This is a genomic window from Micromonospora sp. NPDC007208 (genome assembly GCF_042869175.1).
In the GTDB taxonomy this organism is placed as follows: Bacteria; Actinomycetota; Actinomycetes; order Mycobacteriales; family Micromonosporaceae; genus Micromonospora; species Micromonospora foliorum.
Map to the genome: position 1 here is coordinate 56878 of NZ_JBIAFG010000022.1, position 57671 is coordinate 114548.

The following is a 57671-nucleotide window of genomic DNA, read 5'->3' on the forward strand; positions in this document are numbered from 1 at the left end:
GCCGTCGGGTCGCCGATCCGCTGGCCGGCACCCCGCCGCCCGACCGCCGCCCGGTCTCCCCGCCCCGCTCGCCGGCCACGGAGCGGCCGCACTCCGCCGATCGACAGGCCGCACCGCAGCGGCCGGATCGCCCGGCCGCGCCGCAACGCCCGTACGCGCCGGAGCGGCCGACCCCGACGGCGGACGCACGCCCGTCGGTCGCCCCACCACCCACCTGGCAGGCGCCGCAGCCACCGGCGACCCGTCCCGTCCCAGCCCCGGCCGACCCAACCCCTGCGGCTCCGGCTCCGGCTCCGGCAGCCTCGGCTCCGGCGGCCTCGCAGCCGTCGGCGGAGGACGTCGCGCCGGTGCTCCCGCTGGCCCCCGGTACGCCACGCCGCTACGTACCCCCGCCGCCCTCGGAAGAGCCGGTGGCGCCCGTTGGCGAGCCGGACGACGTCCCGGGCACCCGCGGGCCGGAAGCGTGGTTCAGCCCCGCTCAGCCCGCCGATTCCGAGCAGGGCGAGCCGGCGACGGATGAGCAGTCGCTCGACCCGGCCGACGATGAGTCGACGGCCGGCGACCCCGACCTCTCCGCGACACCCAACGTGGAGACGCCGACACCGAGGGCCGACACACTCGACGTGGTTGACGAGCACGCCAGCGCGTCGACGCCAGACGACGCCTTCGCCCCGGTCTCCGCCCCGCCCGCCCACCCCGTTTCCGCGCCGCCCGCCCGCCCGGTCTCCGGTGCACCCCGCCTCTGGGCGGACGAACTGGACGACGACCCACAGCCCGCGTTCGACACCGGATCGGTGGGAGCTGACCGGCCCGTCTCCGGCGCACCTGCCGTCGAGATGCCCCACCACCAGGCCGAAGCCGGAACCGAGTTCGGAGCCGAGGTCGAGGTGGACCAGCAGTCCTCCACCGCCTGGCCCGCCGAGGACACCGACCCGGTCGAGCACGACCCGACGGACGAGGTCGCGCCCCACGACGAGTGGGCGGACACGGACTCTCCGCGCACAGGCCGGACGGATGGCTCGCAATTCGACGAGTGGTCGGTCGACGCTGCGCCGCCCGTGACGTCTGCGGACGACGCGAACCTGCCCGTCTCGGCACCGCCGGTCTCGGCACCGCCGGCGCCGCCGGTGTCGGCCCCGCCCGCATCGCCCGTCTCCGCGCCGCCGGCGTCAGCCGCGACTTCCACATCCGCGCCGCCAGCGCCCGAGGCAGCGCCCGTCTCCGGGCCACCCCTCTCCACAGCGCCCAGCTCCGCACCGCCAGCGCCGGCCGCGGCGCCGGTCTCCGCGCCACCGTCGGCGCAGCCGTACTCCGTTGCGCCCACGTCGGCGCCACCCGCGCCCACCGCGTCACCCGTCTCCGCGCCACCCGTCTCCGCGCCACCCGCGTCGGCGTCGCCGATGCCCGCGGCACCAATCTCCGCACCGCCAGCGCCCGTCTCGGCAGCGCCCACCTCCGCGCCGCCAGCCTCGACAGCACCGCCCGCCGCAGCGCCCGTCTCCGCGCCGCCAGCGCCCGTCTCCGCGCCGCCGGCGCCCGAGGCGGCGCCCATCTCCGCGCCGCCGGCGGCGGCCGTGCCGACATCGGCGGTGCCGGTCTCCGGGCCACCCGCCTCGGCCGTGCCCGGCCCGAGGAGCGGTTCGGACGGGGAGAACGTGCCGGTGTCCGCGCCACCCGACGACGCACCGCCAGTGGTGACCCGCCCGTCGCTGGCCGACCCGGGTGACCCGGAGCAGGTGCTGGCCGCGTACCGCTGGCGGTTGGACCCGGTCACCCTGCGCGAGGATCTGACGGAGCCGGACGACCTGCGGGCCATCCGGCGACGACTGACCGAGAAGTTGGGCTCGGCGATCGACAACCGTGCCCGGGCCCGGCTGCTCAGTCTGCGGGCGGTGGCCTCGCGGATCCTCGGCGACCTGGACGACGCGCTGGCCGACGGTCGGCTCGCCCTCACCTACGCCGAGGCCACCGGAGAGCTGCGCCGGACCGCGCTGGCCCAGGCCCGGCTGGCGCACGTGCTGCGCTGGCGCGGTGACTTCGCCGAGGCGGACCAACTCTTCGCCCAGGCCAACTCGATCGAGTTGCCGGACCGGTTGCGGGCCGCGCTGCACGAGCACGCCGGGCGGTCCTGTTACGACCAGGGGCGGCTCATGGAGGCCTGCGAGCACTTCGAGAAGGCGCTCGACCTGCGCGGCGCGGGCGACGCCGAACTGCTGGACCGGGTCCGGGTGGCCCTCGACGCGGTCACCGTCCGGGCCGAGGCGGATGGCTTCGGGCCGTACCCTCGGGGTCGGGACGAGGTGCTCGACCGGGACCGGCCCCCGTTGCCGGACCGGGACGGGCCGCTGTGGGGTTACACCAGCCAGGACGGCGACGTGGTCATCCCCGCCCGGTACGCCGAGGCGCAGCCCTTCCACGACGGGTTGGCCTGGGTCCGCCGGCCGGACACCGACCGCTGGTCGCTGATCAACCTGCTCGGTACGACGGTGATCCCGCCGTCCTTCCGGGCCGCGCGTCCGTTCAGCGACGGCCTGGCCTGGGTGGTCGGCGAGGGCGGGTGGACGGCGATCGACGCGACCGGCGCGGTGCAGGTCGCGCCCAACTTCGCCGAGGTACGACCGTTCCGGCGCGGGCTGGCCGCGGTGCGACGCGAGGGGTGGGGGGCGGTCGACCGGACCGGCCGGATAGTCGTGCCCACCCGCTACCACGGCTTCGTCACCGAGTTGGCCGACGGCCAGCAGATCGACGGCTTCACCGACGAGGGGCTCGCCGTGGTCGACGTGGCGGGTCGACGGGGCGTGGTGGACCGCACCGGCACGGTGCTGGTGCCACCGACGCACCCGATGCTTGTCATCCACCCGGTGGCGTTCCTGGTCGAGAGCGGCAACGGGCGGTGGGGCGCGCTGGACCGGCGCGGTGTGCCGCTCATCGACCCGGTGCACCGCGACCGCGCCGGCGTGCTGGAGGAGATCGACCGGCTACTCACCGACGCCAATCCGGTGCTCTGAGTCGCCGGTCGCCATCGGTGATCCACTGGAGCTAGGGTCGGCACATGGAATTCCGACACCTGGGCCGTTCCGGCCTGCTGGTCAGCGAGATCTCGTACGGCAACTGGATCACCCACGGTTCGCAGGTCGAGGAGGACGCCGCCTTCGCCTGCGTCCGCGCCGCTCTCGATGCGGGGATCACGACCTTCGACACCGCCGACGTGTACGCCGGCACCCGGGCCGAGGACGTGCTCGGCCGGGCGTTGCAGAACGAGCGCCGCGAGGGCCTGGAGATCTTCACCAAGGTCTACTGGCCGACCGGGCCCGGCCGTAACGACCGTGGCCTGTCCCGCAAGCACATCATGGAGTCGATCAACGGCTCGCTGCGCCGACTGCGCACCGACTACGTGGACCTCTACCAGGCCCACCGCTACGACAGCAGCACCCCGCTGGAAGAGACGATGGAGGCGTTCGCCGACGTCGTCCACTCCGGCAAGGCGCACTACATCGGCGTCTCCGAGTGGACCGCCGCCCAGCTTCGCGCCGCCCACCCGCTCGCCCGGGAGCTGCACATCCCGCTGGTCTCCAACCAGCCGCAGTACTCACTGCTCTGGCGGGTCATCGAGACCGAGGTCGTGCCGGCCAGCGAGGAGCTGGGCATCGGGCAGATCGTCTGGTCGCCGATGGCGCAGGGCGTGCTCTCCGGCAAGTACCTGCCGGGCCAGCCGCCGCCGGCCGGTTCCCGCGCCACCGACGAGAAGTCCGGTGCGGGCTTCATCTCCCGGTTCATGAACGACGACGTGCTGACCCGGGTCCAGCAGCTCAAGCCCCTCGCCGAGCAGGCCGGGCTCAGCATGGCCCAGCTCGCCGTGGCGTGGGTGCTGCAGAACCCGAACGTCTCGTCGGCGATCATCGGCGCGTCCCGCCCCGATCAGGTGCACGACAACGTGAAGGCGGCCGGGGTGAAGCTCGACGCCGACCTGCTCAAGGCGATCGACGACATCGTCGAGCCGATCGTCGAGCGGGACCCGGCGAAGACCGAGTCCCCCGCGCAGCGTCCCTGACGCCGTTCCGGCCCGGCCGGCGCGAAACCCTCGCGCCGGCCGGGCCGGCTCAGCTCAGCCCGTCAGCTCAGCCGGTCAGCTCTGCCGGTCAGCTCTGCCAGAAGCGGATCAGCTCCAGGCCGGTGGCGTAGAGCCACGACGGCAGACCGAGCAGGTCGCCGACCGCGAAGACCGCGTCGAAGAACCAGCCGCCGATGCGTGGGTTCCACAGCAGCGCGAAGAGCAGGATGAAGCCGTACGGCGCGAACAGGTCGTACATCTTGCGCCACTGCGGGTTGAGCCACGGCTGGATCATGTTGCCGCCGTCCAGGCCGGGCACCGGCAGCAGATTCAGCACGCTGGCGGTGAGCTGGAGGAAGGCGAGCAGCGCCACCCCGGCCCAGAACTCCACCGGACCGCCCGACTGGGTGCCGAGCCGCACCGCCACCACCAACACCAGCGTGAACAGCACGTTGGTCGCCGGGCCGGCGAGGCTGACCAGGGTGTGCCGCAGTCGGCCCGGGATCGCGTGCCGGTCCACCCAGACCGCGCCACCCGGCAGGCCGATGCCGCCCAGCAACACCACCACCACCGGTAGCACGATCGACAGCAGCGGGTGGGTGTACTTGAACGGGTTGAGCGTCAGGTAGCCGCGGTGCGCGATGTCCCGGTCGCCGGCCCGGTAGGCCACCACCGCGTGGGCGTACTCGTGCAGGCAGAGCGACACCAGCCAGCCGGACACCACGAAGAGGAACACGTTGAACCGGACGTTGCCGTACCCGTTCCAGGTCAGCACCCCGGTGACCGCGAAGAGGGCGACCAGGGCGAGGAAGACCGGGCTGGGCCGGAACGCCGCCTTGGGCACGCCGAGAACCAGCCCGTCACCGCCGGGGCGGTCGTAGGCCATCACTCGGCCGTGGGCAGCAGGCTCATCCGGTACTCCACCCGGTCGTCCTCCACGAGCGCGACCGAGGTGACGCCGGACGCCGCGAGCTCCCGCCAGGTCTGACCGATCCAGGATTCGGCGTCGGCCTGGCTGCCGAACGACTCCGCCGGTCCCTCGACCGTCTGGCCGTCCGTGCCCTCGTACCGCCAGCTCCACGCCATGCCGCGTCTCCCCTCGCCGCTGAAGTCCCCGTGGGACGAACCCTCGCCAGCGTAGTCGGCCCGGCGCGCAACGGCCGCTCGCTCGCCCCGGCCGGACCCACGGGGTGGATCAATCGGATCGACGCCGGCCGGTACGGTGGCTCGGTGCTGACACGGGGAGTGCTGCTCGGCGACCGGTACCGGCTGGGCGAGCGGGTGGCTATGGGTGGGATGGGCGCGGTCTGGCGCGGCACGGACGTGCTGCTGGAACGCGAGGTCGCCGTGAAGGTGCTGCTGCCGTCGCTGGTCGCCGATCCGGAGTTCACCGCCCGGTTCCGGGCCGAGGCGCGGATGCTGGCCGCGCTGCGGCACCCCGGCGTCGTCCCGGTCCACGATGTGGGGCAGGCGGTGCTCGACGACGGCAGCCAGGTCGACTACCTGGTGATGGAGTACGTCGAGGGCGAGCCGTTGTCGGCCCGGGTGCGCGCGGTGGGGCGGCTGGATCCGGCCACCACCATGTCGGTGCTGGCCCAGGCCGCGGACGCGCTGCACACCGCCCACCTCGCCGGCATCGTGCACCGGGACGTGAAGCCGGGCAACCTGCTGGTCAAGGCCGACGGCAGGGTGGTGCTCGTCGACTTCGGCATCGCCCGGTCCCGCGACATGGCCGGGCTCACCGCCGCGAACATGGTGCTCGGCACCGCCTCGTACATGTCCCCCGAGCAGGCCACCGGGCAGCCGGTCTCGGCCGCCACGGACATCTACGCGCTCGGCGCGGTGGCGTACTTCTGCCTTGCCGGGCAGCCGCCCTTCCACGGTGACAACCCCCTCGCGGTGGCGCTGCGGCACGCCCAGGAGGACCCGGCGGCGCTGCCGGCGGACACTCCACCGGCGGTCGCCGCCGTGGTGGCCCGCGCGCTGGCCAAGCGTCCGACGGACCGGTTCGGCAGCGCCGCTGAGTTGGCCGCTGCCGCCGCCGACGCCCGCGACGCGACCTTGGCGAGCATCCCGGTCTCCGCCCGCCCACCGTGGGCGCTGGCCGCTCCCACGCCCGGAACGCCCTCGGCCCTTCCGGTCACCCCGGCCGCTGCGCCGCCGGCACCGACTTCCGCGCCGCCGGCCGCACCGACGCCCCCGGCCGGGCCGACGCCGACCGGGCAGCCCGCTCCGGTCGGGGCCGGCGCTGCGCCCTCGCCGGCAGGCCTCGCCGCCTCGCCGGCAGGCTTCGCGGCCTCGCCGGGCACCGGGCCGGGCTCGACCCGGGAGGACGTGTTCCGGCAGGGCTCGTCCGGCCGGCGCCGGCCACTGCTGATCGGGGTCGGCGCAGTCGCTCTCGTGGCGCTGATCGCCGTGGCCGTGGCGGCCCTGCGGCCCAGCGGTGAGCCGGGTGGGGCGGACCGCCCGCCCGCGCTGGCCGGCGAATCGGCGGCGGCCCCGGACGGCGGCGCGCTCGACGACGCAGGTGCGAGCAGCTCGGGACCCACACCCAGCGGCACCCCGGGCGCCAGCCGCACCGCGTCCGCCGCGCCGACCGCCTCCGCCGGAGGGACCGACGCGCCGACCGCCACCCCGGACCCGCGCACCACGACGCCGGGCGGCACACCGACCGGTACGACCAGCAGCCGACCGACGCCCAGCCGCACCCCGTCCAGCCGACCCAACCCGTACACGGCCGCCCAGGCGTGTGGCAGCGGCTACCAGGTGATCGACTCGGCGACGCTGACCGGCGGGGACGGGCAGCGCAAGGGCCGGGTCTTCCTGCTGTACCACGCGGGTACCGGCACCAACTGCGTCGTCACCCTCAAGGACACCGCGGTCGGCGCGAAGTCGGCGGCCTCGGCGTACCTGGAGGTGCAGGGGCGGGCCCGCAGCACCGACAGCGGGTCCTTCGACTACTACGCCGGGCCGGTACGGGCCACCGCCGCCGGGACGTGCGTCAAGTGGGGCGGCTCCACCGGCGGGGTCAGTTACGGCAGCGGGTTCGAACACTGCGACTGAACGACCGGGAGCACCGGGCCGGCAGGCACCGCGACCCCGGGCGGCCTTAAGGTACGGGCATGTCCGTAGACGGGTGGAACACGGTCCTGGTGCTCGGCGGTATCCGGTCCGGCAAGTCCGAGTTCGCCGAGTCCCTGGTCACCGACGCGCCGGTGGTCCGCTACGTCGCCACCGCGCCCGAGGGCGACCCGGAGGACACCGAGTGGGCGACCCGGTTGGCGGCGCACCGCGCCCGGCGGCCGGGCAGCTGGACCACCGAGGAGACCACCGAGGATCCGCGCCGGCTGGCCGACGTGCTGGAGTCCGCCGAGCCCAACGAGATGTTGCTCGTCGACGACCTGGGCGGCTGGGTGACCGTGCTGCTCGACCCGGACCACCAGCCCGCCGACGACGTGGCGACGATCGCCGAGCTGGCCGAGGCGATCCGCGGGTGTGCCGCCCGGGTGGTGCTGGTGAGCCCCGAGGTGGGGCTGTCGCTGGTGCCGACCACCCCGCTGGGCCGGGCGTTCACCGACGCGCTGGGCGCGGCCAACCGCGCGGTCGCCGACGCCTGCGACGCGGTCGTGCTTGTCGTCGCCGGTCAGCCGGTCTGGCTCAAGCCGGGCGCCACCGCGACCACGCCGGCCGCTCTCGCCACCGCGACCGCGCCGACGGCTGCCGCCACCGCTACCGCTAGCTCGCCGACGGCCGCTGCCGCGCCGGTCGTGGCGAGCCTGGCCGACGCCGAGCCGATCCCCGAGGTGCAGCTGCCCGACGTGTTGACCCACACGCCGCCGGCCGCCCCGACCCCGGAGCCGGGCAACGCGTGGGCCGCGCCGACCATGGCGCTGCCGATGGTGGCCACCGGGCTGGTCATCCAGCCCGGCATGGAGCTGCCGATGCCCGACGAGTACGCGGGCCCGCAGGCGGTGGACCGGCTGGCCACGCTTGACGTACCGGGCGCCGGGCTGGGCGTACTGGACCGGGTGGTGGGCTTCGCCGCCGCCACCCAGGGCACCTCGATCCCCGCCGCCTGGGGCTCGGTGCGGGTGCTGCTGCTGCACGGCGACCACGCCGGCGGGGCGTCGGCCGGCACCGTCGCCGGTGAGTCGGCACGCCGCGCCGCGCAGGCCCGCGCCGGCCGGGGCGCGTTGGCGCGGTTGGCCGCCGAGAGCGGCGCCAGTCTCCAGGTGGTGGACACTCCGGCCTCCGGGCCGATCGAGGACGAGCCGGCCCTCGCGCCGGAGCAGGTGGAGTCCGCGCTGCGCTACGGCTGGCGGTTGGCCGAGCAGGCCGCCGACGCCGGCGTACAACTGCTGGTGCTCGGCGCGTGCGGCGCCGGCACCGAGGCGGCGGCCGCGGCGGTGCTCGCGGCGACCGCGGGCGCGGAGCCGCCCGCCGTGCTGGGCCGGGTGATCACCGAATCCGGCGAGATCGACGACGCGGCGTGGATGATCCGCTGCGCGGCGGTCCGCGACGCGCTGCACCGCACCCGGCGCTCGTCGCGCGGCGCCAAGGACATCCTGGCCGAGCTGGGCGGCGGCGACGTGGCCGTGGCCACCGGCGTGCTGCTCGGCGCCACCGCCCGCCGGGTGCCGGTGCTGCTCGACGGACCGGTCGGGTTGGCCGCCGGCATGGTGAGCCGTGACCTGGCCGGGCAGGCCCGGCACTGGTGCCTGCTGGCCGACCACGGTGGGCACCCGGCCGTGCGGCTCGCCGCCGACGTGCTGGGCCTCACCCCGCTGCTCGACCTGCGGCTGGATCTCGGCGAGGGCGCGAACGCGCTTGTCGCGCTGCCGCTGCTGCGCTCGGTGCTGGCGCTGTCCGCCGCGCTGCCGGTGCACCCGTCGCTGGGCGGCACGGACGACACCGACCCGGCCGCCGACGAGCCGGAGTCCACCGACCCGAGCTACGCCGACCCGGATCTCGCCGAGCCCGACTACACCGAGCCCGACTTCGTCGAGCCGGAGCCGGCCGGGCCGGGCCCGGCCAGCACCGGGGCGGACGAGCAGCCGGCGTCGGGCTGGCGTGCCGGCTGAGCCACGGCTCCTCGCGGGAGCCCGGCTGGCCCTCACCACGTTCACCACGCTGCCGGTGCGGGCCGGGCGCATCGACCGCTCGGTCGCCGGCACGGCGATGGCCCTTGCCCCGGTGGTCGGCGCGCTGCTCGGCGCCCTGTTGGCCGGTGTGCTGCTGCTGGCCGGCGCGCTCGCTCCCCCACTGGTGGCGGCCGGCGTGACCGTCGGCGTCGCCGCGCTGCTCACCCGGGGGCTGCACCTGGACGGGCTGGCCGACACCGTGGACGCGCTCGGCTCGTACCGCCGGGGCGCGTCCGCCCTGGAGATCATGAAGAAGCCGGACGTCGGCCCGTTCGGAGTGGTCGCCCTGGTGGTCGTACTCCTGGTGCAGGCGGCGGCGCTCGCCGACCTCGCCGGTCGGTCCTGGCCGGCGGGGCTCGCGGCGGTGGTCGCGGCGACCGCGGCCGGGCGGCTCGGTGTCGCGGTGGCCTGCCGGCGGGGAGTGCCGGCGGCCCGGCCGGACGGACTGGGCGCGCTGGTGGCCGGCACGGTCGGCCCGGTGGCAGTGGTCGCCGGCGCGGTCGTCGTCGTGCTGCTGGCGGTGCCCGCGGTGCCGGGCCGCCCGTGGCAGGGGCCGCTGGCCGTCGTGGCCGCGATCGCCGTCGCGCTACCGCTGCTCAACCACGTGGTACGCCGGCTCGGCGGGATCACCGGCGACGTCCTCGGCGCCACCGTCGAGGTGGTCACCACGCTGGTCTACCTGGGTCTGGTGCTGTCCGGCTGAACCGGGCCCGGCGGGCCGGGTAGCGTTCGGCTCGACAACACCGGCGCGGCCACCGGGGGATCCCACAATGCTCATCACGGACGACTTCCTGCCCGTACCGGTGCCGGAGTCGCTCAGCGCGACCTACCTGGTGCCGATGGCGGGGCTACCGAAGGTCAGTGCGAAGACCGCGGTGGCGGCCCTGACCGGCCGGCTGGCCGAGCCGGTGCACGGGCTGGCCCGGCAGATGCTCGACAGCCCGCTGATGAGCGTCGACACCCGGCCGATCTCCGAGTTCCCCGAGCTGCCGCCGGACCTGCTCACCGCGTTCGGCGCCACCAAGGAGCAGTTGGCCCGGCTGGCGGCGGCGACGCACCTGGTGGTCGTACAGGCCGAGTACCGGCCCGGTTGGCCGCCCGCGCACGAGTGGGCCGCCCGGGCGGTCGCGGCCGCCGTGGCGGAGTCCGTCGACAGCGACGTGGTGGACGTCTTCGGCCTCCAGTTCCTCGACCCGGCGACCGCGCTGCGCTCCCTCCCCGACGAGCAGGGCCGCGTCCGACTTGTCGACTGGGTGCTGGTGCCGTACTCGTCGGACACCGAGGGCCTGTGGTTCACCACCAAGGGGCTGCGCCGCTTCGGTCTGCTGGAGTTGCAGACCCAGGGGGTGCCCGACCACCTCACCCGCGCCTGGGGTGCGGTGATGACCGGGGCGGCCCGCCGACTGCTGCGGGACTGGACCGACGGGCTCACCGGCGAGGAGGTGCCGGCGTTCGTGCAACTGCCGGTGCTCGCCACGGTCACCGGGCACGACATCGCGGTGGCGTACGGCAACCCGGAGCAGCACGGCGCCACCGCCCCGGTGCTGCTCCGCCTCGAACTGGACCCGGCGACCGACCCGGAGGCGGACTCGTTCCTCAGCCTGCGCCCGCCGGCCGGGCACCCCGGCCCGGACGGGCGCTACTACGCCGCCGCCTGCGCGACCCTGTTCTCCGGGATCCAGCCGGACGTGCGCTACGCCCGCTCCGGTGACGCGATGAGCCGTGCGGTCGCCACCGCCCGGGCCGCGCTCGGTGACGCGCGGGCCCGGTTCGTCGCCGGTCAGCTCCCCACCGAGTCGCAGCTGGTGGTGAAGTACGGCCTGCCCGGTGACGACGGCCCGGAGTACGTCTGGGCGGGCGTCACCTCGTGGGAGACCCCGGAGCGCATCGTCGGCGTGAGCGCCAGCGACGCCAACACCGACCAGAGCGTCCGCATCGGCGCCCCCGTGGTCGTGGAGACGTCCGACGTGGTCGACTGGGCCGTCCTGGACGCCACAGGCGTCATAGAAGGCGGCTGGACCCAAGCAGTCCTAGATTCCGGCGAACCCCCAACCCCCACCCCCTGACCACCCACCCGCGTTGATCAAGAGGTTTGCGTCACGTGCGGACGAGAATCTGACGCAAACCTCTTGATCAACGGGGCAAGGCCGGGGGGTTACTTCACTGAGGGGGTTACGAAGGGGGGCTTCGTCAGCTTCAGGGGTGCTCGGCGGCCTCGGATGTCGATCTCGACCTCGTCGCCGTCGGTGAGGTTGGCGTCGGTGTTCAGCAGGGCCAGCGCGATGCCCTGTTTGCGGGTTGGGGAGAAGGTGCCGCTGGTCACCTCGCCCACCTGGGTGTCGCCTACGTGCAGGGTCATGCCGGGGCGGGGAATGGCCCGGTCGACGGCCACCAGGCCGCGCAGCGTACGCCGGGGGCCGGCGGCCTTCTCGGCGAGCAGCGCGTCGCGGCCCCAGAAGGCCGGCTTGTCCCAGCCGACCGCCCAGCCGGAGCGGGCCTGCACCGGGCTGATGTCCAGGGAGAGGTCCTGCCCGTGCAGCGGGTAGCCCATCTCGGTGCGCAGTGTGTCCCGGGCGGCCAGGCCGCAGGCGCGCAGCTCGAACGCCGCGCCGGCGGTGAAGAGCGCATCCCAGACGGCTACCGCGTGCTCCGCCGGCACCACCAGCTCGTAGCCCAGCTCGCCCGTGTAGCCGGTACGGCAGACGGTCAGCTCCACCCCGGCCAGGCTGGCGGCGGAGAAGCTCATGTAGCCGTGCTCGGTGGGCAGGCCCAGGGCGGCCAGCAACTCGGCCGAGCGGGGGCCCTGCACGGCCAGCACCGCGTACGCCTCGTGCTCGTCGGTGACGGTCACCTGCGCGGGCGCGGCGGCGCGCAACCGGCGCACCACCTCGGCGGTGTTCGCCGCGTTCGGGATGAGGAAGACGTGGTCGTCGGCGTAGAGGTAGGCGATGATGTCGTCCACCACGCCGCCGGTGGCGTCGTCGCAGCAGAGCGTGTACTGCGCTCGGCCCGGGCCGATCCGGCCGAGGTCGTTGCTGAGGCAGGAGTTGACGAAGTCGGCCGCGCCGGGGCCGCTCACCCGGGCCTTGCCCAGGTGTGACACGTCGAAGACCCCGACCGCCGTACGCACTGCGGTGTGCTCCTTGAGCACCCCGCCGCCGGCGTACTCCAGCGGCATCTCCCAGCCCCCGAAGGGGGCGAACTTGGCTCCGGCGGCGGTGTGCCGCTCGTGCAGCGGGGAACGGCGCAGCCGGGTCGCGGCGGCGTCGGAGGTCACGTCGGTCATGGGTGGCAACTTACCGGGGGCAACGTCGCTGGTTAGCATCGGCGGGAGCCCGCTGGCGCTGTCGGCGGGACAGCCATGACGTCCGGCAGGTAGGTTCCGCCGGAGACCTTCACCGCTGGTACGCGACGCCGCGACCGGCCCGGCCCGCCCGGAGTAGCTTCAGTGACTTCACCCCGCACCACCAACCTGAGCCTGGTCGACACCGACCCGGCCGAGCTCGCCGTCGACGCGATCGTGATCGGCGTGCACAGCCAGACCGGAGAGCAGGGCGCCACCAGCGGCCTCGCCGGCACCCTGCTGCTCGCCAGCGGCGCGGAGAGCATCGCGGCCGCGTTCGACGGCAAGCTGACCGAGACCCTCGCGCTGCTCGGCGCGACCGGTGGGCCGGGTGAGGTCATCAAGCTGGCCACGCTGGGCACCGTCACCGCCCCGCTGGTCACCGCGGTCGGGCTCGGCCCGGAGCCGTCGGGTGCCGCCCCGGCCCCGGAGACGCTGCGCCGGGCCGCCGGTGCGGCGATCCGGGCCCTGGCGGGCGCACCCCGGGTGGCGCTGGCGCTGCCGTTGCCGGACGACGCGGACGCGTCGGCCGAACTGCGCGCGGTCGCCGAGGGCGCGCTGCTGGGTGGGTACCGGTTCGCCGGCTACAAGACCCGGCCCCAGCCGACCCGGCGCGAGCCGGTGGCCGAGGTGCTCATCGCGGTGCCGGACGCCGGCGACGCGGGCGCCCAGGCGGAGATCGCCCGGGCGCAGGCGGTGGCGGGCGCGGTCCGGCTCAGCCGGGACTGGGTGAACACCGCGCCGAACGAGCTGCGTCCGCCGTCGTTCGCCGACGCGGTCGCGAGCGCGGCGCGCGAGGCGGGCCTCGGCGTCGAGGTGCTGGACGAGGCGGCTCTGGCCGCCGGCGGATACGGCGGCATCGTCGCGGTCGGGCAGGGCTCGGAGGCCCCGCCGCGGCTGGTGAAGCTGACCTACACCCCGCAGGGCGACGGCAACGGCAAGCGGGTCGCGCTTGTCGGCAAGGGCATCACCTTCGACACCGGCGGCATCTCGATCAAGCCGGCGCAGGGCATGTGGGAGATGAAGTCCGACATGGCGGGCGCCGCCGCGGTGGGCGCGGCCATGCTGGCGATCGCCGCGCTGAAGCCGTCGGTGGCGGTCAGCGCGTACCTGCCGATGGCGGAGAACATGCCGTCGGGCACCAGCTACCGGCCGGGTGACGTGATCACCATGTTCAACGGCAAGCGGGTCGAGGTGCTCAACACCGACGCCGAGGGCCGGATGATCCTGGGCGACGCCATCGCCCGCGCCTGCGCGGACGGCACCGACTACCTGTTCGAGACCTCCACCCTGACCGGTGGCCAGGTCATCGCCCTCGGCAAGCGGGTGGCCGGCGTGATGGGCACCCCGGAGCTGTGCAACCGCGTCCAGGTGGTCGGCGACTCGGTCGGCGAGCCGGCCTGGCCGATGCCGCTGCCCGACGACGTCCGTAAGGGCATGGAGTCGGATGTGGCGGACATCTCGCAGGTCAACGCCGGGATGGACCGGGCCGGTCACATGCTGCAGGGCGGCGTGTTCCTGCGCGAGTTCGTGACCGACGACGTGGCGTGGGCGCACATCGACATCGCCGGGCCGGGTTACCACTCGGGCGAGCCGACCGGCTACTGGACCAAGGGCGGCACCGGCGTGCCGGTCCGCACGCTGGTGCAGCTCGTCGAGGATGTCGCCGCGAACGGCTGACGGAAACGCGAAAGGGGCCCCTGCTCAGGGGGCCCCTTTCGCGTGTCTCAGTACCGCTCGGGGCGACGTTTGCGTCGCTCGTTGAAGTCACGCATCCGCTGCGGGTAGCCCATCAGCCGGACGTCGTACACCGGGATGCCCATCCGGTGCGCGAAGCGCCGGGCCCCGTCCGGGCCGTCGATGCGCCGGCGGGTCCACTCCCCGTCGTCGGCGATCAGGATGACCGTGGTCTCCGTCACGGTCGTCCGGGGCTCGATGAACGCCTCGACGCCACGCCGACTCCGGATGAAGTTCTCCAGATGGTCCAGATCGCCACGATCGGCGGCACGGTCACGGCTCGGCACAGCCGCCTGTTTGCGGCGCCGGAACAAGCCCACCGGATCTCTCCCCCACCGTGCGTCATCGACAACGGTGCCAAGGGTACGTGTCGATGACGTGTCGTTGGGCACCTCAGTACGCACCCTGTGCTCAGTGGTGACAAGATGACCGAGGTGGGGTGTGTCCGTGTTACATCCCCGTGACCCCCGATGCAGCGACGCGACCTGGGAGTTGGACGTGAGCGAGCCGAACGAAGCGACCTTCGACATTGTCATTCTCGGAGGTGGCAGCGGCGGCTACGCGACCGCGCTGCGCGCCGTCCAGCTGGGCCTGAAGGTCGCGCTGGTCGAGAAGGGCAAGCTCGGCGGCACCTGTCTGCACAACGGCTGCATCCCGACGAAGGCGCTGCTGCACGCGGCGGAGATCGCCGACCAGGCCCGCGAGTCGGAGCAGTTCGGCGTGAAGGCCGAGCTGATCGGCATCGACATGGCCGGGGTCAACGCGTACAAGGACGGTGTCATCTCCCGCCTGTACAAGGGCCTGCAGGGCATGTTGAAGGGCAACAAGGCGATCACCATCGTCGAGGGCCACGGCAAGCTGGTCGGCAAGAACGTGGTCGAGGTGGACGGCAAGCGTTACACCGGCCGCAACATCGTCCTGGCCTCCGGCTCGTACGCCAAGAGCCTGCCCGGCCTGGACGTCGACGGCGAGCGGATCATCACCAGCGACCACGCCCTCACGATGGACCGGGTGCCGTCGTCGGTGATCGTGCTCGGTGGCGGCGTGATCGGCGTCGAGTTCGCCAGCGTGTGGAAGTCCTTCGGTGTGGACGTGACGATCGTCGAGGCGCTGCCCCGGCTGGTCGCCGCCGAGGACGAGGAGTCGTCGAAGGCGTTGGAGCGGGCGTTCCGCAAGCGGAAGATCAACTTCAAGGTCGGCAAGCCGTTCGAGAAGGTCGAGAAGACCGAGGGCGGCGTCAAGCTGACCATCCAGGGCGGCGAGACCGTCGAGGCGGAGCTGCTGCTGGTCGCCGTCGGTCGCGGCCCGAACACCGCCAACCTCGGGTACGAGGAGCAGGGCGTCAAGATGGACCGCGGCTACGTGCTGACCGACGAGCGGCTGCGCACCAGCGTGCCGAACGTCTACGCGGTCGGCGACATCGTGCCCGGCCTGCAGCTCGCGCACCGGGGCTTCCAGCAGGGCATCTTCGTGGCCGAGGAGATCGCCGGGCAGACCCCGGCCGTGATCGACGAGGTCGGCATCCCGCGCGTCACCTACTGCGACCCGGAGCTGGCCTCGGTGGGTCTCACCGAGGCCAAGGCCAAGGAGCAGTACGGCGCCGACAAGGTCAAGACGTACAACTACAACCTGGGTGGCAACGGCAAGAGCCAGATCCTCAAGACCACCGGCTTCGTGAAGCTGGTCCGGGTCGAGGACGGCCCGGTCGTCGGTGTGCACATGATCGGCGCCCGGGTGGGTGAGCTGATCGGTGAGGCGCAGCTCATCTACAACTGGGAGGCGTACCCGGCGGAGGTCGCCCAGCTCGTGCACGCCCACCCGACCCAGAACGAGGCCCTGGGCGAGGCGCACCTGGCCCTCGCCGGCAAGCCGCTGCACGCGCACGCCTGATCATCCAAACCGCGGCGTCCGGCGACGGGCGAAGATCCCACCAGGGGAATGAAGGAGTCTCAGAAAATGCCGGTATCGGTCACCATGCCCCGGCTCGGCGAGAGCGTCACCGAGGGCACCGTCACTCGCTGGCTCAAGCAGGAGGGCGACACGGTCGAGGTTGACGAGCCCCTGCTCGAGGTCTCGACCGACAAGGTCGACACCGAGATCCCGTCGCCCGCTGCGGGCGTGCTGAGCCGGATCGTGGTCGGCGAGGACGAGACCGCCGAGGTCGGCAGCGAGCTGGCCGTCATCGCCGGTGAGGGCGAGTCGACCGGCGGTGGCGAGGCCGCACCGCAGGAGCAGGCCCCGGCCGAGTCGGTCGAGCCGGCCGCCGAGCCGACGGCCGCCGCCGAGGGCACCGCCGACGAGGTGGCCCAGGACGAGGCCCCGGCCGAGGCGCCGGCTCCGGCCGCCGCCTCGTCGGGCGAGGGCACCGCGGTGAAGATGCCCGCCCTGGGCGAGAGCGTCACCGAGGGTACGGTCACCCGCTGGCTGAAGCAGGTCGGCGAGACCATCGAGGTCGACGAGCCGCTGCTGGAGGTCTCCACCGACAAGGTGGACACCGAGATCCCGTCGCCGGTCGCCGGCACGGTGCTGGAGATCAAGGTCGCCGAGGACGAGACCGCCGCGGTCGGCGCCGACCTGGCGATCATCGGCGTTGCCGGCGCGGCCCCCGCCCCGGCGCAGCCCGAGCCGAAGCCCGAGCCCAAGGCGGAGGCCAAGCCGGCGCCGAAGGCCGAGCCGAAGCCCGAGGCGAAGGTCGAGGAGCCGACCCCCGGCATGTCGTACAACGAGCCGGCCGCGGAGACCGAGAGCTCGGCCCAGCCGGCGAAGACCGAGCAGGCCGCGCAGCCGGCCGCGTCGGCCTCGACGCCGCCGCGCCCGTCCGCCCCGGCACCGGGTGCCGGCGAGGAGGCCGCCGGGTACGTGACTCCGCTGGTGCGCAAGCTGGCCAGTGAGCACGGCGTCGACCTGGCCGCGCTCAACGGCACGGGCGTGGGTGGTCGGATCCGCAAGCAGGACGTGCTGGAGGCCGCCGAGAAGGCGAAGGCCGCCAAGGCCGCTCCCGCCGCCGCGCCCGCGCCGGCAGCCGCACCGTCGGCGGCTGCGGCCAAGCCGGCCGAGAAGCCGCAGCCGAGCAGCAAGCGGGGCACCACCGAGAAGCTGCCGCGCATCCGGGCGACCATCGCCAAGCGGATGCAGCAGTCGCTGCACGAGACGGCCCAGCTCACCACCGTGGTCGAGGTGGACGTCACCCGGGTCGCCAAGTTGCGGACGCGGGCGAAGGAGTCGTTCCAGGCCAAGCACGGCGTGAAGCTGTCTTTCCTGCCGTTCTTCGCGCTCGCCGCCATCGAGGCACTCCAGACCCACCCGATCATCCAGGCCAGCATGGACCTGGACGGTGGCACGATCACCTACCCGGCCGCCGAGCACCTGGGCATCGCCGTGGACACCGAGCGCGGCCTGCTCGTGCCGGTCATCCACAACGCCGGTGAGCTGAACATGGGCGGCATCGCCAAGCGGATCGCCGACCTGGCCGAGCGCACCCGGGCCAACAAGATCACCCCGGACGAGATGGCCGGGGCGACCTTCACGCTTACCAACACGGGCAGCCGGGGCGCGCTCTTCGACACCCCGATCGTGCCGTCGCCGCAGTCGGCGATGCTCGGCACGGGTGCCGTGGTCAAGCGGCCGGTCGTGGTCAACGACCCGGAGCTGGGCGAGGTCGTCGCGATCCGGTCGATGGTCTACCTGGCCATGTCCTACGACCACCGCCTGATCGACGGCGCCGACGCGGCCCGCTTCCTGACCGCGGTCAAGGAGCGGCTGGAGGCCGGCAACTTCGAGTCGGAGCTGGGCCTGGCCTGATCCACCCGCAACGCCGAGAGGGCGCCCCGGTCGTCGACCGGGGCGCCCTCTCGTCTGCGGTCCTCACTCCTTCAGCAGGGCGGTCGAGACCTGCCAGAGCCGCTCGGCGGCCTCCGGGTCCAGCGCGTACGCCGCGACTCCCGTCCGCCCACCGGGCTGGTTGGGGGCAGCCTCCTGACAGTCCTCGAAGTAGCGCCCGCCCACCCCGTCGAGCAGTGGTGAGGCGGCGACCAGCACGGAGGTGGCGGCGCCCTGCTCGACGGTCTTCCAGGTTGCCGCGTTACCGGCGCGCAGCCGGTTCAGCTCCTCCTCGCTGACGTAGCGCTGGAGGTTGGTCCGGATCGCGCCGGGCATCAGCGAGTTGGTGAAGATGCCGTCGTCGGCCCAGCGCCGGGTGGCCTCCACAGCGAACAGCACGTTGGCCGTCTTGGACTGCCCGTACGCCTGCCACGGCTCGTACTCCCGCTGGTCGTACTGGATGTCCTCGAAGACCACAGGTGAGCGCAGGTGGGCGGCGGAGCTGACCGAGACAATCCTGGCCCCGTCGGCGGCCGCGAGTGCCGGGCGCAGCCCGGTGGCGAGCGCGAAGTGCCCCAGGTGGTTGGTGGCGAACTGCATCTCCCAGCCCTGCGGGGTCCGGGACAGGGGTGCGGCCATGATGCCGGCGTTGTTGACCAGGATGTGCAGCGGGCCGTCCCAGTTGGCCACGAAGTCGGCGACCGATCCCTGGTCGGCGAGGTCGAGCGGGGCGACCAGGACGCTGTCGTTGCCGGTGGTGCCGGTGATGTCGTTGGCGGCCTGCTGGCCCGCGTCCGGGTTACGGACGGCCAGGGTGACCTCCGCGCCGGCGCTGGCCAGGGCGCGGGCGGTCTCCACGCCGATCCCGGAGGACCCGCCGGTGACGATCGCCCGCCGCCCCACGAGGTCCACGCCCCTGATCACGTCCATGGCCGTCGAGTGCGGGGCGAACGAAGTGGTGATCGGGTTGTTCGTCGTCATTGTCCATCCTTGTCCGGGTGGGGCGGACCGACCGGCCCGCTGCGGGAGGCCGTGGGCCCCGGTGTTTCCCCGGCCCGGGCCGGAGGTAACGCCGGACTCCGCCGCCATCGCCGTTCGGGCCTCCGGCCGGCCCGGACGCTGCCAGAGTGGGATCGTGGGCGGCTACCGGCGGGGCGGACAGCTGGGACCGGCCGTCCCGATCGCCCCCGGCGCCAGGGTGGACAAGTTCGAGGTCTTCTTCGATCTGGTCTTCGTCTTCTCGTTCTTCATCATTACCCGGGCCACCGCCGCGAACATCTCCGGCCGGCAACTGCTGCACGCCGGCCTGGTGCTCGCCGTGCTCTGGTGGATCTGGGTGGTGCACAGCCTGGTCGCCACCCGGGTCCGGCTCGGCGAGGGCTACGTCCCGGTGCTCATGGTGATCGCGATGGTCGCCCTGTTCGCGTTCGCGCTGGCGCTACCGCAGGCCTTCAACGACCCGAAGGGAAGTGCCGCCGGCCCGATGCTGGTGGCCATCAGCTACGTCGTGGTCCGGGCCGTACACATGTTCCTCTACCAGCACGTGGTGCGGGACAGCCCGCAGGAACGGCGGCAACTGCGGCGGTTCGCGCCGGAGCTGGCGGTGAGCATCGTGCTGCTGCTCGCCGCCGCGCTCATCCCGCCGCAGATCACCGACCCCGACCGGGCCGCCCTGGTCCGTGACGGGCTGTGGATCACAGTGGTGGTGGTGCAGTACGCCACCGGCTTCATCGTCGGCACCTGGGGCTGGGGGGTGACCAGCGCCGAGCACTGGACCGAGCGCTACGACCTCATCCTGATCATCGCGCTGGGCGAGTCGATCATCTCCACCGGCGTGGGCGGCAACCTGCTCGGCAAGCCGGTCACCTGGCCGGCGGTGGCCGCCGCCGCGCTCAGCATCGTGATCACCGCCGCCCTCTGGTGGGCGCACTTCGACTTCATCGGGCCGGCCGCTCGGATCGCCCTGCACGCGGCGGAGGGCGGCCCCCGGGTGGCGATGGCCCGCGACGCGTACGCGTATCTCTACCTGCCGATGATCGCCGGGGTGATCCTCTTCTCGATCGGCAACGAGGAGGTCCTGCACAAGATCACCGACCCGGCCGGCGGGATCGCCGAGAAGGTCGAGGGACCGGCGGTGCCGATGCTCTTCGGCGGGTTGATCTGCTATTTCGGCGTCAACCTGCTCTTCCAGCTCCGCACCCTGCACACCGTCACGTGGACCCGCGTCGGCGTCATCGTGGTGCTCACGGCGGCCCTTCCGATCGGCCAGCACCTGCCAGCGCTGGGCGCGCTCACCCTCGCGACAGTGATCTGCGTGGCGCTGGTGGCCGTGGAGGTGATGGTGATGTCGCAGTCCCGGCACGCCCTGCGGGCCGCCGTCTTTCAGGAGCGGACCAGCCACGAGGCGCACGAGGCCGCCTGGCGTGCGCGTTGGCACGACGTCCGGGAGAGCGACGAGCCGACCACGCCGTGACTCCGGCGTCCCCAGGGCCGGTCGGGCTAGACTCCGCCCCAGCGTCGCGGTGCACCCGGCACGAAGGCCGCCGTGGGCATGGAGGCGCGGGGACAGCATGGGACGAACGTGCACCCAACCGGTTCACCGGCCGGCCGGCTCGCCGCCGTCGGCAATCAGATGATCGAGATCCACCTCTGGCTCAGCGCGGAACTGGCCCGGCTGCGGGAAAGCCTCGACACCCCGTCCCGGGACCTGCGAGCACACTGCCTGACCTTCTGCGCCGCGCTCGGCCGCCACCACACGGGTGAGGACGCGGGCGCGTTCCGGCTGCTGGCCGAGGAGGCCCCCGAACTGCGCCCGGTCATCGAGAACCTGATCACCGATCACGAGGTGGTGGCGGGGATCCTGGAACGGGTCGAGGCACTGCTGGGCGGCGACGCGGCGGTGCCGGTCGCCCAGGTACGCGCCGAGTTGGACGGGTTGGCCGCCCTCCTGGAGTCGCACTTCCGCTACGAGGAGAAGCGGCTGGTCACCGCCCTGAACGCGCTCACCGGTCGACCCGGGACGACCGAGGACCTGCTCGGCCTGACCACGCCCGGCCCCCTCTAGGTGCCGTGCCCGGACTCCGGACCCGATGCGGTAGCGGGCAGTCGCTCGTAGAAGCGGATCTTCTCCCGGAGGTGGTCGTACTGGCGCTGGAGCAGGCGCATCTGCTCCTCGACCCGCGCCGCGTGGTGACGCAGCAGCTCATGGCGCTCGTCGGCGGTGTGCTCGCCGTCGCGGGCCAGTTGCGCGTAGCGGCGCATCTGCGCGATCGGCATCCCGGTGTCCCGCAGGCAGCGGAACAGCACCAGCCAGCCGAGGTCGTCGTCGGTGAAGACCCGCTGCCCGCCCGCCGTCCGCTCCACGTCCGCGAGGAGGCCGATCTTCTCGTAGTACCGCAGGGTGTCCAGGCTGAAGCCGCTGCGGCGGGCGGCCTCCGAGGGGGCGTAACCGCTCATGTCGCGAGATCGTAGTGCTTGACCTGGAGCGCGCTCCAGGTTGGAGGCTGATGACCATGACGACGACACGAACGCTGGGACGCAGCGGCATCACGGTCAGCGCGATCGGAATGGGGTGCTGGGCCATCGGCGGCCCGCTCTGGGGTGACGACGGGCAGCCGTTCGGCTGGGGTGAGGTGGACGACGACGAGTCGATCCGCACCATCCACCGGGCGCTCGACCTGGGGGTGACCCTGTTCGACACCGCCAGCAACTACGGCGCCGGGCACAGCGAGCGGATCCTCGGTCAGGCCCTGGCCGGGCGGCGGGACAGCGTGGTGATCGCCACCAAGTTCGGCAACGTCAGCGAGGAGACCACCCGGCGGGCGCTCGGCACCGACGCCAGCCCGGCCTTCGCGGCGCGCAGCCTGGAAGACTCGCTCCGCCGCCTCGGCACCGACTACGTCGACCTCTACCAACTGCACATCAACGCACTGCCGGTGCCCGCCGCGCTCGATCTGGTCGACACCCTGGAGGCCCTGGTCGACCAGGGCAAGATCCGGGCGTACGGCTGGAGCACCGACGACCCGACCTCCGCGGAGGCGTTCTCGGCTGCCGGCCCGCACTGCGCCGCGATCCAGCACGACGAGTCGGTGCTGCGCGACAACTCGGCGGTGCTGGCGGTCTGCGACAAACACGACCTGGCCAGTCTCAACCGTGGGCCGTTGGCGATGGGGCTGCTCACCGGGTCGACCCGGGCGGTCGGGGCGGACGATGTGCGGGGACGGGCACCGGAGTGGCTGGAGTGGTTCACCGACGGCCGGCCGACACCCCGCTGGGCGGCCCGGGTCGACCAGGTCCGCGCGGCGCTCACCGCCGACGGTCGCACCCTGGCCCAGGGCGCGCTCGGCTGGCTGCTGGCGCGCAGCCCCCGTACCGTGCCGATCCCCGGCCTGCGCACGGTGGCACAGGCCGACGAGAACCTGGCCACCCTGGAACTCGGCCCCCTGAGCCCCGATTCCTACGCCGAGGTGGAACGCCTCCTGGCCGACCTTCGTCCGACTCCGGCGGCCTGACCACCGGGCCTGACCACCGGGCCGGTCCACGCCCCGGGCGTCGTCAGCGGAAGTTGTCCGCGTGCTCGACGGCCCACTGTCGGAACGGGCGCCCGGGGCGGCCGGTCACCTGCTCGACGTCCGGGGCGACCCAGGCGTTGCCGTCGAGATACTGGCCCATCTCCAGGAACCACTCGATCACGTCGGCGGGATAGGTGTCCTTCCAGTACTCCCGGGCCTGCTCCGGGGTCAGCTCGTCGAACCGCACCGGACGGCCGATCGCCTCGCCGATCATCCGGACCGCGTCCCGGCGGCGGACCGGCTCCGGCCCGGTCGGCTGGTACACCCGGCCGGCATGGCCGTCGCGGGTGAGTGCCGCCAGGATGACCGCGGCGATGTCCGCCTCGTGGACCAGGGCGCTGTTCCAGTCACCGAACGGTGCCCGGACCACCCCCTCGGTCCGAATGGCGTGCGCCCAGTCCCGGGTGTTCGCCATGAACTCGCCGGGAAACACGTGCGTCCACTCCAGACCCGAGTTTTCGATCGCCCGGTGCAGCGGCCGGTGCGGGGCCTCGAGCGGGTCGTCGTCGGCCCGGCTCGGATCGTTGTGACCGAGGTGGGTGACCCGACGGACGCCGGCCTTCCGGGCCAGTTCCAAGATCTCCGCACCGGTGGTCAGCGGTCCGTACCCATCCATGGCGACCAGGTGCATGCGCGTCACGCCACGCAGCGCCGGCGCCAGCGTGCGGGGCCTGGCGAAGTCGCCCGCCAGCACCTCCACGCCGCTGGGCAGCGCGGCGGCCGCCGGCGAGGCGGGATCGCGGGTCAGCGCCCGTACGTCGTGGCCGGCGGCCAGCAGTTGCCGGACCAGGCTGCCTCCGACGGTTCCGGTCGCTCCGGTCACCAGGATCGGCATGGTTCCTCCTCAGGGATCGCCCGACGGTGGGCACGGCGAACCGACCCCGCCAGTCGGGGGCGCTCTCGGATGCCTCATGGTCAGCCACATCGCCGCGGGAAGCAATCGCGAACACCGCATTCACGTTCGCTCTGACCTGCGGAAACGCGCTGACCACCGAAAGCGCGCGGTGGCCTTTTTCGGATCCCCGGGAGACCCGTTGACCTGCGTTTTCCGCGCCGCACGGGGGCGCCCGCAGATTTCTTCGCCGGCACGTCCCGGTTCTTCGCCGGCACGTCCCGGTGCCGGTGACGTCGGCCGCCCTGGGCATCCGTCGGTGGCGTTCTGGACGAAGATGGGGGTATGCGGATCCTTCTGGCCGGCGCGTCCGGCTTTCTTGGCACCCGGCTGGCCGACGCGCTCGTCCGCGACGGGCACGAGCTCACCCGGTTGGTCCGTCGGGCACCGGGCGGGCCACAGGAGCGACGGTGGGACCCGGCCGCCGGGCAGCTCGACCCGGCCGTGGTCGCCGAGGCCGACGCCGTGGTCAACCTGGCCGGCGCGGGCGTTGGCGACAAGCGCTGGAACGACGACTACCGGCGGTTGATCCGCACCACCCGGGTGGACAGCACCACCACGCTGGCGACCACCGTCGCCGGGCTCCCCGCCGCGGACCGACCCCGGGTGCTGCTCAACTCGTCAGCCGTCGGCTGGTACGGCAACACCGGCGACCGGGCGGTCGAGGAGGACGCGCCGGCCGGCGAGGGCTTCCTGGCCGACGTCTGCCGGGTGTGGGAGGCCGCGACCCGGCCGGCCGAGGACGCCGGGGTACGCGTGGTCCGGCTGCGTACGGGTCTGCCGCTGCACCGCGAGGGCGGGCTGCTCAAGCCGCAGCTGCTGCCGTTCAAGCTGGGCGTCGCCGGCCGGCTGGGCAGCGGCCGGCAGTGGCTGCCGTGGATCTCGATGGCCGACTGGCTGGACGCGACCCGCTTCCTGCTCGACCGCGACGACATCGCCGGCCCGGTCAACGTGGTGGGGCCGAACCCGGTCACCAACGCCGAGTTCACCCGCGAGCTGGCCCGGCAACTGCACCGGCCGGCGGTCATTCCGATTCCCGGGCTGGCGCTCAAGGTGGTCCTCGGCGGCTTCGCCCACGAGGCCCTCACCAGCACCCGAGTCCTCCCCGGAGTCCTGACCCGAGCCGCCTACCCCTACCACCACCAAACCCTCCCCCAAGCCCTCCAAGCAGCCCTAACAACCCCCTAACCCCAGCGCGTTGATCATGAAGTTATTGCCACTCGCCTCGGCGTGTCGTGGCAATAACTTCATGATCAACAGGGTTAGGGGTGGGGGTGGGTGGGAGGTCAGCAGCGGCTACCCCCGGTGGTTCGGCCCTCGGCAGAATCGGCGGTCAGCAGGTATCCGGTGGGCTGGCTTGGGCCGATGCTGGACGAATGGCGACCTTCTCCCTCCAGGCCACTCCGACCGACGCGGCGAGCTGGGCCGAGCTGGCCCGTCGGGCCGAGACCGCCGGCTTCGACGCCCTGCTCGCCGCCGACCACCCCGGCGAGGTGACGTCACCGTTCGTGGCGCTGGCCGCCGCCGCCCCGGTCACCTCGACGATCGGGCTCGGTTCGTACGTGTCGAACCTCGGCGTACGGGAACCGATCCTGCTCGCGGCCGACGTGGCCACCCTCGACCTGATCTCCGGTGGACGGGCCCGGCTCGGTGTCGGCGCCGGTCACACCCCGGCGGAGTGGCACGCGGTGGGCCGGGAACGTCCTGACGTGGCAGGCCGGGTCCGCCGTTGCGTGGCCGTCGCCGAGGCGGTCCGCGCACTGCTCGACGGCGCCTCGGTCACCGTCGACTCGGCCGAGCTGACGATGCGCGAGGCGGTGCTGCGCGAACCCCGGCCGGTGCAGGACCGGATCCCATTGACGGTGGGTACGGCGAACTCGACGCTGCTGCGCTGGGCCGGCGCGTACGCCGACGTGGTCGGGCTGACCGGGTTCGGGCGTACCCTCGCCAACGGCCACCAGCATGAGGCGCGCTGGCGGGCCGACCAGATCGAGGCGCAGCTGGCCTGTGTGGCGGCCGGCGCGGCCGGCCGGACCGACAGGCCGGCGCTGGAGGCGCTGGTCCAGACGGTGGTGGTCACCGACGACGCGGAGGCTGCCGCCGCGGAGCAGGCCCGGCGCAACGGCATGACCCCCGCCGAGCTGCTGGCCACCCCGTTCGTGCTGATCGGCACGGTGGACGAGATCCTCACGGCGGTCGCCGAGCACGAACGGCGCTGGGGCGTGACCCGGTTCGTGGTCCGCGCTGACGCGCTGGACCCACTCGCGCCGGTCCTGGCCCGCCTAACCTGAGCCCCCACCCCCACCCCCACCCCCGCCCCACCCCCACCCCCGCCCCCGCCCGCGCCGACGACCGAGTTGATCAAGAGGTTTGCGTCATCCGGAGGCCGGAATCTGACGCAAACCTCTTGATCAACAAGGGTTAGGTGCAGGGGGGTGGTGGGTCAGCAGCCGATTACCCAGTAGTTGGGGGCGGTCTGCTTGAGGGCGCTGGAGTAGAAGGTGTTGTAGAGGCCCATGCGCTGGTTGGAGCCGTTGGCGTAGGCGTAGCCGCCGGACTGGTACGCCCGACCGGCCGCCACGTGCGCGTAGTTGCTGGCCGTCACGCAGGTCGGCGGCGTGGTCGGAGTGGCCGTCGGGGTCGGCGTCGGGGTGGCGGTGACCGTCGGGGTCGGGGTCGGGTTGGTCCCGCCGCCGTTCAGGCCGAAGAAGAGCGCGTCGCGGTACGTCGAGCAGATGGTGTCCAGGAAGTACGCGCCCGCGGTGCCGCACTGCTCGGCCGCCGAGCCCGGGTCGACCGGGGTGCCGTGGCCCATCCCGGAGATCCGGTAGAGGCGCACGTCGTCGTTGCCGTACACCTCCAGGCTGGTGTTGCCGGGCAGCGACGAGGTGCTGGTCGGGGTCTGCGACACGCCCCGCACGTTGGTCCACTGGTCGCGGGACTCGGTGCCGTTGAGCGGGGTGACAGTGGTGTCCGAGGTGCCGTGCCAGATGGCCACCCGGGGACGCGGGCCGGTGTAGCCGGAGTACGCCCCACGCACCAGGTCGCCCCAGGCGGCCGGAGTCTTGTCCGCACCCGGGTTCATGCAGCTGAACGCGTTGACCATGCTCGTGGCGCAGCGGTACGGGATCCCCGCGATGATCGACCCGGCGGCGAAGACGTCCGGGTAGGTGGCGAGCATGACCGCGCTCATCGCCCCGCCCGCGGAGAGCCCGCTGACGTAGACCCGGGAGCCGTTCACCCCGAAGTTCGTCTTGGCGTGGTCGACCATCTGCTTGATCGACAGCGCCTCACCCTGACCCCGGGTGGTGTCGCCCGCCTCGAAGAAGTTGAAGCAGGAGTTGGCGTTGTTGCCAGAGGGCTGCTGGGCGACGATCAGGGCGAACTTCCACTGGTCGGCGTACTTCTGCCAACCGGAGCCGGAGAAGTAGCCGGAGGCGTTCTGCGTACACCCGTGCAGCAGCACGACCGCCGGGGAGTTGGCCGGCAGACCGTCCGGCCGGTAGGCGTACATGGCGAGGTTGCCGGGGTTGGAGCCGAACCCGGTGACCTGGGTGAGGGTGGCGGCCTGGGCTGGTGCGGCGACGGCGACGGCGCCCGCTACGGCGAGGGCGAGCCCGGCGACCGCACCGAGCAGCCGGGTGAGGGTGGACGAGGAGCGGCGCACGGCGGCCTCCTGAAGGGGCGGACTGTGAACTGGGTCACGGTCGAGTTGCCGAGACGTTACGACGATGTGTCGCCGCTATGACATGGGGCACACTCACACATTCACGACGGACGCTGTGTACGCCAGACCGTCGACGTGGCGGGCCTAATCCGTCCCCAACGGTCCCCTCCTTGCAGGTCTGACCGGCCCGTCCAGGTCCGGTTGGTAACGTCCGCTGCGTGCCGTCCTCCCCGTCGCTGGCCACCGGGCCCGCACCCGCGTCACCGCCGCGCACCGTCCGGGACCGCCGGGCCGACCTGATCGTCGTGCTGGTGGCGCTCGCGCTCGCCGTCTGGGTGACCAGTGGGCTGTGGCGGGACCCGAACGTCCGCACCATCACCGTCAACTCCAGCGACCAGGCGCTGTTCGAGTGGCTGCTGGCCTTCGGCGGGCACGCGGTCACCCACGGCGACAACCCGCTCTTCACCTACCTGATCAACGTCCCGGACGGCGTGAACCTCGCGGTCAATACCTCGATCACGGTGTACGCGGTGGCCTTCGCCCCGCTGACGTACCTGATCGGGCCACCGGCGACGTTCCTGGTGATCCTCACCCTGAACCTGCTCGCCACCGCGCTGGTCTGGTACTGGCTGCTCTCCCGGCACCTGGTGCGCAGCCGCCTGGCCGCCGGGATCGGCGCCCTGTTCATCGCCTACTCCCCCGGCATGGTGTCGCACGCCAACGCGCACCTGAACTGGACCGCCGGTTGGCTGGTGCCGCTGCTGATCTGGCGACTGTTCGCACTGCGCCGCCCGGGGCACTGGCTGCGCGACGGGCTGATCCTCGGCGTGCTGGTCGCGGTGGCCTTCTCGATCGCCGCCGAAGGGCTGTTCTTCACCGCGCTGGCGCTGGGGGTGTTCGTCGCCATCTGGGCGCTGCACCCGGCCAACCGCGTGGAGGCACGCGCCGCGCTGCCCAATTTCCTGCGCGGGCTCGGGGTGACCGCCGTGGTCGCCGGCGTGCTGCTGTCGTACCCGTTGTGGTTGCACTTCGCCGGGCCACAACGGTTCCACGGCACCGGCTTCGACCCGCTGATCCACTCCGAGGACATCGCGGCGTTCGCCGCCTTCCCGCGCCGCTCGCTGGCCGGCGAGGCCGGGTTGGGTACCTCGCTGGCACCGAACCCGACCGAGGAGAACTCGTTCTTCGGCATCCCGCTGCTGGTGCTCACCGTGGTCTGTTTCGTCGCGCTCTGGCGGCGGGCCGACGCGCACCGCCGGGCCACCCTCTGGGCGCTGGGCGTCCTCGCGCTGGTCTTCACGGTGCTCTCCTTCGGGCCGGTCGCCAAGGTCGACGGCCGACGCACCGACCTCCCCATGCCGTTCGACCTGGTCGGACAACTGCCGGTGGTGAACGCCGCGCTACCGGCCCGGCTGGCGCTGGTGGTCGCGCCGGTGATCGGGCTGCTGCTGGCGTACGCCGTCGACCAGTTGCGCGCCGCGCCGCCCCGGTACCGCCCCACGGAGCTGGCCTGGGTGCTGGGTTTCGCGGCGGCCCTGGTGCCGCTGCTGCCCACCCCGCTGCTGACCGACGAGCGGGAGCCGATCCCGCGCTTCATCACCTCCGGCACGTGGCGGGACTACGTCTCACCCGAAGGGGTGCTGACCCCGGTGCCGTTGACCGTGGACATCTACCCGGACGGCCAGCGGTGGCAGGCGTACGCGTTGTCGCACCGGCAGGGCGAGTTCGAGATCCCGGGCGGCTTCTTTCTCGGCCCCGGCGGGCCGGGCGGGCGGGGCCGGATCGGTCCGGTGCCGCGCACCCTGAGCGCGTTGATGGACCAGGCCGGCCGTACCGGGCTGGTCCCCATCGTCACCGACGGAACGATCCGGGAGGTCCAGTCGGACCTGCGGCACTGGCGCATCGAGACGGTGGTGCTTGCCGACGAGGTGCACGGCGCGAAGTTCGAGGTCGACGAGAAGGCGCTGCTGCGTACCGGCACCGCCCTGTTCGGCGAGCCGCAACGGGTCGACGACGTCTGGCTCTGGCGCATCCCGCCGGCCTGACCGAGGCCGGTGAGGCGGCTCACCAGGGAAGATCGCCCCTGGCGGGACTAGGCTGGACGCCGTGACGACGACGACCCCCGGCCTGACGGCCGTCCGCGCCGGCCTGCTCGACTACCAGGCCGCCTGGGACGAGCAGCGGCGCCTGCACGAGTCGGTGGTGGCTGGCGAGAGCGGCGACACCGTGCTGCTGTTGGAGCACCCGAGCGTCTACACCGCGGGCAAGCGCACCGAGCCGTGGGACCGACCCGTGGACGGCACTCCGGTCGTCGACGTGGACCGCGGCGGCAAGATCACCTGGCATGGCCCGGGGCAGCTGGTCGGTTACCCGATCCTGCGCCTGCCCGACCCGGTGGACGTGGTCGCCTACGTGCGCCGGACCGAAGAGCTGCTCATCGACGTGTGCGCCGAGTTCGGGCTGACCGCCGGTCGGGTCGAGGGGCGCAGCGGGGTCTGGGTGCCCGAGGACGACCGGGGGCCGGCCCGCAAGGTGGCTGCCATCGGCATCCGGGTGGCCCGGGGCGTCACCCTGCACGGCTTCTCGATCAACTGCGACTGCGACCTGACGTACTTCGACCGGATCGTGCCGTGCGGCATCCGGGACGCGGGCGTCACCTCGCTCACCGCCGAGCTGGGCCGCCCGGTCGGCGTCGCCGACGTGCTGCCGGTGGTCGAGCGCCGACTCTCCACCCTCGTCACGGTCTGAGACCCGGCCGCGCGCCGGGGTGACCGACGGTCGGCCTACCCTCGGCAGGTGCAGATCGATCTCGTCACCATCGTCGTCAGCGAGTACGACCCGGCCATCGCCTTCTTCACCGGCGTACTCGGCTTCGAGCTGGCCGAGGACTCCCCGTCGCTGACCAACGACGGGCGACCGAAGCGCTGGGTGGTGGTCCGCCCGCCGGGCGGCGGCACCGGGCTGCTGCTGGCCCGCGCCGACGGCGAGCGGCAGGAGGCCGCGGTGGGCGACCAGACCCACGGCCGCGTCGGGTTCTTCCTCCAGGTCGACGACTTCGACGCCACCTACCGCCGGATGGTCGAGGCGCGCGTCGAGTTCGTCAAGCCGCCGCGCACCGAGCCGTACGGCCGGGTCGCCGTCTTCCGCGACATCGCCGGCAACCTGTGGGACCTGCTCGGCCCCGCCTGAGCCCCCGCCGGCCCCCTCCATTCGATCGAGTGGGCCGGCAGGGCGCCCGCCTACGGAGTCAGGCGGTGCAGGTCGCGCGGGAACGCCGTGACCTCCCGGATGTTGGCCGCGCCGACCAGCCGGGCCACGAACCGTTCCAGCCCGATGGCGAAGCCGCCGTGCGGTGGCATGCCGTGCCGGAACGCGTCCAGGTAGCCGACGTACGGCTCGACCGGCTCACCCCGCGCCGCCAACGCCGCCAGGTAGTCGGCGTGCCGGTGCAGCCGCTGCCCACCGGTGACCAGCTCCAGACCCCGAAAGAGCAGGTCGAAACCGTTCGAGTACGCGGGCCGCGCCGGGTCCGGGTGGGTGTAGAAGGGCCGCTTCGCCATCGGGTAACCGGTGACGAAGAGGAAGTCCGACCCGTGTTCGCGTAGGGCCCACTCGCCCAGCGCCCGTTCGTGGGCGGGCGCGAGGTCCGGCTCGTCGGCGGGTGCGCCGGCGATCGTCAGCGCCTCGGTGAAGTGCACCGCCGGGATCTCCGCCGGCACCTGCGGCGGCGTGACGCCGAGCGTCGCCAGAGCGGCGCCGGCCCGCCCGCTCACCGCGTCCAGCATTCCGGCCACTGTGTCGCGCAGCACGCGCATCACGTCCCGGTGGTCGGTGACGAAGCCCAGCTCCGCGTCGAGCGACGTGTACTGCGCGAGGTGCCGGACGGTGTCGTGCGGCTCGGCCCGGAAGACCGGCCCCACCTCGTAGACCCGTTCGAAGACGGCGACCATCAGCTGCTTGTAGAACTGCGGTGACTGGGCCAGGTACGCGGGCCGGCCGAACCAGTCCAGCGCGAACACGTTCGCCCCGCTCTCGGTGCTGGAGCTGACCACCTTCGGCGTGTGGATCTCCACGAAGTCGTGGGTGTCGAGGGCGGCCCGGAAACCGGCCACCGCCGCCGCCGAGATCCGCAGCGCGGCCGACCGGGTGGGGTGCCGTAGCGCGGTGGGCGCGTTGTCCAGCTGGGTGGGCAGGCTCGCGGTGAGCGCCGGCCGGTACAGGTCGAACGGCGGTGGCACGGCGGGCGGCCCGAGGGGACGTACCGTCGGGTCGGTCAGCTCGACCCCGGCGGGCGCCGTGTCGTTCGCGGTGGCCGTCGCGGTGACCTCGACGACCGTCTCTTCGGTGAGCTTCTCCAGCTCGGCGCGGACGGCCGGGTCGGTGACGACCACCTGGGCCAGGCCGGTGGCGTCCCGCACGATCAGGAAGGCCACCGACTTCAGCAGTCGGCGGCGGTGCACCCAGCCGGCGATCCGCACTGTCGTGCCGATCCTGGCGGGCAGGTGCTGGGACAGGGTTCGTTGCATGGCGTACTGCTCCTCGGTCGATCGCCACGCCGTCGCCGCCCTGGGGTGGCGAAGCGTCGCATCAGCCCCAGGGAGGTGTGGGCGAGCGGGAACCTCGCGGTGCCACCACACCTTCGCCCCCGGCCGAAGCGGGGGCCTCGTTCGTCGCCTGATGACCGGGGCCAGCCGGGCGGGCTCTACTGGGCGCGGGTGACCCGCGGCCGTTCTTCCCGCAGCTCGGGAGGGTCTTCGCGCCCCGGCGCCAGACCGCCTCTCAGCACCGGCGGCTCTCTGCGCTGGCGGGTCGGGGGCTACTCGGCTCCGTCGTCGCTGTTGGCGGTGACCGTAGCACCCGAATCCCGCTCGTGTGACGCACATTTTCGACACCCCGGTGTCCGGCGTCACAACGTTTGCGGCGTGACGCCGGTCGCCTGACGCACATAGACACCTGCCGTCCGGCGTAGGCTCATTTTCGTGACGATCGAGCACTCCGCGCCGACGACCGGCCAGGCAGCGCGCACCGCAACGGCGGCCCCCGAGGGGCGGCGTCTGCTGCGGATCGAGGCGCGCAACGCCGAGACGCCGATCGAGCGCAAACCGCCGTGGATCAAGGTCAAGGCCAAGATGGGCCCGGAGTACACCCAGCTGCGCGGGCTCGTCTCGCGCGAAGGGCTGCACACCGTCTGCCAGGAGGCCGGCTGCCCCAACATCTACGAGTGTTGGGAGGACCGGGAGGCCACCTTCCTCATCGGCGGTGACCAGTGCACCCGGCGCTGCGACTTCTGCCAGATCGACACCGGCAAGCCGGCCGAGTTCGACGCCGACGAGCCGCGCCGCGTCGCCGAGTCGGTGGTCTCGATGGGGCTGCGCTACGCCACCATCACCGGTGTCGCCCGTGACGACCTGCCCGACGGCGGCGCCTGGCTGTACGCCGAGACCGTCCGGCAGATCCACGCCCTGCAGCCCGGCTGCGGCGTCGAGCTGCTGATCCCGGACTTCAACGCCGTCCCCGAGCAGTTGGCCGAGGTGTTCAGCTCCCGCCCGGAGGTGCTGGCCCACAACGTGGAGACCGTGCCGCGCATCTTCAAGCGCATCCGGCCCGCGTTCCGCTACGACCGCTCGCTGGACGTGATCCGGCAGGCCCGCGCCGACGGCCTGGTCACCAAGAGCAACCTCATCCTGGGCATGGGCGAGGAGCGGTCCGAGGTCTCGCAGGCGCTGCGCGACCTGCACGAGGCCGGCTGCGAGCTGATCACCATCACGCAGTACCTGCGCCCCTCGCCCCGGCACCACCCGGTGACCCGCTGGGTCAAGCCGGAGGAGTTCGTGGAGCTGCGCGAGGAGGCCGAGGAGATCGGCTTCGCCGGGGTGATGAGCGGGCCGCTGGTGCGTTCGTCGTACCGGGCCGGTCGGCTCTACCAGCAGGCCATCGACGCCCGCGCCGCCGCCTCGGTCGCCACCGCCAGCTGACTCCGCCGCAGCGCCGCACGGGCCGTTCGGCGCCCGGGTGTCATGATCCTGTGATGACCGTCGGCGTACGCGAGCAGCCGCGCGGCGCGGGCTCCCCCCGCCCGCGGCCCGGCGCACGTCCCGGCCTGGTCGGTTGGCTCACCGGGTTGGCCGTGCTCGCCGGGCTGGGCTACCGGCTCTGGCTGCTGGGCCACGCCGCGCCGCCGACGAACAGCGACGAGGCCACCATGGGGCTGGCCGCGCTGCACATCGCCCGGGGTGAGGGCTTCCCGGTCTGGTTCTACGGCCAGCAGTACATGGGCACACTGGAGGCGTACCTCGCCGCACCGGTGTTCGCCCTCGCCGGTGGGCCGTCTCTGCTCGGCCTGCGGTTGCCAACGCTGGCGCTCTACGCGCTGTTCCTGCTGCTGACCTGGCGGTTGACGCTGCGGCTGACCGGGGACCGGTGGTTCGGGCTGCTGATGGTCGCGCTGCTGGCCCTCGGCTCCGACCGGATCATCAAGAACCAGCTGATCGCCGGCGGCGGCTATCCCGAGATGAACGCGGCCGGGGCGGCGCTGGCCCTGCTCGCCGTGGATCTGGCCACCGGCCGACCGGCCGACGCTGGGCGACCCGGGCTGACGGCCGACTCCGGACGACCCGGCTGGCGGCTGGCGCGCTGGGCGACGTGGGGGTTGCTGGCCGGGCTGATGCTCTGGGTCGATCCGCTCGTGTTGCCGTACGTCGCGGCGACCGGCGCGGTCCTCGTCGGGTTCTGCCGCCGGGAGCTGTGGGGTGCCGCCGGGGCGCTGCTCGGGGCGGCGGCCGTGCTGGGTGCGGCCCCGCTGCTGCTGCACAGTCTGCTGACCGGGCGGAACCCGCTGCACGCCGTGCTCGCCGCCAGCGGTGCGAACGCCAGCGCGGGCTGGCCGGACCGGCTGCACGGCGGCCTGGTGCTCGGCCCCGGGCTGGGCCTGGGCTTCTGCGCTCCCGGCCAGTGCGCCACCTGGCAACTGTGGTGGGCGCTCGCCCTGCCGGTGCTGCTGGTCATCGCCGCCGCCGCCGCCTGGCGGGCCCTGCGCACCCCCGACCCCGCCCCTGCCGCTGGCGGCCCCGGCGTGGTGTCACCTCGGGTGGCGGCGGCGGTCCGGTTGGCGCTCGTGCTGGCCGCGGTGGCCACACTCGGCGCGTACACCGTGAGCAGTTCCGCCGGGCTCACCCCGGTGGAGAGTTCCCGCTACCTGTCCTGCCTGCTCATCACCCTGCCGGTGCTGCTCTGGCCGGTGTGGACGGTGGCCCGGCACGGGCTGGGTTCGGTGACGACCAGCCGGCCCGGCATCGGGGCGACGCTAGTCCGGTCGGTCGCGGTGGTGTTGCTCGCCGCCACGCTGGGCACCGCCGCCCACGCCACCTGGCGGGCGGCGGAGACCGTCCCGGCGACCCGGGCCGCCGAGGCCCGGCACACCGAGTTGGTGAGCACCCTGCGCCAGCTCGGCGTACGGCACGTACGCGCCGGCTACTGGACCTGCAACCGGCTCACCTTTGCCAGTGCGGAGCGGGTGGTCTGCGCCGTCGTCGACGACACCCTGCGCCCCGGCTTCGACCGCTACCCCGCGTACCGCCGGGAGGTGGACAGCGCGACCGCACCGGCCTGGGTCGCACCGGCCGGCTCGCCCCTGGCGGAGGTCCTCGACGAGCGGCAACGGGTGACGCCGGGCAGCCTCGACCTGGTCACGATCGAGGGCTGGCGCATCTACCTGCCGCGCTGATCTCGCAGCCTCGGGTGCGCGCCGGCCGCGGCCCGCGTCAACGTGGAGCAGCGGTCTCGGTTGCGCGCCGGAGCGGCGGTCTCGGTGCGCGTCAGCGCGGCCCGGCGGCCTCGGTGAGCAGGCCGAGGCGGTGGGCCAGGGCGGCGGCCTCCACCCGGTTGGTCACGCCCAGCTTCGCGATGATCCGGGAGACGTGCACGCTTGCCGTCTTCGGGGAGATGAACAGCCGCTCGGCGATCCGGCTGTTGCTGTGCCCCTCCGCGACCAACCGCAGCACCTCCCGCTCCCGGGCGGTCAGCAGGGCCGCGCCGGCACCACCCCCGGCCGCACCGCGCAGGCCGACCCGCCGCGCCAGGGTGGCAGCCGCCTCGACCAGCGGCGCCGCGCCCAGCCGCCGGCCGATCTCGGTGGCCTCGGTGACCGCCGCCGCCGTCTCGTCGCGTTCACCGGCCGCGGCGGTCGTCTCGGCCAGCGCCAGCAACGCCCGGCCCAGCGGGTAGGGCTGCCCGTCGGCCCGCCACGCGTCGACCGCCGCACGCCACGCCGGCAGCGCCTGGTCACCGACCGTGAGCAGCGCGGTGACCTGGGCGGCGTGCGCACGGGCCGCCGGGTGCCGCGCCGGCAGGTCGGTGGCGAGCGCCGCCACGGCGGCGGCCAGCTCCCGGTCGCCAACCCGGGCTGCGGTACGCGCGGCGGCGCTGAGCACCGGCCAACCCTCCCGGGGCAGCTGCGGCAGGCTCTCGTCGGCCACCGCGACGCGCGCCGCCCGTACCGCCTCGATCTTGTCGTCCGCGGCCAGCGCCGCCTCGATCGCCAGCTCGTGCAGGGGCAGGCGGTGGTTCGGCCACAGGTACGGCCGACCGAGGAAGGTGAGCGCCCGGTCGACCAGCTCGTCGGCGCCCGGATGGGCGCGGGCCAACCGCAGCCCGGCACCCAGCTGGAGCCAGTGCAGCCCGGTGACACCGGACAGGTCGATCCGGGCGGCCTCCGCGCAGACCGCCTCGGCCTCGTCCCACCGACCCAGCGCGATGAGCGCCTCGGCCCGGTTGGAGAGCAGGTACGCCCCGGTGGAGCGGCTGATCCCCACCCGTCGCGCCTCGGCCACGCCGGCCTCGGCGGCCTGTGCGGACTCGGCGTAGCGGCCCAACTCGCAGAGCATGTCCGACTCGAACACCATGGCGAGCACCAGGGTCGGCGCGTCCCCCGCCGCACGGGCGGCGGCGGCCGCCTGGCCCAGCTCGGCCAGGCCCCCGGTCAGGTCCCGCTCGCCGTGGCAGAGCAGCGCGATCCGCGTCGACAGCAGCGCCACGTTCACCCCGAACGCCTCGGCGTCGGTGGCGGCCTCGGCCGCCACCCGGGCCGCCTTCTGCGGGTCGATCTTGACCAGGTGGGTGGCGATGTCGGCGAGCAGCCGGACCCGCTCCGCGCCGGGCGGGCCACCGGCCGCCAGGCGGTACGCCTCATCCAACTCGCGGCTGCCGTCGCTCTTGCCGAGCAGGGCCATCAGTCGACCCCGCTGGTCCAGCAGGCGGGCGGCGCGCAGCGGCGCGGCGTCGGCGTCCACCTCGGCCAGCCCGGCCCGGGTCAGCGTGATGGCCCGACTGAAGTCGCCGGCGGTGACCGCGGCGTCCAGGGTCTGCTCCAGCAACGCCAGGTGGTCCATGCCGAGCAGGTCGGCGGCGTCCGGCACCAGCTCCCACAACTCCAGCGCCCGCTCCAGCAGTCGGCGCTGCTCGGCGTACGCGTACCGGTCGGCGGCCGCGCCCGCGGCGGCTCGCGCGGCGACGAGGGCACGCGGGTGGTCGTGCGCCGCGTACCAGTGGTGGGCGATCTCGGCCGGCGCCCGGCCGGCGGCGACCAGGTGCGGCTGGGCCTCGATGGCGGCGGCGAAGCGGGCGTGCAGCCGGGCGTGCTCACCGGGCAGCAGCTCGTCGTGCACCGCCTCGCGCACCAACGCGTGTCGGAACTCGTAGTCCCCGTCCCGGTCGGCCACCACCAACTGGGCGGCGACGGCGGCGCGCAACGCGTCCTCCAGCTCGGCCTCGGGCAGCCCGGCGACCTCGGCGAGCAGGTCATGGGCGAAACGGGTGCCGCCGGCGGCGGCAATCCGCAACACCCGCTGGGTTGGCTCGGGGAGCCGGTCCACCCGCGCCAGCAGCAGGTCACGCAGCGTCTCGGGGAGCGCCGCGCAGCCGATCGGGTCACCGGCGACGGTCAACTCCTCGATGAAGAAGGGGTTGCCCTGGGTGCGGTCGTGGACATCGTCGACGGCACGGGCGAGCGGCTCGGCACCGAGCAGGTCGGCGAGGATCGCGGCGGTGCCGTCGCGGTCCAGGCGGCCCAGCTCGACCCGCTCCACCCCACGGGCCCGATCCAGCTCGGCGAGGAACGGGCGCAGTGGGTGCCCGCGCTGCAACTCGTCCGTACGGTAGGTGCAGACCAGCAGCAGCCGGCCCGGCCTCGCCGCCCGGACCAGGAAGCCGATGAGGTCGCGGGTGGAGCGGTCGGCCCAGTGCAGGTCCTCGATGATCAGGACCAGCGGGCGAGCGTCGGCCAGCCGCTGGAACAGCTCGGCGACCAGGTCGAACAGGTAACCGCGCGGGGCGTCGCTGAGGGGGACGACACGCGGCGCGGCCAGCGTCGCGGAGGCGCGGCCCAGCTCCGGCAGGAGCGGAGCGAACTCCGCCTCGTAGCCGGCGAAGACCTCGGGGCCGTCGGCGCGGAGCACCGCGCGCAACGCGGCGGCGAACGGGGCGAACGGCAGACCCGCCTCGCCCAGCTCCAGGCACTGGCCGACGAGCACCCGCGCCGCGCCCTCGGTGGCCCAACCGGCGAACTCCTCCAGCAGCCGGGTCTTACCCACACCCGCCTCACCGCCGACCAGCACGGTGGTCGGCTCCCCGGCCCGCGCCCGGCCCAGCGCCTCGCGCAGTGCCGCGGTCTCGCGGTGACGCCCGACGAGGACGGAACTGGCGGCGCGTACGGTCACGTGTTCGAGCATGCCATGGCGACCCGCGCCGCCCACCCCGCCGACCGGCCGGCGGCCGGGCGACGGGGTCGAATCGGGTCGAGCCGCCACCCCGGCCGGCGCCGCGAACGTGGCAGCCACGCTGGGCGCGGTGGACGTGGCAGCCGCGCTCGACGCCGCGACCGTGGCAGCCACGCTCGGCGCCGCGACCGTGGCAGCCGCGCTGGGCGCGGTCACCGGCGGGCGTCGCTGGTGCGAGCGGCCTGCCTGCGCCGGCCCAACCACCCGCGGCTGACGGGACGCGACAGCGACCGGGCGAGCCGGTCCGCGGCCGCGTCGGCGCGCAGCTCGGCGGCGTGGGTACGGTGCAGGGTGAGCAGGAAATCTGCGTCGTTGCCGAACATGTCGGGCTCCTTCGTGGCGTCGTCGTCTTCTGCTGACGACTCTTCGCGCGAAGGCCCCACCCCGGCATGGGCACGGCGCCTCATCTTCCCCGCCCGCAGCCTCCTTACCCGGCCGGTCCGGGCGGGTAAGGCGACGTAAGGTACTCAGCTGCCCCGGCACCCGGACGCGGATCAACCGGGCCGGCGGCGACCACTAGACTCTGCGACATGGCAAAGCCCCAGGAGAAGGTCTCGTTCGGCCAGCGGCTGAAGCAGATCGGGATGGTGTTCCAGTTCACCGCCAAGCAGGACCGGTGGTTCGCGCCGTTGGTCGCCGCGGCGGTGCTGCTCCCGCTCGCGCTCACCGTGGTCGCGGTCATCCTCTGGGGCTGGATCTGGCTGCCGATCGGCATCCTGTTCATCCTGCTCGCGGTGCTGATCGTGCTCAACCTGCGGTCCAACAAGGCGATGATGAACGCCGCCGAGGGGCAACCCGGCGCGGCGGCGCAGATCATGGAGAACATGCGCGGCGACTGGCGGGTGACCCCGGCGGTCAGCTCGACCACCCAGATGGACATGGTTCACCTGGTGATCGGCCGCCCGGGCGTGATCCTGCTGGCCGAGGGGAACCCGCAGCGGGTGCGCGGCCTGCTCGGCCAGGAGAAGCGGCGGCTGTCCAAGGTGATCGGCTCCGCTCCCCTGCACGACTACGTGATCGGGCAGGAGGAGGGCGAGCTGCCGATCCGCAAGCTCCGGACGACGCTGCTACGCCTGCCCCGCGCCCTCTCCGGCAAGGACGTCAACTCGCTGGACAAGCGACTCAAGGCGCTCACCGCCCGGCCGCAGATGCCCAAGGGCGCGATCCCGAAGAACATGCGGCCGCCAGGCGCCTTCCGCCAGTCGCGGGGCCGCTGACCCCAGGTGTACGCGTGAAAGAGCCGGACCCGCACGGGTCCGGCTCTTTCGCGTACACCCTCATGCCGCCTGCCCCCGACGCGCCGCCCGCCCCGGCCGCAGGCCCCGGCCCGTGGTCCCCGGCCCCGCCAGGTCCCACTCACCGCCTCGCCGCCGCGCTGGCGGCCATGATCGTGCTCGATCCTGGATGTAGTTGCCTCGTGCGCGGTGGATGCCACTACATCCTGGATCGAGTGCGATCTTGCCGGTCGCCGGTCGCCGGTCGCCGGTCGCGGGTCGCGCGGTCGCGCGGTCGCGGGGCCCCGGGTCGGCCTTGATGGGTCGGCTCAGGCGCGGGGGGCGTCGACGACGACCGAGTCGGCGAGTCGGTCGTGCAGGCCGCGCCGGTGCTCGTCCATGATCAGCGCGGGGACGATCAGGGCCAGCAGCAGGCCACGGATCAGCCCTCGGAGCACGCCGATCCGGCCGCCGTCGTGCCAGTTCACGCAGCGGATCTTGGTTATGTACATGCCCGGCGTCTGGGCGAACAGGCCGAGGAAGATGCCGTAGACCAGCACCAGCACCAGCACCGGCGCCCAGCCGTCGCGTACCGGGTCGGCGAAGAAGTTGGACACCAGCAGGCAGAGCACCCAGTCGATGATCAGCGCACCGAACCGCCGACCGAGGGTCGGCGCGGTGAAGGTGGGGTCGGTGGCCGGCGCTGCCGGGAGGTGCGGATTGGTCACAGCGGTCAAGGGTATCCGCGCCGGGATGAGGGCCGGCCGGGTGCCACCGCCGCTGCGTGCCGATTCAGGCCAAAGGCATCAGATGTCATTACACTGGCACAGTCGGTACGGCGTTCCTGGCGGGCCGGAGGCGTGGACAGGGGTGTCGCTGACGCTCCGCGAGGGACGTAACACGGCAGAAACAACGGAGACACGGCCGGGCAACCCCCCGGCCCTAGCGTCGCCAGAAGCCTAGCCACCCCGTGGACGTGCCAGGAGGATGTGTGTTCGCCAATCCCGAGGAACTGCTGCGATACCTCAAGAACGAGGACGTGAAGTTCGTCGACGTTCGTTTCTGTGACCTGCCCGGCGTGATGCAGCACTTCAACCTGCCGGTCGAGTCCGTCAACGACGACCTCTTCACCGACGGCCTCGCGTTCGACGGCTCGTCGATCCGCGGTTTCCAGGCGATCCACGAGTCGGACATGCTCCTGCTCCCGGATGTCGCCACCGCGTTCATCGACCCGTTCCGCGCGCAGAAGACTCTCGCGCTCAACTTCTTCATCCACGACCCGTTCACCCGCGAGGCCTACAGCCGCGACCCGCGCAACGTGGCGAAGAAGGCCGAGGCCTACCTCGCGGCCAGCGGCATCGCCGACACCGCCTACTTCGGCGCCGAGGCGGAGTTCTACATCTTCGACTCGATCCGCCACGAAACCTCGGCGCACCAGTCGTTCTACTACATCGACTCGATCGAGGGCGCCTGGAACACCGGCCGCGAAGAGCCGGGCGGCAACCGCGGCTACAAGACCGCCTACAAGGGCGGCTACTTCCCCGTCCCGCCGGTGGACCACTACGCCGACCTGCGCGACTCGATCGTGCGCCGCCTCGTCGACACCGGCTTCAACGTGGAGCGCTCGCACCACGAGGTGGGCACCGCCGGCCAGTCCGAGATCAACTACCGGTTCTCCACCCTGCTGCACGCCGGTGACCAGCTCCAGCTCTTCAAGTACATCGTGAAGAACGAGGCCTGGGCCAACGGCAAGACCGCGACCTTCATGCCCAAGCCGCTCTTCGGCGACAACGGCTCCGGCATGCACACCCACCAGAGCCTCTGGCTCAACGGTGAGCCACTGTTCTACGACGAGACCGGCTACGCCGGCCTGTCCGACATGGCCCGCTGGTACATCGGCGGTCTGCTGCACCACGCCCCGTCGCTGCTGGCCTTCACCAACCCGACGGTCAACTCGTACCGCCGCCTGGTGCCGGGCTTCGAGGCGCCGGTCAACCTGGTCTACTCCCAGCGCAACCGCTCCGCCTGCACCCGCATCCCGGTGACCGGCGCGAACCCGAAGGCCAAGCGCGTCGAGTTCCGCGTCCCGGACCCGTCGGCCAACGTCTACCTGGCCTTCTCGGCCATGATGATGGCCGGCCTCGACGGCATCAAGAGCAAGATCGAGCCGCCGACGCCGATCGACAAGGACCTCTACGACCTCCCGCCGGAGGAGTGGGGCGACGTCAAGCAGGTGCCGGGCTCGCTGCCGGCCGTGCTCGACTCGCTCGAGGCCGACCACGACTACCTGCTCGACGGCGGCGTCTTCACCCCCGACCTGATCTCCACCTGGGTCGACTGGAAGCGCGCCAACGAGGTCGACCCGGTGCGTCTGCGCCCGACCCCGCACGAGTTCGCCATGTACTACGACTGCTGAGCAGTCACTGCACCACCGGCTCGGGCCGGCTTCGCGTTCGCGGAGCCGGCCCGACCCGTTTCCCCCTTTCGACACCCTCTCCAGCGACGCGGATCTTGGCGCGAAGTGCGGCGGGGGCAATGGGGCGGGAGGTGTGGCAAGGCTCAGGGTGTGAGGACGCGGGGCGCAACTCCAGGGATGTTGCTGCCTCCGACGCCCGGGAGGCAGCAGTTTCCCTGCAGTTGCGCGGATCTTGGGTCTGACCTCGGCCAAGATCGTGCTCAATCCTGGATCAAGGGGCCTCGAACGCGCCGACAGGCCACTAGTTCCACGTTCGAGCGCGATCTTGAGCACCGACCTCGGTGATCATGAGGTTAGCCAGGAGTTATGTCCGGTTCATCCCCGCCAACTCCATGATCAACGGGGTTGGTCGTTCCTGGGGTCACTGCGCGCGGCCGGGGTGGGGGACGGGCGGCGCAGGGTGCGTACGAGGACGGTCAGGAGCAGGGCGGTCATCGCCAGGGCGCCGGGTGCCTTGGTGACACGGGCCAGGTTGGTGCCGTCGGGCAGGGCGAGGAAGGCCGCCGCCGCAGCGGGCAACACGAACCACGTCGTACCGGCGGCGGTGAGCGCGAGCAGCGCCAGCGGCCAGGTCGCGTACCAGGGGTGGAAGACCGGGGACAGGACGACGGTGGCGACCAGCGCTAACGCCGCACCGTGCAGCGGCACCCGGGACCGCGCCACCCAAGGACCCACTCCATCAGGACACGCTCCCTCGGGAGACGCAACCTCGTTCAGGCTGCGCAGGGTCCGCCAGGCGCGCCACCAGAGCGCCGCCAGCACCCCGACGAGCAGTACCAGCGCGACCGCCCGGACGACCGGCACCGCCTGTGGGTCCTGGCCGACCAGCGCGCCCGCGTAGTCGATCACGAAGCCCACGGCGGTGGGTGGTGACGTCCACTGCTCCGAGTCGCCACTGTGGGTCAGCCCGCCCACCCAGCCGAAGCCGAGGCCGGACGCCGCCGAGGTGACCAGCAGCGCGGCGAGTAGCCCTCCGGCCAGCCAACCACCGTGGCGCAGCAACGCCCGGACGGTGTACCGGCCGGGCATCCCGGCCAGCACGGCGAACGGCACCACCACCACGGCGCTGGCCTTCACCGTGACCGCCAGCCCGAGCAGCGCACCGGCCAGCAGCAACGCCGCCGGCCGACCCGGCCGGCGGACCGCGATCAGCAGCCCACACAGCAGCAGGCCCAGCATCACTGCGTCGTTGTGCGCCCCGGCCACCAGGTGTACGCCGACCAGTGGACCGGCCAGCGCCAACCAGGCGGCCCGCCGGGTGGGTACTCCGGCCGCCCGAGCCAGACCGGGCAGGCAGAGTGCGGCCACCAGCAGCCCGGCCACGGCGATCACGCGCAGCGCCACGATGGTGCCGGTGAGCCCACCACCGACGCCGACCGCGAGCGCCGCGAGCAGGACGAACACCGGCCCGTACGGTGCCGGGGTGTCCCGCCAGATCGGGGCCACCGTGTCCAGCCAGGGGCAGCCCGCCGCCGCCACCCCCACGGTGTACGGGTCGACGCCGTGCGCGTACGTCCAGCCCTGGCAGGCGTACGAGTAGACGTCCCGGCTGCCCAGCGGCGGCGCGACCAGCAGCGGTAGTGCCCACAGCCCGGCGGTGACGTACGCCCAACGGGTCGACGGCGGGCCACCGCGCAGCGACCACCACGCCCCGACCAGCAGGATGGTGCCGATCAGCCAGCAGGTCAGCGTCGCCGGGCCGTCCGGGGCTCGCCAGATCGACGCGGGTGTCGCGCCCAGCGGGGCGTCGGGCAGCGCCCCGCCGAGGTATCCGGCCACGGCGAGCAGGACCGCACCGGCCAGGCCCACGTACCGGGCACCCGATGCCGCCAACGACACAGGCGGCGGCGGAACAGGCGCGCCGGGAGCGGTCACCGGCGCACCTTCCCTCAGTCGGCGGCGACCGGCTGACGGGCCGCCCGAGCCGACCGTACCAACCGGATGACCAGCACGATCACCAACAGCGTCATCAGCGGCGCCCCGACCGTCTTGGTGTAGCGGGGCAGCCCGGTGCCGTCGGGCAGCACCAGGAAGGACGCGACCAGGGCGACCACGGTGAACCATCGGGTCCGTTGGGCGGTGGCCGCCAGCACGAACAGTGGCCAGGTCCAGTACCAGGGGTGCACCACGGGGGCGAGCGCGACGGTGAGGGCGAGCGCGAGGCCGGCGTGGTACAGCGGGTCGCGGGTGCGCGCCCGCCACCAGAGCCAGACGAGCAGGACGGCCAGGAGTACGACGGCGATCCCGCGGGTGACCGGCAGCGCGTCGATGTGAGCGCCGAACAGCGCCGCGACGTACCCGATCGTCTGCCCGACGGCGGTCGGCGGGGAGGTCCAGGCGATGGCGGCGCCGCCCTGGGACAGCCCGCCGACCCAACCGAAGTCCAGCCCACCGGCGATGGTCACGCCGACCACTGTGGCTGCCGCGCCGCCGACCACCCAGCCGCCGTCGCGGATCAGCGTGCGGATCCGGTACGGCCCGGCGGTGGCCGCCAGCGCGGCGAACGGCACCACCACCACGGCGGTCACCTTGATCGCCACCGCGACTCCGAGGAGCAGCCCGCCGACCAGCAGCATTCCGCGCCGGCCCGGGTGCGCGGCCACCACGGCGAGCCCACCGACAAGCGCGGCGAGCATCAGGACGTCGTTGTGGGGACCACCGACCAGGTGCGCGGCGACCAGCGGGGAACCCAACGCCAGCCACACCGCCCGCTTCGCCGGCACACCGGCCCGGCGGGCCAGCGCCGGTAGGGCCCATGCGGTGAGCAGCACGCCGACCAGCGACAGCGCGCGGAACAGCACGATGCTGGCGGTCAGCGAACCGGTGGCCTTCACCACGGCGCCCGCGATGAGTACGAACAGCGGCCCGTACGGCGCCGGGGTGTCCCGCCAGATCACCGAGACCGTGTCCAGCCAGGGGCAGGGCAGCGCGGAGACGCCCTGCTCGTACGGGCTGATGCCGCCGACGAAGCTGGCGCCCTGGCAGGCGTACGCGTACACGTCCCGGCTGCCGAAGGGCGGTGCGACCAGCAACGGCAGCAGCCAGAGCCCGACGGTGAGCAGGGCCCACCGCGTCGACGGTCCCCCGTCGCGCAGTGCCCACCAGGCGTACGCCATCAGGCCGGTGCCGACCAGCCAGGCGGCGAGGATCAGCGGGCCGTTGGGCCCCTGCCAGATGCTGACCGGGGTGCTGCGCAGGGGGCCGCTGGGGAACGCGCCGCCGAGGAACGCGGAGAGCGCGAGCAGCATCGAGCCGGCCAGGCCGGTCCAGCGCGCGAGGTGGGAAGGCACGCCGGACATGCTGCCAGCATCATGACGGGGTCCCGACGGCAGGCACGGGTCAGCAGTGGCGCGCCGGTGCCAGCCCGCTCGAGATCGAGTAGTCGCCGGCGGCGTGGACCCGCACCTCGGTCCACCCGTCCGCGCCCGGCCGCAGGCAGCCGTCCGCGCCGCTCAACGTGAGCCAGCGCGACCAGCGCACCCGGACCGGCACGTCCCCGGGCGTGGCGGTCAGCCGGACCGCACCGCGGTCGGCGGTGACGAGTCGACCCGGGGTGCCGACCAGTGGGGTCGGGTCGACCACGGCGTACATCCGCCAGGTCGGGTCGCGCCAGACCTCCCGCAGGTACGGCAGGCCGGCGCGGATCAGCGCGGCCTCGTCGCGGCCCCACCGGTCGGCGGGTGCGTCCGGGGCGAGCACCACGTAGCTCACCGCCTCGTGCCGTAGCCACTGCTCGTACGTCTGCGCGCTCAGGCTGCCGTCGTAGAACAGCGCGTTGCGGTCGCTGTCGACCTGGCGTTCCCAGCCCCGGGCCAGTGGCACGGTCGGCGGCACGTACGCGGACTCCCAGTGGTCCCGCAGCGGCACCACCTCGACCCGCCCGGCCGGCTGCCGCCTGTCGAGTTCGGCGACGAGCGGTTGGTAGAAGCTCTCGGCGCTCTCCGGGGCGCCGGCCCGGGTCACGTCGCTCACCATCACCGGCGACTGCCACCACACGGTCGCGGCGAGCAGCGCGGCCAGCCACGGCCCCGGCAACGCGGCGTACCCGGCCAGCACGGGCAGGGCGAACAGCATCGGCAGTCGTAGCGCGTTGGACCCGATCGGGCTGGGCAGGTAGTACGCCCCGACCAGCAGCAGCACGGTGAGCACCGCGCCGACGCGCAACACCCGGCGGCGGCGCGGCAGCACGACCGCCACCAGCACCGCCAGCGCGACGTTGATGCGCATCGACTCGGCCGAGTACGGCTGGGTGCCGCCGTTGCCGAAGACGAACGCCATCGGGGCGAGCGTGACGGCGGGCGCCACCGCCAGGACGAACCCCTCGGCCAGTGGTCGCTCGGCTCGTAAGCCTCCGGGCAGCGGTCGACCCGGCCCGTCACCGGTACGCAGGGCGGCCAGCAGCAACGCCGCGCCGGCCAGCCCGGTGAACAGGCCGGCGACCGGGCTGGCCGCCGTCGCCAGGGCGGCGCAGCCGGCGGCGAGCGTCAACCGGAGCGAGCGCGGTGGGCGTTCCGCGCTGACCGCGCAGAGCGCCAGCAGCCCGAACGCCAGCCCGACCGCGAAGGTGATCCGACCGCTCGCCAGGTTGCCGACCAGCACCACCGCGCCGAGGACACCGGCCAGCAGCGGCCGGCGGGCCCGGTTGCGGGTGAACAGCCAACCCAGCGCGGCCGCGCCGACCACGGCGGCGACCGCCCCCAGCGGACGCACCCCGATCAGCTCGCCCAACCGGGCGGTGAAGAGGCTGTAGCCGTACTGGTTGACGCCGCCGTACCAGCCGAAGTCGACAGGCCTGGCCCCGTACCGCTCGGTGAAGCCGGCACGGGCCACCTGGGCGGCGAGGTCGGTGCCCATCGGCGGCGCGAGGAGGAACGCGGCGGCGAGCACCACGGCGGCCCCGGTCGCCGCCGCCCAGCCGGTGCTCGCGATGCGCGGCCCGACCGGGCGCGGCGACGCGTCAGGCATCGAGGACCCGTTCGGCTGCGGCGCGGGAGCGGCGGCCGGTGCGCAGGTACTCGTCGAGGAACTCCCCCGGGTCGTCGCGGCCGAGCAGCCGGGCCACCCCGGCCAACTCCACCCCGTGCCGGGGCAGTTGGTCGCCGGCCCGGCCCCGGACCAGCATCAACGCGTTGCGGACCTGCGCGGCCAGAGCCCAACCGGCGGCCATCTCCGCGGCGTCCGCCGGGTCGATCAGGCCGGCCCGCTCGGCCGCCGCGAGGGCGTCGAGGGTACGCGTGCCGCGCAGCTCCGGGATCGCGCCGGCGTGCCGGAGCTGGACGAGTTGCACCGCCCACTCCACGTCGGCGAGCCCACCGCGACCCAGCTTGGTGTGGGTGGCCGGGTCGGCGCCACGGGGCAGCCGTTCGGTCTCCACCCGGGCCTTGATCCGCCGGATCTCGACGACCTGCTCGCGGGTCAGCCCGTCGGCCGGGTAGCGCACCGGCTCGATCATCGCCTCGAACTCGGCGCCCAGGGCGGCGTCACCGCAGACGAACCGGGCGCGCAGCAGTGCCTGCGCCTCCCACACCCGGGACCAGCGGGCGTAGTACTGCGCGTACGCGGCGAGGCTGCGTACCAGCGGACCCTGGCGGCCCTCGGGTCGCAGGTCGGCGTCGACGCCCAGCGGCGGGTCGGGGGCGGGTACGCCGAGCAGTCGGCGCAGTTCCTCGGCGACGGCGTGTGCGGCGGCGCTGGCGGCGCTCTCGCTGGTGCCCGGCGGCGGGTCGTAGACGAAGAGCACGTCGGCGTCGGAGAGGTAGTTCGACTCGTACCCGCCGAGCCGGCCCATGCCGATCACGGCGAACCGCAGCCCTTCCGGTGCCGGTTGGCTGGCCTGGGCGGCCCGCAGAGCGGCGGCCAGGGTGGCGTCGGTGACGTCGGCGAGCGCCGTACCGACCTCGGTGATGTCGGACAGCCCACGGGCGGGCCGGTTCACGCCGTCCGCCCGGGTGGGGCTGGGTGCGAGCGCGCCCGCCCGGCAGAGCACGTCGGCGCAGGCCACCCGGACCAACTCCCGACGGCGCAGCGCGCGGACCGCGCTGGTGGCCTCGACCGGGTCGGTGTGCCGGGCCGCCGCCGCCAGGAACCCCTCCCGCAGCACCTCGGGCGCGCGTGGCGCCAGCTCGTTCTCCTCGGCCAGCAGCCGCAACGCCTCCGGGTCGCGGGCGAGTAGGTCGGCGACGTACCGGGACAGGGCGAGGACCCGGGCCAGCCGCCGGGCGACCGGGCCGCCGTCGCGCAGCAACCGCAGATACCAGGGGGTGCTGCCCAGCTTGTCGGAGACCTTGCGGTAGTTGAGCAGCCCCCGGTCCGGCTCGGGCGCGTCGGCGAACTCGCTGAGCAGCACCGGCAGCAACGTGCGCTGGATGGCCGCCGTGCGGCTCACCCCGCCGGTGAGCGCCTGGAGGTGGCGCAACGCCCCGGCCGGGTCGGCGAACCCGAGGATCTCCAGGCGGTTCCTGGCCGCCTCCGGGGTGAGCCGCAGCCCGTCGGCCGGCACCCGGGCCACCGACTCCAGCAGCGGCCGGTAGAGCAGTTTGGCGTGCAGTCGGCGTACCTCGGTGGCGTGGGTGACCCACTCGGCCCGGAAGCTCTCCACGGCGCTGCGCCCCGGCGCGGCCGTGAAACCCAGTGCGGCTGCGAGCCAGCGCAGCGCGCCCGGCTCGGCGGGCACGGTGTGCGTACGACGCAGGCCCTGGAGTTGCAGCCGGTGCTCGACGCTGCGCAGGAAACGGTAGCCGCGCAACAGGGCCTCGCCGTCGGCCCGCCCGACGTAGCCGCCGGCGACGAGCGCGCGCAACGCCGGGATGGTGCCGGGCGGGCGCAGCGTCTCGTCGCCGCGACCGTGCACGAGTTGCAGCAACTGGACGGCGAACTCGATGTCGCGCAGCCCGCCCGGGCCGCGCTTGATCTCGCGTTCCAGCTCCTTGGGCGGGATGTGGTCGATGATCCGGCGGCGCATGGCGCGGACGTCCTCGACCGCCTCGGGCCGTTCGGCCGCCCGCCAGACCAGCGGCGCGAGCTGGTCGATCCACTCCTGGGCCAGCGGCAGGTCCCCGGCGGCCGGGCGGGCCTTGAGCAGCGCCTGGAACTCCCAGGTGCGCGCCCACCGCCGGTAGTAGGCCAGGTGACTGGCGAGGGTCCGCACCAGCGGGCCCCGGCTGCCCTCGGGGCGCAGCGCGGCGTCCACCGGCCAGGCGACCAACCCGCAGATGGAGATCAGTCGGGTCGCCACCTGGGTCGCGGCGGACAGGTCGGCGTCCTCGGCGGCCACGAAGATGACGTCCACGTCGGAGACGTAGTTCAGTTCACCGCCACCGCACTTGCCCATCGCCACGACAGCCAGCCGGGGCCGCTCGGTGCCCTCCGCCAACTCCGCGACCGCGATCTCGTACGCGGCGGAGAGCGTCGCGTCGGCCAGCGCCGAGAGCGCGGCCATGGTCTGCTCCAGGCCGCGACCGCCGGTCAGATCGGCCGCCGCGATCCGCAACAACGCCAGGCGGTACGCGGCCCGCAACGCCGCCACCGGGTTGCCGCCGTCGGTCGGCTCCAGCCGTCCCTCGGCAGTCGGGGCGAGCCCGTCCGGGGCGGTCCGCAGTGCCTGGTAGTGCTCGGGGTGGGCCACCAGATGGTCGCCGAGCGCCGACGAGGCGCCGAGCACCGCGATCAGCCGCCGCCGCAGCCCGGGATCCTTGTGCAGGTCCGCGAGCAGCGGCGATTCCGCGGTCCGGCTCCCGGCGCTGCCTTCGGTGGTGCGGCCTTCGGCCTCGACGATGCGGTGCAGCTGGCGCAGCGCCAGGTCCGGGTCGGCGGCCCGGGACAGCGCGGCGAGCAGCTCCGCGGCGGCCTCGTCGACCGGCTCCTGCTCGACCGGCCGCCACAGCCGCAGCCCCTCCGGGCCGAGCAGGTCCGCGGCGCGTGCGCCGCCATCGCCTTCGGCGGTGCCGAAGCCGTACCGGGCGAGCCGGCCCGGTGCCCTGGTCGGCCGGCTCATCAGTGCCCGAGCAGCGGCAGGCCGCGCCGCGTCGTGCTGTCGTCCAGCTCCCCGAGGGCCAGCGCGGCGAACCGGGCGGCGAACGGTTGCCAGACCTCCTCGACGTCGGCCAGCACCGAGGCGCAGGCCGCGACCACCAGCTCCGGGTCGTAGCCCAGCTCGGCGAGTTGGGTCGAGTCGGTGGCCCAGTCGGCGATCATCGCGGCGTCGCACTCGATGTGGAACTGCAACCCCCACGCCCGGTCACCGAGGCGGAACGCCTGATGCGGGTAGCGGGTGGACGCGGCCAGCAGTGTCGCGCCCCGGGGCAGCTCGGTAATCTCGTCGGCGTGCCACTGGAGCACGTCCGGGATCAACGGCACGTACCGGAACAACGGGTCGTTCTCGGCGGCGTCACGCCGGCCGACCACACCGGGGCCGATCTCCGGCCCGGACGGGCTGCGCTCCACCAAACCGGCGTGCGCGGTGGCGAGCAGCTGCGCGCCCAGGCAGACCGCCAGGGTCGGCACCCGGTACCGGACCGCCTTGCGCAGCAGGCCCTCGACGGCGGGGAACCACTGTGCGCCGGGCGAGCCGTCCGGCAACGGGTACGCCTGTTGGTCGCCGCCGAGCACCACCAGCGCCGCGTACCCCTCCAGGTCGGCGGGGAGCTCGTCGCCGGCGTGCGGGCGCACCACCCACAACTCCAGCCCAGCCTCGGTCAGCCACTCACCCAGCCGGCGCGCGTCGTCCGTCGGGTCGTTCTCGATCACCAGCGCGGTTGCCACCCGTCGAGGCTAGCCGGTACGCCACACGGCACCACGCCCCGGCACGGGCGCGCGGCCTCCCGCCGCCCGTGCGCGGGTCCGGGCCACGGCGGGGTGGTTAGGCTCTGCGGTTGTGATCAGCGAGGACACCGCCGCCGTACGCCCGCCCGTGCTGCGCCCGGGTGACACGGTGCTGCTGGTGTCGCCGTCCGGGCCGACCTCGCCGGAGCGGGTGGCCCGGGGCATGGAGCTGCTCACCGGCTGGGGCCTGCGCCCGGTGCCGGCACCGAACGCGTACGCCCGCCACGGCTACCTCGCCGGCACCGACGACAGGCGCGCCGCCGACCTGAACGCGGCCTTCGCCGACCCTGACGTGCGCGGGGTGATCTGCACTCGGGGCGGGTACGGCGCCCAGCGGATCGTGGACGCCATCGACATGGCCGCCGTCCGCCGCGATCCGAAGGTGGTGGCCGGGTTCTCGGACATCACCGCGTTGCAGTTCGCACTGTGGCGGGGCGCCCGCCTGGCCGGGGTGCACGGCCCCGGGGCGGCCTGGCGCGACGAACGGACGCCGCTGCGCTCCGCCGAGTCCCTACACGCGGCGCTGATGACGACCGAACCGGTGTCGGTCACCGCGGTTCCCACCGAGGAGACCTTCGGCGTACGCGTCCCCGGGCGCGCCACCGGCACCCTGCTCGGCGGCAACCTGTGCATGATCGCCGCGTCGATCGGCACCCCGGACCTACCCGACCTGACCGGTGCGGTGCTGTTGATCGAGGACGTGCAGGAACCCCCGTACAAGGTCGACCGGATGCTCACGCACCTGCGCCGGGCCGGCGCGCTGGACGGACTGGCCGGGGTGGCGGTCGGGCAGTTCACCGACTGCGGCGACGGCTGGGACACCACAATCGTCGACGTCCTCACCGAACGCCTCGGCGACCTTGGCGTACCGGTCCTCGGCGGCCTCCCCATCGGCCACGGCCCCAACCAGCTCACAGTCCCGGTCGGCACAACCGCCACCCTCGACACCACCACCGCCACCCTCACCGCAACCCCCGCAGTCCAGTAACCCCGGCGCCCCCTCCCGGCCCCCTCCCCGACCTCCCCGCCCGGCCCGGTGATCAAGATGTTTGCGTCACCTTCGGGGCGGATCCTGACGCAAATCTCTTGATCAACCAGGGTCGGGGTGGGGCCGGAGGTGGGGTGGGGTTGGGGTTGGGTGGGCTTGGTGGGATGGCGGTTAGGTGGGTGGGGGCAGGTGGGCTATTGCGCCGATTTCCAGGGCGGCCCAGATGCCGGTGGGGGTGCGGGTGATGCCGTGCGGTTCGGCGTTGGGGGTGGGTAGGGCGTAGCCGTCGATCCGTCCGGTGGGATCGATGTGGCCGATCCGGTTGGCTCCCCACTCGGTGAACCACGCGCCGCCGTCCGCGTCGGCGACGATGGCGTGCGGTCGGGCCGCTCGGTCCGGCAGCGGAAACTCGACGATCTCGCCATCCGGGTCGATCCGACCGAGCTGACCGGCTGCGATCCCCACGAACCAGATGGCGCCGTCGTCGCCGAGGGCGATGCCGACCGGGCCTGCCTTCGCGGTGGGCAACGGGTGCAGCGTCACCGTGCCGTCGAGGCCGATCCGGCCGATCGCGTTCGCCTGGTTGAGGGTGAACCAGAGAGCCTGGTCCGCGCCAGCAGTGATCATCGAGGCGAATCCGCCGGTCACCGGCAGCGGGAACGCGGTGTGCGTGCCGTCGGTCTCCACCCGGCCGATCGTGTCGGAGGTCATTCCGGCGTACCAGAGCGCTCCATCCGGCCCGGCCGTGATGCCGCCCGGCCCGGTGCCAGCCGGCAGGGCGATGGCGCGCTGCTCGCCGTCGACCGTGATCCGACCGATCCGGTCGTCTCCCGAGCGGGTGAACCAGAGCGCCCCGTCCGGCCCGGCCGTGATGATCAAAGGGCGACCGCCCGCCGGGTCCAGCGGGTAGGTCCGGACCGCGCCGTCGGGAGACAGACGGGCGATCCCGCCGGCATGGGCCAGCGTCAGCCACAGCGCGCCGTCCGGGCCAGGCGTAATGCCGTACGGCCCCGCGCCCGGCTCGGCGAGTGGAATCTCCCGAATCTCGACGGTCATTCCGCGGTGTCCTTCCGTCGGTGGATCGTCCACCCTGACCGCTCGGCCAGCGACGACACAACCGATTTCACTGACCGCCGGCCTCGATTATCAGCTCGCTGACAGGGTCGCCATGGCTTCCGCCCAGACTCTTCGATCACTGTCGGTGACGACAGCGCAGGATGACCGAACCTCTGGAGGACAGCATGTCCCGCACCATCCGTAGGAAGCACCTGCTGGCCGGCCTGGCCACCGCCGGAGTCCTCGGCGTCGGGATCGCGGCCCCGACGATCGCGTTCGCCGCCGACACTCCGACACCGAGCGCCAGCACCGCCCCGGCGCCCGGCGCGGCTCCGGGCACTGCTCCCGGCGCGAAGGCCGACCGGCAGGGCGAGTTCGCCGAGGCGCTCGCCAAGGAGCTGGGCGTGCCCGCAGACAAGGTGACCGCCGCACTGGAGAAGATCCGCGAGCAGCACCGCCCGACCGACCGCCCGCAGCGCCCGTCCGCCGAGGACCGGCAGGCCGCGCTCAAGCAGCGCCTGGACCAGGCGGTCAAGGACGGCAAGCTCACCCAGGAGCAGGCCGACGCCATCACCAAGGCCGTCGAGGCCGGCGTTTTCCCCGGCCCGGCCGGCCACCGCGGTCTGGGCGGCCACCACGGCGAAGGTACGCCCGGCAAGTAACCCGGCTGCCCCGGCCCCGACAGGCACCGGGGCCAACCTTGGTACGCCCGGCCGACCCTGTCCGCCCTGTCGGGGTCAGGGCCAGCCTTGGTCCGCCCCGCCGGCCCCGGTCCGACCTGTAGGGCCGGGGCCGGCTCGGGTCTGTCCCGGCTTGATCCACTCGGTTTCCCTGAAGTCGCGGTGTCCGGCGCGCTCGGACACCCCGACATCCTGAAACCGAGTCGATCACCTGCTCCGGAAGGGGGTCAGGGCTGCTGGGGCGGGGGCGCGAACACGCCCAGGTGGTTGCCGGCCGGGTCGAGTAGGTGGGCCAACGTGAGACCGGCCGGTGTCGTACGCGCTGGCACCAACACCTGGGCGCCGGCCGCTTCGGCCCGTCGGCAGGTCTCCGCGACGTCGGTGACCTCGGCGTAGAACACCGCGTAGTTCGGCGACGTCCCGTCGGTCGCCCGGATCGCTCCGCCGATCCCGGTGTCGCCACCGGCCCCGGTCACGCGGTAGGAGCCGCCGTTGGCCGGGGCCTGCTCCTCGAAGGTCCAGCCGAACAACTCTCCGTAGAACCGCTCCGCGTCATCGGGTCGGTCGGTGCCGATCTCGAACCAGGTGACAGGCGTGGTGGGCCTGGACATGTACTGCCTCCAGAGTTTTCGTGCCGGCCGTTCGGCCGTCGTCTGGAGCAGTCTCGGGGCCGTGCGCGACAACGTCCTGTCGGTGTTTCCGGATCACCCGGCGGGGTTTCTCCTCACGAGGCCCACCCGGGCCCGCCGCGCCGACGTGCGCGTCTCAGACCAGGCTCAGCGGGCGGACCCGTTCATGCGGGATGTCGAGATCCGTCAGACGTAGCTCCCGGGCCACCAGGTCGGGCAGCGCCCAGACGCTCCGGATCCGGTCGGTGCGGAAACACCGCAGCTCGTCGCGCAGACGGCACCAGGCCACCAGGTACCAGTGGCGGGTGTTGCCGAGGTAGCCCAGCGGTTCGACGTCACGGACCGAGTCCGTGCCGGAGCGGTCGGCGTACCGGATGCGCAGCACCCGCCGCGCGGCGACCGCGTCGGCGACGGTGGCCGGGACGGGCGTGGCCGGCCCGTCGCCGATCAGGTGCACGCGGCCGGCGAGGCGGTGTGCCTCGGCGGCGTCGGCGGCCGGCAGCACCGCCACCAGCTTGCGCAGCGCGGTGGTGGCCGGCCCGGCGAACGGCGAGCCGGCGAGCCGGTGCAGCGCCACGGCCATCGCCACCGCCTCGGCGGCGGTCAGGTTGACCGGCGGCAGGGTGCGGGCGCGGTCCAGGACGTAGCCGCCGGTGCGCCCGGGCTCGGCCCAGATCGGCACCCCGGCCTCCTGCAACGCGCCGAGGTCCCGTTCGATGGTCCGGCTGCTCACCTCGAAGCGCGCGGCCAGCCAGCGGGCGCTGCGCGGCCGTGGTGACACCGCCCGCAACTCCTCGACCAGGGCGTAGAGGCGGTCCGTGCGGTTCATACCCGCCACGCTACGACCGGGGTACGACGCTCCCCGGCGACCGCCCCGCGACGCAGCCGACCGCCCGCACCGCGACGCGGACGATCGCCTCAGGCGATGCAGGCGCAGACGATCAACGCGGCCCCGAAGTGGGTGGCGGCGCTGACCCGGGCGGCCGGGTGCGGCTCGGGCGAGCAGATGACCTCGCCGAGCTTGCCGGGGGTGAGCAGGTCCAGCACCACGAAGGCCAACGCCATGATCGCCAACCCGACCAGCCCGAAGACCACGGTGGAGGCGAGCCCCTTGCCGAAGTCGCTGTAGCTGGTCAGGATCGCGGTGAAGACGATCCCGGCGATGCCGAGCTGGTTGGCGGCGAGCAGCAACCCCGCGTTGGCGTTGCGCTCGACCCAGATCAGGTCGCGCAGCCGGCCCGGGGTGAGCAGGTCGACGAGCCCGAAGCCGGCGGCCATGAGGCCGACGCCGACGAGCCCGAACACGACGCTCTGCCAGGCACCGCTGAACAGATCCTCCAGCACCGACTTGCCTCCCGACTCTCCGCCCGGAGGGGTACCGGCGCGGTGATCGAGACGATAGCGGCAGCGCGCAATGGCGTCAGCCCCTGCGGCTACAGCGCCAGGTAGCGCTGCCGCTCGTACGGGGTGACCTCGCGGCGGTACTGCTCCCACTCGGCCCGCTTGTTGCGCAGGAAGAAGTCGAAGACGTGCTCGCCGAGCACCTCGGCGACCAGTTCGGAGCCGGCCATCACGTCGATCGCCTCGGCGAGGTTCTCCGGCAGCGCCTCGTAGCCCATGGCACGCCGCTCCGCGCTGGTCAGCGACCAGACGTCGTCCTCGGCGCCCGGCGGCAGCTCGTACCCCTCCTCGATGCCCTTCAGGCCGGCGCCGAGCAGCACCGCGAAGGCGAGGTACGGGTTGGCCGCCGAGTCCAGTGAGCGGACCTCGACCCGGGCCGAGTTGGGCTTGCCGTACGCGGGCACCCGGACCAGCGCGGACCGGTTGAGGTGACCCCAGCAGACGTACGCCGGGCTCTCGGTGATCCGGTCCGGCAGGTGCTGCGGGAAGAGCCGCTTGTACGAGTTGACCCACTGGTTGGTGACCGCCGTGTACTCCCGGGCGTGCACCAGCAGGCCGGCGATGAACGACTTCGCCACCTTGGACAGCTTCATCGGGTCGCCGCTGTCGTGGAAGGCGTTGCGCTCCCCCTCGAACAGCGACAGGTGGGTGTGCATCCCGCTGCCCGGCTGGTCGGTGAACGGCTTCGGCATGAAGCTGGCCTGCACACCGGTGGAGAGCGCGACCTCCTTGACCACGTGCCGGAAGGTCATGATGTTGTCGGCGGTGGTCAGCGCGTCGGCGTAGCGCAGGTCGATCTCCTGCTGGCCGGGCGCGACCTCGTGGTGGCTGAACTCCACCGAGATGCCGATCCGTTCCAGCGCCAGCACGCCCTGGCGGCGGAAGTCCCGGGCCACGGCGTGGGTGGTGTGCTCGAAGTAGCCGCCGGTGTCGACCGGGATGGGCACCGAGCCGTCCTGCGGACCGTTCTCCAGCAGGAAGAACTCGATCTCGGGGTGGGTGTAGAAGGTGAAGCCCTTCTCGGCTGCCTTGGACAGCGCGCGGCGCAGCACGTGCCGGGGGTCGGCCCAGGACGGCCCGCCGTCGGGCAGCAGGATGTCGCAGAACATCCGGGCGCTCTCGCCGCTGACCCCACCCTCGAAGGGGAAGACCTGGAAGGTGGTCGGGTCGGGCATGGCCACCATGTCCGATTCGAAGACCCGGGCGAAGCCCTCGATCGCCGAGCCGTCGAACCCGATGCCCTCCTCGAAGGCCGCCTCGAGCTCGGCGGGTGCCACCGAAACGCTCTTGAGCGTGCCCAGAACGTCGGTGAACCACAGCCGGACGAACCGGATGTCCCGCTCTTCCAGCGTGCGGAGGACGAACTCCTGCTGACGGTCCACTTCCCCAACCCCTCGCGACACTCTTTTTGTCCGCCTTGGTCGGGCTGCACCCGACCTGATCGCCCAGTGTTCCCGGGCCTGGTTACGCAGACGTTACGCGAACTGCCGCCGCCCGTCCCCTCGTGTCCCGCCCGGCGAGCACGCGCCCCAGCGGTGCCGCCACGCGCGCCGGCAGATCCGCCGCCAGGACGGGCCGAGCTTCCGCCGCCGCGGCCTGCCGAGCGCCCGGCGCGGCAGGTGGCGGCAATCTCGCCCGAGGGTACGGATTGTCGCGCGGTGGCTGGGGCAAGATGAAGACATGCCCACCCTGCGCCTCGCCCTGTCCCAGGTCAACCCGAGCGTCGGCGACCTCGCCGGCAATGCCGACCTGGTTCGCAGCTGGACTCGCCAGGCCGCCGATGCCGGTGCCCAGCTGGTGCTCTTCCCGGAGATGATGCTGACCGGCTATCCGGTCGAGGACCTGGTCTTCCGGCGTTCCTTCGTGGCCGCGTCCCGGGCCGCCGTGGAGCGGCTGGCCGCCGACCTGGCCGCCGACGGTCTCGGCGAGTTGCCGGTCGTGGTCGGCTACCTGGACGCCGACGGGCCGCCGCAGGTCAGCGGGGACGCCGAGCCGGGCCGGGGTGCCCGCAACGCCGCCGCGCTGCTGCACCGGGGCGTCGTGGTCGCCCGTTACTTCAAGCACCACCTGCCCAACTACGGGGTTTTCGACGAGGACCGGTACTTCATCTCCGGTGACGCGTTGACCGTGGTGCGGATCGGCGGCGTGGACGTCGCGCTGACCATCTGCGAGGACCTGTGGCAGGCCGGCGGTCCGTTCGCCGCCGCCCGGCGGGCCGGCGTCGGCCTGGTCGTCAACATCAACGGCTCGCCGTACGAGCTGAACAAGGACGACATCCGGCTGCCGCTGGTCCGCCGCCGGGCCGCCGAGGCGGGCGCCGCCATCGCGTACGTCAACATGACCGGCGGCCAGGACGAGCTGGTCTTCGAGGGCGACTCGATGATCGTGAGCGCCGACGGTGAGTTGCTGACCCG

The 57671-nt window shown here is 73.3% G+C and carries 46 protein-coding genes (2 of these 46 only partly in view); 24 read left to right on the top strand and 22 right to left on the bottom strand.

Translation table 11 applies throughout. From position 1 onward, the window contains the following. Positions 1 to 3008: the 3' portion of a WG repeat-containing protein gene (locus tag ACFYL6_RS30525; protein ID WP_387176577.1), read on the top strand. The gene continues 2053 nt to the left of window position 1, outside the view; 3008 of the gene's 5061 nt are visible here — the last part of the coding sequence; the start codon falls outside the window, past its left edge; its stop codon occupies positions 3006 to 3008. A 44-nt stretch (positions 3009 to 3052) separates the two neighbouring features. Continuing rightward, the gene (locus ACFYL6_RS30530; RefSeq protein ID WP_387176579.1) at positions 3053 to 4051 is read left to right on the top strand and encodes an aldo/keto reductase family protein; all 999 of its coding nucleotides are present in this window, start codon (positions 3053 to 3055) and stop codon (positions 4049 to 4051) included. A gap of 88 nt (positions 4052 to 4139) precedes the next feature. Here the strand turns inward: ACFYL6_RS30530 and ACFYL6_RS30535 are convergent, their stop codons facing one another. Then, complete coding sequence (locus ACFYL6_RS30535) at positions 4140 to 4937, bottom strand: site-2 protease family protein (protein ID WP_387176581.1); 798 nt, start codon at positions 4935 to 4937, stop codon at positions 4140 to 4142. Next, complete coding sequence (locus tag ACFYL6_RS30540) at positions 4937 to 5137, bottom strand: hypothetical protein (protein ID WP_030337978.1); 201 nt, start codon at positions 5135 to 5137, stop codon at positions 4937 to 4939. The genes ACFYL6_RS30535 and ACFYL6_RS30540 overlap by 1 nt, the downstream gene beginning before the upstream one ends. A gap of 144 nt (positions 5138 to 5281) precedes the next feature. Between ACFYL6_RS30540 and ACFYL6_RS30545 the strand changes: the two genes are divergently transcribed. The 4 genes from ACFYL6_RS30545 (at position 5282) to ACFYL6_RS30560 (ending at position 11258) form a co-directional block, all read left to right on the top strand. Continuing rightward, positions 5282 to 7114, top strand: coding sequence for a protein kinase (locus ACFYL6_RS30545; protein WP_387176583.1), 1833 nt, complete (start codon positions 5282 to 5284; stop codon positions 7112 to 7114). Between the two features lie 59 nt (positions 7115 to 7173). Further along, entirely contained in the window at positions 7174 to 9132 is a 1959-nt protein-coding gene (locus ACFYL6_RS30550) for a bifunctional adenosylcobinamide kinase/adenosylcobinamide-phosphate guanylyltransferase (protein ID WP_387176585.1), read from the top strand. Then, entirely contained in the window at positions 9122 to 9895 is a 774-nt protein-coding gene (cobS, locus tag ACFYL6_RS30555; protein ID WP_387176587.1) for an adenosylcobinamide-GDP ribazoletransferase, read from the top strand. Before ACFYL6_RS30550 ends, cobS begins: the two co-directional genes overlap by 11 nt. Before the next feature lie 67 nt (positions 9896 to 9962). Then, a complete protein-coding gene (locus ACFYL6_RS30560; protein ID WP_387176589.1) occupies positions 9963 to 11258 on the top strand; it encodes a DUF2314 domain-containing protein in 1296 nt (431 codons plus the stop codon). An 89-nt stretch (positions 11259 to 11347) separates the two neighbouring features. Here the strand turns inward: ACFYL6_RS30560 and gcvT are convergent, their stop codons facing one another. Then, entirely contained in the window at positions 11348 to 12478 is a 1131-nt protein-coding gene (gcvT, locus tag ACFYL6_RS30565) for a glycine cleavage system aminomethyltransferase GcvT (RefSeq protein WP_387176591.1), read from the bottom strand. A 162-nt stretch (positions 12479 to 12640) separates the two neighbouring features. Between gcvT and ACFYL6_RS30570 the strand changes: the two genes are divergently transcribed. Beyond that, the gene (locus tag ACFYL6_RS30570) at positions 12641 to 14215 is read left to right on the top strand and encodes a leucyl aminopeptidase (protein WP_387176593.1); all 1575 of its coding nucleotides are present in this window, start codon (positions 12641 to 12643) and stop codon (positions 14213 to 14215) included. A 47-nt stretch (positions 14216 to 14262) separates the two neighbouring features. Here the strand turns inward: ACFYL6_RS30570 and ACFYL6_RS30575 are convergent, their stop codons facing one another. After that, positions 14263 to 14592, bottom strand: a complete 330-nt coding sequence (locus ACFYL6_RS30575; protein ID WP_387176594.1) for a hypothetical protein — start codon at positions 14590 to 14592, stop codon at positions 14263 to 14265. Positions 14593 to 14770: 178 nt separating this feature from the next. Here ACFYL6_RS30575 and lpdA point away from each other — a divergent pair, with 178 nt between their 5' ends. Beyond that, positions 14771 to 16162 (top strand): dihydrolipoyl dehydrogenase, encoded by a 1392-nt coding sequence (lpdA, locus tag ACFYL6_RS30580; RefSeq protein WP_387176596.1) that lies wholly within the window; start codon positions 14771 to 14773, stop codon positions 16160 to 16162. A gap of 66 nt (positions 16163 to 16228) precedes the next feature. Then, on the top strand, positions 16229 to 18073 hold the full coding sequence (gene sucB / locus ACFYL6_RS30585) for a 2-oxoglutarate dehydrogenase, E2 component, dihydrolipoamide succinyltransferase (protein WP_387176598.1): 1845 nt from the start codon (positions 16229 to 16231) through the stop codon (positions 18071 to 18073). Positions 18074 to 18136: 63 nt separating this feature from the next. On the opposite strand, the gene ACFYL6_RS30590 is transcribed toward sucB, so the two are convergent. After that, entirely contained in the window at positions 18137 to 19072 is a 936-nt protein-coding gene (locus ACFYL6_RS30590) for an SDR family NAD(P)-dependent oxidoreductase (RefSeq protein WP_387176600.1), read from the bottom strand. A 154-nt stretch (positions 19073 to 19226) separates the two neighbouring features. Here ACFYL6_RS30590 and ACFYL6_RS30595 point away from each other — a divergent pair, with 154 nt between their 5' ends. Next, positions 19227 to 20564, top strand: a complete 1338-nt coding sequence (locus ACFYL6_RS30595) for a low temperature requirement protein A (protein ID WP_387176602.1) — start codon at positions 19227 to 19229, stop codon at positions 20562 to 20564. A gap of 108 nt (positions 20565 to 20672) precedes the next feature. Beyond that, on the top strand, positions 20673 to 21155 hold the full coding sequence (locus ACFYL6_RS30600; RefSeq protein ID WP_387176604.1) for a hemerythrin domain-containing protein: 483 nt from the start codon (positions 20673 to 20675) through the stop codon (positions 21153 to 21155). Here the strand turns inward: ACFYL6_RS30600 and ACFYL6_RS30605 are convergent. Beyond that, on the bottom strand, positions 21152 to 21547 hold the full coding sequence (locus tag ACFYL6_RS30605; protein ID WP_387176606.1) for a MerR family transcriptional regulator: 396 nt from the start codon (positions 21545 to 21547) through the stop codon (positions 21152 to 21154). The two genes, ACFYL6_RS30600 and ACFYL6_RS30605, sit on opposite strands and share 4 nt — an antisense overlap. A gap of 56 nt (positions 21548 to 21603) precedes the next feature. Here ACFYL6_RS30605 and ACFYL6_RS30610 point away from each other — a divergent pair, with 56 nt between their 5' ends. Further along, positions 21604 to 22602, top strand: a complete 999-nt coding sequence (locus ACFYL6_RS30610; protein ID WP_387176608.1) for an aldo/keto reductase — start codon at positions 21604 to 21606, stop codon at positions 22600 to 22602. A 43-nt stretch (positions 22603 to 22645) separates the two neighbouring features. Here the strand turns inward: ACFYL6_RS30610 and ACFYL6_RS30615 are convergent, their stop codons facing one another. Then, positions 22646 to 23497 carry an NAD(P)H-binding protein gene (locus ACFYL6_RS30615; RefSeq protein ID WP_387176610.1) on the bottom strand — a complete coding sequence of 284 codons (852 nt, stop codon included), beginning with the start codon at positions 23495 to 23497 and terminating at the stop codon, positions 22646 to 22648. Between the two features lie 342 nt (positions 23498 to 23839). On the opposite strand from ACFYL6_RS30615, the gene ACFYL6_RS30620 reads away from it, so the two are divergent. Together ACFYL6_RS30620 and ACFYL6_RS30625 are read left to right on the top strand one after the other, a co-directional pair. Further along, positions 23840 to 24742 carry a TIGR01777 family oxidoreductase gene (locus ACFYL6_RS30620; RefSeq protein WP_387176612.1) on the top strand — a complete coding sequence of 301 codons (903 nt, stop codon included), beginning with the start codon at positions 23840 to 23842 and terminating at the stop codon, positions 24740 to 24742. Between the two features lie 188 nt (positions 24743 to 24930). Next, positions 24931 to 25845, top strand: coding sequence for an LLM class flavin-dependent oxidoreductase (locus tag ACFYL6_RS30625; protein WP_387176614.1), 915 nt, complete (start codon positions 24931 to 24933; stop codon positions 25843 to 25845). A 152-nt stretch (positions 25846 to 25997) separates the two neighbouring features. On the opposite strand, the gene ACFYL6_RS30630 is transcribed toward ACFYL6_RS30625, so the two are convergent. Further along, positions 25998 to 27221 carry a PHB depolymerase family esterase gene (locus ACFYL6_RS30630; RefSeq protein ID WP_387176616.1) on the bottom strand — a complete coding sequence of 408 codons (1224 nt, stop codon included), beginning with the start codon at positions 27219 to 27221 and terminating at the stop codon, positions 25998 to 26000. A gap of 218 nt (positions 27222 to 27439) precedes the next feature. Here ACFYL6_RS30630 and ACFYL6_RS30635 point away from each other — a divergent pair, with 218 nt between their 5' ends. The 3 genes from ACFYL6_RS30635 to ACFYL6_RS30645 all read left to right on the top strand — a co-directional run bounded on the left by ACFYL6_RS30635 (position 27440) and on the right by ACFYL6_RS30645 (position 30410). Continuing rightward, a complete protein-coding gene (locus ACFYL6_RS30635; protein ID WP_387176618.1) occupies positions 27440 to 29266 on the top strand; it encodes a DUF2079 domain-containing protein in 1827 nt (608 codons plus the stop codon). A 61-nt stretch (positions 29267 to 29327) separates the two neighbouring features. Next, complete coding sequence (gene lipB / locus ACFYL6_RS30640) at positions 29328 to 29969, top strand: lipoyl(octanoyl) transferase LipB (RefSeq protein WP_387176620.1); 642 nt, start codon at positions 29328 to 29330, stop codon at positions 29967 to 29969. Between the two features lie 48 nt (positions 29970 to 30017). Continuing rightward, positions 30018 to 30410 carry a VOC family protein gene (locus ACFYL6_RS30645; RefSeq protein WP_387176622.1) on the top strand — a complete coding sequence of 131 codons (393 nt, stop codon included), beginning with the start codon at positions 30018 to 30020 and terminating at the stop codon, positions 30408 to 30410. A gap of 50 nt (positions 30411 to 30460) precedes the next feature. Here the strand turns inward: ACFYL6_RS30645 and aspS are convergent, their stop codons facing one another. Then, positions 30461 to 31747: an aspartate--tRNA(Asn) ligase gene (aspS, locus tag ACFYL6_RS30650; protein WP_387176624.1), complete on the bottom strand. Its 1287-nt coding sequence runs from the start codon at positions 31745 to 31747 to the stop codon at positions 30461 to 30463. Positions 31748 to 32200: 453 nt separating this feature from the next. On the opposite strand from aspS, the gene lipA reads away from it, so the two are divergent. Then, positions 32201 to 33196, top strand: a complete 996-nt coding sequence (gene lipA / locus ACFYL6_RS30655; protein ID WP_387176626.1) for a lipoyl synthase — start codon at positions 32201 to 32203, stop codon at positions 33194 to 33196. Between the two features lie 53 nt (positions 33197 to 33249). Continuing rightward, entirely contained in the window at positions 33250 to 34944 is a 1695-nt protein-coding gene (locus ACFYL6_RS30660; protein WP_387176628.1) for a hypothetical protein, read from the top strand. Positions 34945 to 35035: 91 nt separating this feature from the next. On the opposite strand, the gene ACFYL6_RS30665 is transcribed toward ACFYL6_RS30660, so the two are convergent. Both ACFYL6_RS30665 and ACFYL6_RS30670 read right to left on the bottom strand, forming a co-directional pair. Next, entirely contained in the window at positions 35036 to 38107 is a 3072-nt protein-coding gene (locus ACFYL6_RS30665) for an AAA family ATPase (RefSeq protein ID WP_387176629.1), read from the bottom strand. A 38-nt stretch (positions 38108 to 38145) separates the two neighbouring features. Continuing rightward, positions 38146 to 38316: a hypothetical protein gene (locus ACFYL6_RS30670; protein WP_387176631.1), complete on the bottom strand. Its 171-nt coding sequence runs from the start codon at positions 38314 to 38316 to the stop codon at positions 38146 to 38148. Between the two features lie 207 nt (positions 38317 to 38523). Here ACFYL6_RS30670 and ACFYL6_RS30675 point away from each other — a divergent pair, with 207 nt between their 5' ends. Then, positions 38524 to 39210, top strand: coding sequence for a DUF4191 domain-containing protein (locus tag ACFYL6_RS30675; RefSeq protein ID WP_124822539.1), 687 nt, complete (start codon positions 38524 to 38526; stop codon positions 39208 to 39210). A 326-nt stretch (positions 39211 to 39536) separates the two neighbouring features. Here the strand turns inward: ACFYL6_RS30675 and ACFYL6_RS30680 are convergent, their stop codons facing one another. After that, positions 39537 to 39935 (bottom strand): RDD family protein, encoded by a 399-nt coding sequence (locus tag ACFYL6_RS30680; protein ID WP_387176633.1) that lies wholly within the window; start codon positions 39933 to 39935, stop codon positions 39537 to 39539. A gap of 263 nt (positions 39936 to 40198) precedes the next feature. On the opposite strand from ACFYL6_RS30680, the gene glnA (ACFYL6_RS30685) reads away from it, so the two are divergent. Beyond that, positions 40199 to 41623 carry a type I glutamate--ammonia ligase gene (gene glnA, locus ACFYL6_RS30685; RefSeq protein WP_238659037.1) on the top strand — a complete coding sequence of 475 codons (1425 nt, stop codon included), beginning with the start codon at positions 40199 to 40201 and terminating at the stop codon, positions 41621 to 41623. Positions 41624 to 42019: 396 nt separating this feature from the next. Here the strand turns inward: glnA (ACFYL6_RS30685) and mptB (ACFYL6_RS30690) are convergent, their stop codons facing one another. Genes mptB (ACFYL6_RS30690) through ACFYL6_RS30710 form a run of 5 tightly spaced genes read right to left on the bottom strand, consistent with a single transcriptional unit; the run spans position 42020 to position 50443 of the window. Continuing rightward, positions 42020 to 43558, bottom strand: a complete 1539-nt coding sequence (mptB, locus tag ACFYL6_RS30690) for a polyprenol phosphomannose-dependent alpha 1,6 mannosyltransferase MptB (RefSeq protein WP_387176635.1) — start codon at positions 43556 to 43558, stop codon at positions 42020 to 42022. 14 nt (positions 43559 to 43572) lie between these two features. After that, positions 43573 to 44982, bottom strand: a complete 1410-nt coding sequence (mptB, locus tag ACFYL6_RS30695) for a polyprenol phosphomannose-dependent alpha 1,6 mannosyltransferase MptB (protein WP_387176637.1) — start codon at positions 44980 to 44982, stop codon at positions 43573 to 43575. Between the two features lie 40 nt (positions 44983 to 45022). Beyond that, a complete protein-coding gene (locus ACFYL6_RS30700; RefSeq protein WP_387176639.1) occupies positions 45023 to 46648 on the bottom strand; it encodes a hypothetical protein in 1626 nt (541 codons plus the stop codon). Beyond that, entirely contained in the window at positions 46641 to 49676 is a 3036-nt protein-coding gene (locus ACFYL6_RS30705) for a bifunctional [glutamine synthetase] adenylyltransferase/[glutamine synthetase]-adenylyl-L-tyrosine phosphorylase (protein ID WP_387176641.1), read from the bottom strand. The genes ACFYL6_RS30700 and ACFYL6_RS30705 overlap by 8 nt, the downstream gene beginning before the upstream one ends. Continuing rightward, entirely contained in the window at positions 49676 to 50443 is a 768-nt protein-coding gene (locus tag ACFYL6_RS30710; protein WP_357281371.1) for a type 1 glutamine amidotransferase, read from the bottom strand. The genes ACFYL6_RS30705 and ACFYL6_RS30710 overlap by 1 nt, the downstream gene beginning before the upstream one ends. Positions 50444 to 50555: 112 nt before the next feature. Here ACFYL6_RS30710 and ACFYL6_RS30715 point away from each other — a divergent pair, with 112 nt between their 5' ends. Further along, entirely contained in the window at positions 50556 to 51491 is a 936-nt protein-coding gene (locus tag ACFYL6_RS30715) for an LD-carboxypeptidase (protein WP_387176642.1), read from the top strand. A 171-nt stretch (positions 51492 to 51662) separates the two neighbouring features. Here ACFYL6_RS30715 and ACFYL6_RS30720 read toward each other — a convergent pair whose 3' ends face one another. Then, the gene (locus ACFYL6_RS30720) at positions 51663 to 52547 is read right to left on the bottom strand and encodes a virginiamycin B lyase (protein ID WP_387176644.1); all 885 of its coding nucleotides are present in this window, start codon (positions 52545 to 52547) and stop codon (positions 51663 to 51665) included. A gap of 185 nt (positions 52548 to 52732) precedes the next feature. Between ACFYL6_RS30720 and ACFYL6_RS30725 the strand changes: the two genes are divergently transcribed. Then, positions 52733 to 53209 (top strand): hypothetical protein, encoded by a 477-nt coding sequence (locus tag ACFYL6_RS30725; RefSeq protein WP_387176666.1) that lies wholly within the window; start codon positions 52733 to 52735, stop codon positions 53207 to 53209. 245 nt (positions 53210 to 53454) lie between these two features. Here the strand turns inward: ACFYL6_RS30725 and ACFYL6_RS30730 are convergent, their stop codons facing one another. The 4 genes from ACFYL6_RS30730 to glnA (ACFYL6_RS30745) form a co-directional block, all read right to left on the bottom strand. Further along, complete coding sequence (locus ACFYL6_RS30730) at positions 53455 to 53838, bottom strand: VOC family protein (protein ID WP_387176646.1); 384 nt, start codon at positions 53836 to 53838, stop codon at positions 53455 to 53457. A gap of 154 nt (positions 53839 to 53992) precedes the next feature. Beyond that, entirely contained in the window at positions 53993 to 54685 is a 693-nt protein-coding gene (locus ACFYL6_RS30735; RefSeq protein WP_387176648.1) for a helix-turn-helix transcriptional regulator, read from the bottom strand. Between the two features lie 89 nt (positions 54686 to 54774). Next, complete coding sequence (locus ACFYL6_RS30740; RefSeq protein ID WP_210787425.1) at positions 54775 to 55200, bottom strand: DUF350 domain-containing protein; 426 nt, start codon at positions 55198 to 55200, stop codon at positions 54775 to 54777. A gap of 89 nt (positions 55201 to 55289) precedes the next feature. Continuing rightward, complete coding sequence (glnA, locus tag ACFYL6_RS30745) at positions 55290 to 56639, bottom strand: type I glutamate--ammonia ligase (RefSeq protein WP_238680543.1); 1350 nt, start codon at positions 56637 to 56639, stop codon at positions 55290 to 55292. Positions 56640 to 56937: 298 nt separating this feature from the next. Here glnA (ACFYL6_RS30745) and ACFYL6_RS30750 point away from each other — a divergent pair, with 298 nt between their 5' ends. Continuing rightward, positions 56938 to 57671, top strand: the 5' end (the start) of a protein-coding gene (locus ACFYL6_RS30750) for an NAD+ synthase (RefSeq protein WP_387176651.1). The gene runs 1024 nt beyond the window's last position; only the first 734 of its 1758 coding nucleotides appear in the window; it begins with the start codon at positions 56938 to 56940; the stop codon falls past the right edge of the window.

Bases quoted from the DNA above. Each gene is read 5' to 3' on its own strand.
- ACFYL6_RS30530 (WP_387176579.1), top strand. From the start codon at position 3,053: ATGGAATTCCGACACCTGGGCCGTTCCGGCCTGCTGGTCAGCGAGATC.
- ACFYL6_RS30535 (WP_387176581.1), bottom strand. From the start codon at position 4,937: ATGGCCTACGACCGCCCCGGCGGTGACGGGCTGGTTCTCGGCGTGCCC.
- ACFYL6_RS30540 (WP_030337978.1), bottom strand. From the start codon at position 5,137: ATGGCGTGGAGCTGGCGGTACGAGGGCACGGACGGCCAGACGGTCGAG.
- ACFYL6_RS30550 (WP_387176585.1), top strand. From the start codon at position 7,174: ATGTCCGTAGACGGGTGGAACACGGTCCTGGTGCTCGGCGGTATCCGG.
- ACFYL6_RS30560 (WP_387176589.1), top strand. From the start codon at position 9,963: ATGCTCATCACGGACGACTTCCTGCCCGTACCGGTGCCGGAGTCGCTC.
- gcvT (WP_387176591.1), bottom strand. From the start codon at position 12,478: ATGACCGACGTGACCTCCGACGCCGCCGCGACCCGGCTGCGCCGTTCC.
- sucB (WP_387176598.1), top strand. From the start codon at position 16,229: ATGCCGGTATCGGTCACCATGCCCCGGCTCGGCGAGAGCGTCACCGAG.
- ACFYL6_RS30590 (WP_387176600.1), bottom strand. From the start codon at position 19,072: ATGACGACGAACAACCCGATCACCACTTCGTTCGCCCCGCACTCGACG.
- ACFYL6_RS30605 (WP_387176606.1), bottom strand. From the start codon at position 21,547: ATGAGCGGTTACGCCCCCTCGGAGGCCGCCCGCCGCAGCGGCTTCAGC.
- ACFYL6_RS30610 (WP_387176608.1), top strand. From the start codon at position 21,604: ATGACGACGACACGAACGCTGGGACGCAGCGGCATCACGGTCAGCGCG.
- ACFYL6_RS30615 (WP_387176610.1), bottom strand. From the start codon at position 23,497: ATGCCGATCCTGGTGACCGGAGCGACCGGAACCGTCGGAGGCAGCCTG.
- ACFYL6_RS30620 (WP_387176612.1), top strand. From the start codon at position 23,840: ATGCGGATCCTTCTGGCCGGCGCGTCCGGCTTTCTTGGCACCCGGCTG.
- ACFYL6_RS30625 (WP_387176614.1), top strand. From the start codon at position 24,931: ATGGCGACCTTCTCCCTCCAGGCCACTCCGACCGACGCGGCGAGCTGG.
- aspS (WP_387176624.1), bottom strand. From the start codon at position 31,747: ATGCAACGAACCCTGTCCCAGCACCTGCCCGCCAGGATCGGCACGACA.
- ACFYL6_RS30660 (WP_387176628.1), top strand. From the start codon at position 33,250: ATGACCGTCGGCGTACGCGAGCAGCCGCGCGGCGCGGGCTCCCCCCGC.
- ACFYL6_RS30670 (WP_387176631.1), bottom strand. From the start codon at position 38,316: ATGTTCGGCAACGACGCAGATTTCCTGCTCACCCTGCACCGTACCCAC.
- ACFYL6_RS30675 (WP_124822539.1), top strand. From the start codon at position 38,524: ATGGCAAAGCCCCAGGAGAAGGTCTCGTTCGGCCAGCGGCTGAAGCAG.
- mptB (WP_387176637.1), bottom strand. From the start codon at position 44,982: ATGTCCGGCGTGCCTTCCCACCTCGCGCGCTGGACCGGCCTGGCCGGC.
- ACFYL6_RS30700 (WP_387176639.1), bottom strand. From the start codon at position 46,648: ATGCCTGACGCGTCGCCGCGCCCGGTCGGGCCGCGCATCGCGAGCACC.
- ACFYL6_RS30705 (WP_387176641.1), bottom strand. From the start codon at position 49,676: ATGAGCCGGCCGACCAGGGCACCGGGCCGGCTCGCCCGGTACGGCTTC.
- ACFYL6_RS30720 (WP_387176644.1), bottom strand. From the start codon at position 52,547: ATGACCGTCGAGATTCGGGAGATTCCACTCGCCGAGCCGGGCGCGGGG.
- ACFYL6_RS30725 (WP_387176666.1), top strand. From the start codon at position 52,733: ATGTCCCGCACCATCCGTAGGAAGCACCTGCTGGCCGGCCTGGCCACC.
- ACFYL6_RS30730 (WP_387176646.1), bottom strand. From the start codon at position 53,838: ATGTCCAGGCCCACCACGCCTGTCACCTGGTTCGAGATCGGCACCGAC.
- ACFYL6_RS30735 (WP_387176648.1), bottom strand. From the start codon at position 54,685: ATGAACCGCACGGACCGCCTCTACGCCCTGGTCGAGGAGTTGCGGGCG.